The 51,183-nt window shown below is 74.3% G+C and carries 40 protein-coding genes and 1 pseudogene; 24 read left to right on the forward strand and 17 right to left on the reverse strand.

Annotated features, from left to right (window positions below):
- Nucleotides 1-60: 60 nt before the first annotated feature.
- Nucleotides 61-255, reverse strand: coding sequence for a YegP family protein (locus tag ABT093_RS33665; protein ID WP_350570835.1), 195 nt, complete (start codon nt 253-255; stop codon nt 61-63).
- A gap of 160 nt (nt 256-415) precedes the next feature.
- Here ABT093_RS33665 and ABT093_RS33670 point away from each other — a divergent pair, with 160 nt between their 5' ends.
- Nucleotides 416-838 carry an HIT family protein gene (locus tag ABT093_RS33670; protein WP_350570837.1) on the forward strand — a complete coding sequence of 141 codons (423 nt, stop codon included), beginning with the start codon at nt 416-418 and terminating at the stop codon, nt 836-838.
- Nucleotides 839-845: 7 nt separating this feature from the next.
- On the opposite strand, the pseudogene ABT093_RS33675 reads toward ABT093_RS33670, so the two are convergent.
- Nucleotides 846-1,517, reverse strand: a pseudogene (locus tag ABT093_RS33675) (alkaline phosphatase family protein); the annotation flags it as partial.
- Between the two features lie 74 nt (nt 1,518-1,591).
- Nucleotides 1,592-2,365, reverse strand: coding sequence for a GntR family transcriptional regulator (locus ABT093_RS33680; protein ID WP_350570838.1), 774 nt, complete (start codon nt 2,363-2,365; stop codon nt 1,592-1,594).
- Between the two features lie 251 nt (nt 2,366-2,616).
- On the opposite strand from ABT093_RS33680, the gene ABT093_RS33685 reads away from it, so the two are divergent.
- From ABT093_RS33685 to ABT093_RS33695, 3 genes are all read left to right on the forward strand, one after another.
- Nucleotides 2,617-3,558, forward strand: coding sequence for a glycoside hydrolase family 19 protein (locus ABT093_RS33685; protein ID WP_350570840.1), 942 nt, complete (start codon nt 2,617-2,619; stop codon nt 3,556-3,558).
- 123 nt (nt 3,559-3,681) lie between these two features.
- Nucleotides 3,682-4,743: a serine hydrolase domain-containing protein gene (locus ABT093_RS33690; RefSeq protein ID WP_350570841.1), complete on the forward strand. Its 1,062-nt coding sequence runs from the start codon at nt 3,682-3,684 to the stop codon at nt 4,741-4,743.
- 125 nt (nt 4,744-4,868) lie between these two features.
- Complete coding sequence (locus ABT093_RS33695; protein WP_350570843.1) at nt 4,869-8,558, forward strand: SpoIIE family protein phosphatase; 3,690 nt, start codon at nt 4,869-4,871, stop codon at nt 8,556-8,558.
- A 26-nt stretch (nt 8,559-8,584) separates the two neighbouring features.
- Here the strand turns inward: ABT093_RS33695 and ABT093_RS33700 are convergent, their stop codons facing one another.
- Complete coding sequence (locus ABT093_RS33700; RefSeq protein WP_350570844.1) at nt 8,585-9,526, reverse strand: pseudouridine synthase; 942 nt, start codon at nt 9,524-9,526, stop codon at nt 8,585-8,587.
- A gap of 109 nt (nt 9,527-9,635) precedes the next feature.
- On the opposite strand from ABT093_RS33700, the gene ABT093_RS33705 reads away from it, so the two are divergent.
- The 3 genes from ABT093_RS33705 (at nt 9,636) to ABT093_RS33715 (ending at nt 12,098) form a co-directional block, all read left to right on the forward strand.
- On the forward strand, nt 9,636-10,736 hold the full coding sequence (locus tag ABT093_RS33705) for a PP2C family protein-serine/threonine phosphatase (RefSeq protein WP_350570845.1): 1,101 nt from the start codon (nt 9,636-9,638) through the stop codon (nt 10,734-10,736).
- 106 nt (nt 10,737-10,842) lie between these two features.
- Nucleotides 10,843-11,238 (forward strand): DUF3224 domain-containing protein, encoded by a 396-nt coding sequence (locus ABT093_RS33710; RefSeq protein ID WP_350570846.1) that lies wholly within the window; start codon nt 10,843-10,845, stop codon nt 11,236-11,238.
- Nucleotides 11,239-11,312: 74 nt separating this feature from the next.
- Nucleotides 11,313-12,098, forward strand: coding sequence for a DUF5995 family protein (locus tag ABT093_RS33715; protein ID WP_350570848.1), 786 nt, complete (start codon nt 11,313-11,315; stop codon nt 12,096-12,098).
- On the opposite strand, the gene ABT093_RS33720 is transcribed toward ABT093_RS33715, so the two are convergent.
- Nucleotides 12,059-13,498, reverse strand: a complete 1,440-nt coding sequence (locus tag ABT093_RS33720) for a GuaB1 family IMP dehydrogenase-related protein (protein ID WP_350570849.1) — start codon at nt 13,496-13,498, stop codon at nt 12,059-12,061. The two genes, ABT093_RS33715 and ABT093_RS33720, sit on opposite strands and share 40 nt — an antisense overlap.
- 298 nt (nt 13,499-13,796) lie before the next feature.
- On the opposite strand from ABT093_RS33720, the gene ABT093_RS33725 reads away from it, so the two are divergent.
- Both ABT093_RS33725 and ABT093_RS33730 read left to right on the forward strand, forming a co-directional pair.
- Nucleotides 13,797-15,311 (forward strand): SDR family NAD(P)-dependent oxidoreductase, encoded by a 1,515-nt coding sequence (locus tag ABT093_RS33725; RefSeq protein WP_350570850.1) that lies wholly within the window; start codon nt 13,797-13,799, stop codon nt 15,309-15,311.
- A gap of 39 nt (nt 15,312-15,350) precedes the next feature.
- A complete protein-coding gene (locus ABT093_RS33730; protein ID WP_350570852.1) occupies nt 15,351-15,806 on the forward strand; it encodes a nucleotide triphosphate diphosphatase NUDT15 in 456 nt (151 codons plus the stop codon).
- A gap of 39 nt (nt 15,807-15,845) precedes the next feature.
- Here the strand turns inward: ABT093_RS33730 and ABT093_RS33735 are convergent, their stop codons facing one another.
- From ABT093_RS33735 to ABT093_RS33750, 4 genes are all read right to left on the reverse strand, one after another.
- Nucleotides 15,846-18,125 carry a M9 family metallopeptidase gene (locus ABT093_RS33735; RefSeq protein ID WP_350570853.1) on the reverse strand — a complete coding sequence of 760 codons (2,280 nt, stop codon included), beginning with the start codon at nt 18,123-18,125 and terminating at the stop codon, nt 15,846-15,848.
- A gap of 364 nt (nt 18,126-18,489) precedes the next feature.
- A complete protein-coding gene (locus ABT093_RS33740) occupies nt 18,490-20,724 on the reverse strand; it encodes an FtsX-like permease family protein (protein WP_350570855.1) in 2,235 nt (744 codons plus the stop codon).
- Complete coding sequence (locus ABT093_RS33745) at nt 20,721-21,434, reverse strand: ABC transporter ATP-binding protein (protein ID WP_350570857.1); 714 nt, start codon at nt 21,432-21,434, stop codon at nt 20,721-20,723. Before ABT093_RS33745 ends, ABT093_RS33740 begins: the two co-directional genes overlap by 4 nt.
- The gene (locus ABT093_RS33750; protein ID WP_350570858.1) at nt 21,431-21,955 is read right to left on the reverse strand and encodes a PadR family transcriptional regulator; all 525 of its coding nucleotides are present in this window, start codon (nt 21,953-21,955) and stop codon (nt 21,431-21,433) included. The genes ABT093_RS33745 and ABT093_RS33750 overlap by 4 nt, the downstream gene beginning before the upstream one ends.
- A gap of 403 nt (nt 21,956-22,358) precedes the next feature.
- Here ABT093_RS33750 and ABT093_RS33755 point away from each other — a divergent pair, with 403 nt between their 5' ends.
- Nucleotides 22,359-23,036: an Rv1733c family protein gene (locus ABT093_RS33755; RefSeq protein WP_350570860.1), complete on the forward strand. Its 678-nt coding sequence runs from the start codon at nt 22,359-22,361 to the stop codon at nt 23,034-23,036.
- 25 nt (nt 23,037-23,061) lie between these two features.
- Complete coding sequence (locus tag ABT093_RS33760) at nt 23,062-23,580, forward strand: GNAT family N-acetyltransferase (protein ID WP_350570861.1); 519 nt, start codon at nt 23,062-23,064, stop codon at nt 23,578-23,580.
- A gap of 346 nt (nt 23,581-23,926) precedes the next feature.
- Here ABT093_RS33760 and ABT093_RS33765 read toward each other — a convergent pair whose 3' ends face one another.
- Nucleotides 23,927-24,595, reverse strand: coding sequence for a YoaK family protein (locus tag ABT093_RS33765; protein ID WP_350570863.1), 669 nt, complete (start codon nt 24,593-24,595; stop codon nt 23,927-23,929).
- Nucleotides 24,596-24,671: 76 nt separating this feature from the next.
- Nucleotides 24,672-26,504: an asparagine synthase (glutamine-hydrolyzing) gene (gene asnB / locus ABT093_RS33770; protein ID WP_350570865.1), complete on the reverse strand. Its 1,833-nt coding sequence runs from the start codon at nt 26,502-26,504 to the stop codon at nt 24,672-24,674.
- Nucleotides 26,505-26,725: 221 nt separating this feature from the next.
- Between asnB and ABT093_RS33775 the strand changes: the two genes are divergently transcribed.
- From ABT093_RS33775 to ABT093_RS33795, 5 genes are all read left to right on the forward strand, one after another.
- Entirely contained in the window at nt 26,726-27,097 is a 372-nt protein-coding gene (locus ABT093_RS33775; protein WP_350570893.1) for a BlaI/MecI/CopY family transcriptional regulator, read from the forward strand.
- Nucleotides 27,094-27,978, forward strand: coding sequence for a M56 family metallopeptidase (locus tag ABT093_RS33780; RefSeq protein WP_350570866.1), 885 nt, complete (start codon nt 27,094-27,096; stop codon nt 27,976-27,978). Before ABT093_RS33775 ends, ABT093_RS33780 begins: the two co-directional genes overlap by 4 nt.
- A 141-nt stretch (nt 27,979-28,119) precedes the next feature.
- Complete coding sequence (locus tag ABT093_RS33785) at nt 28,120-28,623, forward strand: metallophosphoesterase family protein (protein WP_350570867.1); 504 nt, start codon at nt 28,120-28,122, stop codon at nt 28,621-28,623.
- Between the two features lie 126 nt (nt 28,624-28,749).
- Nucleotides 28,750-29,256 (forward strand): hemerythrin domain-containing protein, encoded by a 507-nt coding sequence (locus ABT093_RS33790; RefSeq protein WP_350570869.1) that lies wholly within the window; start codon nt 28,750-28,752, stop codon nt 29,254-29,256.
- Nucleotides 29,257-29,350: 94 nt separating this feature from the next.
- Complete coding sequence (locus ABT093_RS33795) at nt 29,351-29,899, forward strand: hypothetical protein (RefSeq protein ID WP_350570870.1); 549 nt, start codon at nt 29,351-29,353, stop codon at nt 29,897-29,899.
- Between the two features lie 25 nt (nt 29,900-29,924).
- Here the strand turns inward: ABT093_RS33795 and ABT093_RS33800 are convergent, their stop codons facing one another.
- Complete coding sequence (locus ABT093_RS33800; RefSeq protein WP_350570871.1) at nt 29,925-30,953, reverse strand: C40 family peptidase; 1,029 nt, start codon at nt 30,951-30,953, stop codon at nt 29,925-29,927.
- Between the two features lie 406 nt (nt 30,954-31,359).
- Between ABT093_RS33800 and ABT093_RS33805 the strand changes: the two genes are divergently transcribed.
- The 3 genes from ABT093_RS33805 to meaB are packed head-to-tail and all read left to right on the forward strand — an operon-like array spanning nt 31,360 to nt 36,506.
- Complete coding sequence (locus ABT093_RS33805) at nt 31,360-33,294, forward strand: methylmalonyl-CoA mutase subunit beta (RefSeq protein ID WP_350570873.1); 1,935 nt, start codon at nt 31,360-31,362, stop codon at nt 33,292-33,294.
- Nucleotides 33,291-35,495 carry a methylmalonyl-CoA mutase gene (gene scpA, locus ABT093_RS33810; RefSeq protein ID WP_350570874.1) on the forward strand — a complete coding sequence of 735 codons (2,205 nt, stop codon included), beginning with the start codon at nt 33,291-33,293 and terminating at the stop codon, nt 35,493-35,495. Before ABT093_RS33805 ends, scpA begins: the two co-directional genes overlap by 4 nt.
- Nucleotides 35,496-35,507: 12 nt before the next feature.
- Nucleotides 35,508-36,506: a methylmalonyl Co-A mutase-associated GTPase MeaB gene (gene meaB / locus ABT093_RS33815; RefSeq protein WP_350570876.1), complete on the forward strand. Its 999-nt coding sequence runs from the start codon at nt 35,508-35,510 to the stop codon at nt 36,504-36,506.
- A gap of 240 nt (nt 36,507-36,746) precedes the next feature.
- Here the strand turns inward: meaB and ABT093_RS33820 are convergent, their stop codons facing one another.
- Nucleotides 36,747-36,965, reverse strand: a complete 219-nt coding sequence (locus tag ABT093_RS33820) for a hypothetical protein (protein ID WP_350570878.1) — start codon at nt 36,963-36,965, stop codon at nt 36,747-36,749.
- 196 nt (nt 36,966-37,161) lie between these two features.
- Here ABT093_RS33820 and ABT093_RS33825 point away from each other — a divergent pair, with 196 nt between their 5' ends.
- From ABT093_RS33825 to ABT093_RS33835, 3 genes are read left to right on the forward strand one after another with little or no spacing between them, the layout of a single operon-like run.
- Nucleotides 37,162-37,917 carry a helix-turn-helix domain-containing protein gene (locus ABT093_RS33825; RefSeq protein ID WP_350570880.1) on the forward strand — a complete coding sequence of 252 codons (756 nt, stop codon included), beginning with the start codon at nt 37,162-37,164 and terminating at the stop codon, nt 37,915-37,917.
- 11 nt (nt 37,918-37,928) lie between these two features.
- Nucleotides 37,929-38,402 carry a hypothetical protein gene (locus ABT093_RS33830; protein WP_350570881.1) on the forward strand — a complete coding sequence of 158 codons (474 nt, stop codon included), beginning with the start codon at nt 37,929-37,931 and terminating at the stop codon, nt 38,400-38,402.
- Between the two features lie 22 nt (nt 38,403-38,424).
- Entirely contained in the window at nt 38,425-38,733 is a 309-nt protein-coding gene (locus ABT093_RS33835; protein WP_350570882.1) for a putative quinol monooxygenase, read from the forward strand.
- Between the two features lie 107 nt (nt 38,734-38,840).
- Here the strand turns inward: ABT093_RS33835 and ABT093_RS33840 are convergent, their stop codons facing one another.
- Nucleotides 38,841-39,443 carry a superoxide dismutase gene (locus tag ABT093_RS33840; RefSeq protein ID WP_350570883.1) on the reverse strand — a complete coding sequence of 201 codons (603 nt, stop codon included), beginning with the start codon at nt 39,441-39,443 and terminating at the stop codon, nt 38,841-38,843.
- Between the two features lie 344 nt (nt 39,444-39,787).
- On the opposite strand from ABT093_RS33840, the gene ABT093_RS33845 reads away from it, so the two are divergent.
- Complete coding sequence (locus ABT093_RS33845; protein ID WP_350570885.1) at nt 39,788-42,115, forward strand: M9 family metallopeptidase; 2,328 nt, start codon at nt 39,788-39,790, stop codon at nt 42,113-42,115.
- Nucleotides 42,116-42,179: 64 nt separating this feature from the next.
- Here ABT093_RS33845 and ABT093_RS33850 read toward each other — a convergent pair whose 3' ends face one another.
- Nucleotides 42,180-48,071: a WD40 domain-containing protein gene (locus ABT093_RS33850; protein WP_350570887.1), complete on the reverse strand. Its 5,892-nt coding sequence runs from the start codon at nt 48,069-48,071 to the stop codon at nt 42,180-42,182.
- Between the two features lie 160 nt (nt 48,072-48,231).
- On the opposite strand from ABT093_RS33850, the gene ABT093_RS33855 reads away from it, so the two are divergent.
- On the forward strand, nt 48,232-49,434 hold the full coding sequence (locus ABT093_RS33855) for an ArsB/NhaD family transporter (protein ID WP_350570888.1): 1,203 nt from the start codon (nt 48,232-48,234) through the stop codon (nt 49,432-49,434).
- Between the two features lie 25 nt (nt 49,435-49,459).
- Here the strand turns inward: ABT093_RS33855 and ABT093_RS33860 are convergent, their stop codons facing one another.
- Complete coding sequence (locus ABT093_RS33860) at nt 49,460-50,311, reverse strand: inositol monophosphatase family protein (protein WP_350570890.1); 852 nt, start codon at nt 50,309-50,311, stop codon at nt 49,460-49,462.
- On the reverse strand, nt 50,283-50,957 hold the full coding sequence (locus ABT093_RS33865) for a hypothetical protein (protein WP_350570892.1): 675 nt from the start codon (nt 50,955-50,957) through the stop codon (nt 50,283-50,285). The genes ABT093_RS33860 and ABT093_RS33865 overlap by 29 nt, the downstream gene beginning before the upstream one ends.
- Between the last annotated feature and the right edge of the window lie 226 nt (nt 50,958-51,183).

Consider the following 51,183-nt stretch of genomic DNA (forward strand, 5'->3'; position numbering starts at 1 on the left):
GCGGGGCCGGCCCCGGACACGACTGTCGCCCGGGGCCGGCCCCGCCGCCGCACCCGGCCCTCAGGCCGCGGCCTTGGGCTTCACGTCCACCACGCTCGCGCCGTCCGCCGCCCGCTGGACGGCCTCGACGCCCTTGTGGGCGGCGTCCTTGCTCGCGTACCCCTGGCCGGTCGCGACGATCTCGCCGTTGCCCGCCTTGAGCCGGAACCGGTACTTGCCTCCGGCGTCCTCGTACACCTCGAACTTGCCCGCCATCCGGGCCACCTCCTCGTCGACGGGACGCGCCGCGCGCCCCACCTGCACGGTGCGCCCCGACGGCACCGGAGCGCACCCGCTCGGGGTCCGCCCGGGTGACCTCCCGGCGGCCTCCCGCCGAGCGGATGCCGGGGGCGCGGCGGGCCGGTTGAATGGACGGATGGACTGCGTCTTCTGTGCGGTGGTGGCGGGCACGGAGCCCGCGCACCGGGTGCTGGACGACGAGGCGGCGGTGGCCTTCCTGGACCGCAGGCCGCTCTTCCCGGGCCATGTGCTGGTGGTGCCGCGCGCCCACCACCGCACCCTGGCGGACCTGCCGGCGGCGCAGGTCGGCCCGTTCTTCCTGCGGGTGCAGCGGGTGGCGGCGGCCGTGGAGCGCGGGCTGGGCGCGGCGGGCAGCTTCGTCGCGGCGAACAACCGGATCAGCCAGTCGGTGCCGCACCTGCACGTCCACGTGGTGCCGCGCAATCCGAAGGACGGGCTGCGCGGCTTCTTCTGGCCGCGCCGGACGTACCCCGACGAGGCGGGCGCGGCGCTGGTCGCCGAGCGGCTGCGGGCCGCGCTCGCCCCGTCCGAGGGGTAGTGCTCCGTCAGCCGACCCGGACGTCGTCCAGCACCCAGTACCAGTTGTTGCTCCCGGTGTACCGGAACCGCAGCCGCAGCCGGCCCGCGCCCGCCGGGACGGCCAGGTCGAGGCGCTGGCGGCCGTTGGTGTCGGTGGTGTAGCTCTTCACCTCGACCGGCGCGCCGCCGTCCCAGACGGCGAGCACCCGGGCGCTCTGCGCGCCCTCGGGGCGGTAGAAGGTGGTGAAGGCGACCGGAACGGTGCCGCGCCCCGCCACCGGGTACTCGGGGCTGACCAGGGTGGAGTCGTAGCCGCCCTGGAAGGCCTTGTCGGCCCACTCGTCGGAGTCGGCGACGGCGAAGACGCCCCGGGAGCGGACGTTCAGCTCGCGGTTCTGGTCGCGCTGGGTCTTGGTCCAGAACTCGTCGGTGGTGAAGGACCAGCCGCGCCACTCGCCGACGCCGCCGGTGCCCATCGCCGAGTTGTCGACCGACCAGCCGGCCGGCGGGGTGTGGGTGAAGCCGAGGACGCCGGCGGCGATGCCGGTCTCGTCGACCCGGCCGGTGAGCTGCGGGCGCAGCGCGTCGAAGGCGTCGGGGACGAGGGCCGGGATCGCCGAGCCGTTGGCGATCACGAAGGTCTGCCGCTCCTCCCAGCTGGAGCCGCCGTGGCCGCCGGTGGGGGTGTGCCCGTGGTCGGCGGCGGGGTGCTGCGGGGTCACGTCGTCCTCCTGATGCTGCGTCATGGCGCGGAAGGACCCGGGCGGGCGCGTCAGTCCGCCCCGAGGCGGGTGGTGAAGCTGAACCGGTCGCCCCGGTAGAGCGAGCGCACCCGCTCCACCGGACGGTCCTCGGTGTCCCGGGTCAGCCGGTGCAGCAGCAGCATCGGCAGCGCCGGCGGCGTACCGATCAGCAGGGCCTCGCGCGGGGTCGCCAGCACCGTCTCGATCCGCTCGTCCGCGGCGCCGAAGCCGATGCCCGCCCTCTCGGCGAGATAGGCGTACAGCGAGGAGCCCGGGTCGAACTCCGCGTCCAGCGCCGGGACCCGGCCGACCGCCAGGTAGGTGCTCTCCAGACCCACCCGCTCGCCGTCCGCGAGCAGCACCCGCTCCAGGTGCCAGACCGGATCGCCCGGGGCGATCCCCAGCTGCCCGGCCAGCTGCGGGTCGGCGCCGAGCCGCTCCAGCCCGATCAGGGTGCGCCCGGGGACCCTCCCCTGGCGCCGCACGCCCTCGGTGTAGCTGGCGAGCGAGAGCGGCTGCTCCAGCTTGGGGCCGGCCACCACGGTGCTGCGTCCGCGCCGCCGGATCCGGCCCTGGAGCAGCAGTTCGCGCAGGGCCTGGCGGAGCGTCTCGCGGGCCACCTCGAAGCGGGCCGCGAGGTCGCGCTCGGTCGGCAGCACGCCGCCCTCGCCGAGCTCGTCGAGCAGCGCCTCCAACTGGCCCTTGACGGCGTAGTACTTGGGCACCCGGCCGTGCTCCGGGATGCCGGAGCGGATCGGTGCGCCCGGCCCGGAACGGGGGGCGGGATCGGGGGTCTCGTCCACCCGGCCATCCTTCCAGATGGAGAGACCTGACCATGACACGGCCGCCGGCGCGCCGTTCGCGCCGCGCGCCGTTTGCCCGAAACCCCTTGACAGGTATAGACCACTCCGCTTGAGTCTGGGTCAGCCCCGCACCCCCACCCCGGCCGGACCGTCCCCCCACGACGTGCCGCCACCTGCGGGGCCCGGCTCCCCTGCCCCGACGTCCCTACCTCCACGACCGTGCGGCCCCACACCGCACAAGGGGTGATCAAGTGTCCACGAAACGCCTGCTCGCACTGCTCTCCGCCGTCGCCACGGCGCTGGCGGTGGTCCTGCTGCTGCCCGCGGCCAACGCCAGCGCCGCCGTCTGCGCCACGCCCTGGGCCTCCTCGGCCGTCTACACCGGCGGCGCCGCCGTCTCCTACAACGGCCACAACTGGCTCGCCAAGTGGTGGACCCAGAACGAGCCGCCGAGCACCGGCGGCTCCGGCGTCTGGTCCGACCAGGGCACCTGCGGCACCGGTCCGACGACGACCCCGACGCCGACCGTCACGCCCACCGTCACGCCGACGCCGACCGCCACCCCGAACCCGGGCGGATTCCCGGTCAGCCAGGCCCAGTTCGACCAGATGTTCCCGAACCGGAACCCCTTCTACACCTACCAGGGCCTGATCGACGCCCTCGCCGCCTACCCCGCCTTCGCGGCCACCGGCACCGACACCGTCCGCAAGCAGGAGGCCGCCGCCTTCCTCGCCAACGTCAACCACGAGACCGGCGCGCTGGTCTACGTCGTCGAGCAGAACACCGCCAACTACCCCCACTACTGCGACAGCTCGAAGTCCTACGGCTGCCCGGCCGGCCAGGCCGCGTACTACGGCCGCGGCCCGATCCAGCTGAGCTGGAACTACAACTACAAGGCCGCCGGCGACGCCCTCGGCATCGACCTGCTGCGCAACCCCAACCTGGTGCAGACCGACCCGGCCGTCGCCTGGAAGACCGCGCTCTGGTACTGGAACACCCAGAACGGCCCCGGCACCATGACCCCGCACAACGCGATCGTCAACGGCTACGGCTTCGGCGAGACCATCCGCAGCATCAACGGCTCGCTGGAGTGCAACGGCGGCAACCCCGCCCAGGTGCAGAGCCGGATCAACGCCTACCAGCGCTTCACCCAGCTGCTCGGCACCGTGCCGGGCAACAACCTGAGCTGCTGACGCGGGCACCCGACGCGACCGCGCCCCGCTCGTCCCCCGTACCTCCGGGGGACGAGCGGGCCGGCCGCGAAATCGTCGCCACGGTGGACGCCGCCGCCCCCCGCCGCTCCTAGGCTCGGGGCCATGAACGATCTTGGCAGCCTCGTCCAGCAGACCGCCGACCGCCTCGCCGGCCAACAGGTCGGCGCGGTGGTCGCCGGCCTCGCCCGCGGCGCGGTGGAGATCCGCGGCGCCGGGCGCACCGGCCCCGGCCCCACCGGCGGGGTGCCCGGTCCGGACACGATGTTCGAGATCGGCTCGGTGACCAAGGTCTTCACCTCGCTCGCCCTCGCCCGGCTGACCCTGGCGGGCACCGTCAGCCTGGACGAACCGCTCGCGGACGTCCTCGCCGACGCGCTCCCGCCCGGTGTCGCCGTCCCCGCCAAGGGGGCGCAGCCGTTCGCGCTGCGGCACCTGGCGACCCACACCTCCGGCCTGCCGCGGCTGCCCGCCGGCATGCTGCTGCCCTCCCTGCTCACCCCCAACAAGCCCGACCCGTACGCGCACTGCACCCCCGAGTGGCTGCTCGCGAGCCTCGGGCGGACCAAGGTGCGGGCCGCGCCCGGGCGCAGCTTCCGCTACTCCAACCTCGGCGCCGGACTGCTCGGCCTCGCCCTGGCGCACCGGGCGGGCCTGGAGTACGGGGAGCTGGTCCGGCGGGAGGTCTGCGAGCCGCTCGGGCTCACCGACACGGTCCTCGTGCCCGACGAGCGGCAGGCGGCGCGGCTCGCCCCGGGCCACACCGCGGGCGGCCGGCCGGTGCCGGGCTGGAACCTCGCCGGCCTCGCGGGGGCGGGCGCGCTCAAGTCCACCGCCGCCGACCTGGCCGTCCTCCTCCAGGCCCAGCTGGCGGCCGGCGACGGCGACGGCTCGCCGCTCGGACCCGCCATCGCGCTGACCCGCGAGGTGCGGCACCGGGTGAACCCGTTCGCCTGGATGCACCTCGGCTGGCTGGGCGACCGGCTGCACGCCCGCCAGGGCGGTCACCTGCGGATCTGGCACAACGGCGGGACCGGCGGCTACCGCTCGTTCACGGCCTTCGACCCGGAGAAGCAGGTCGCGGTGATCGTGCTGGCCAACGGCCGCCGCTCCGTCGACACCCCCGGCGTCCAGCTGTTGCGCGCCCTGCAGACCGCCCACGGGTAGCCGCCCGCCGCCCCGTGCGCCGCCGCCCGGGGCGGTGTGCCGCGCGGGGGTGGCGGGGCGCGTGGGAAGATGGCAGGGCTGGGTGGGCGACGAGCTCCGGGCGGTGCTGGCCATGGTGACCGAGCATGGTGAATGAGCGGCGCGAGGCCGCCGGGCCCGGACGCGCCGACGGTCCGGAGGCCCTGCTGATGGTGCCGATCGCCACCGCCCTGATCGAGGCCGACGGCCGGATCCTGCACTGGAGCAGCGACGCCGAGGCCCTGCTCGGCTACTCCGCGGAGGAGGCGATCGGCGAGCGGGCCGTACAGCTGCTGGCCTCCGACGAGCGGCGCCCCGAGGTGCTGGAGCTGTTCCAGGAGATCCTGGACGGCCGCGGCTGGTCCGGCGTCTTCCCGGTGCGCCACCGCGACGGCCACCACGTCAACCTGGAGTTCCGCACCCACCCGATCACCGGCCCGGGCGGCAGCCCGCTGGTGCTGGCGGTGGCCTCCGACGTGACGACGCTGCGCCGGATCCAGGCGGACCTGGCCGTGCTGGACGGCTTCTTCACCCAGGCCCCGGTCGGCATGAGCGTCTACGACACCCGCCTCGCCTTCGTGCGGCTCAACGCGGCGCTGGCCAGGATCAACGGGCTGTCGGTGGAGCAGCACCTCGGGCGGCGGCTGACCGAGCTGCTGCCCGGCATCAACGGCGCGGAGAGCGAGGCCGTGATGCGCCGGGTGCTGGAGACCGGCGAGCCGGTGGTGGACATCCGCTCGCACGGCCGCACACCGGGCGACCCGTCGCACGACCACGCCTGGTCGGCGTCCTACTTCCGGCTGGAGGACCAGGGCGGGCGGATCCTCGGGGTGAGCTCGACGGTCGTCGACGTCACCGAGCGCTTCCAGGCCGAGACCAGGGCCGCCCGCGCCCAGGAACGGCTCGCCCTGCTGGCCGAGGCCACGGCCTCCATCGGCACCACCCTGGACCTGCGGCAGACCGCCCGGGAGCTGGCCGACGCGATGGTGCCCAAGGTCGCCGACATCAGCGGCGTCTTCGCGCTGGAGGCGCTGGTCGCCGACCGCAACGTCGAGCCGCCGGACCCGGCCGCTCCGCTGCGGGTGCGCCGGCTGGCGCTGGCCACCGCCGACCCGCTCTACCCGGCGGAGTCGCTGCCGGTGGACACCGTCCACGAGCTGGCGCCGGACTCCCCCTACGCCCGGGCGCTGGCCACCGGACGGACGGTGGTGGTGCCGTCCTGGGAACTGCCGCCGCTGAGCGAGACGATCAGCGAGAGCCGCCGGCAGGCGTTCCTCGGCGACCGTCCGCGCTCGGTGCGGATCACCCCGCTGGTGGCGCGCGGCACCACGCTCGGCATGGTGGTCTACTCCCGGCGCGGCGAGCGGGAGTCCTTCGCCGAGGCGGACATCACGCTCGGCGACGAACTGGCCTCCCGGGCCGCGGTCGCCATCGACAACGCCCGGCTCTACCTGCGCCAGCACCGGACCGTGCTGGCCCGCCAGCAGGCGCTGCGCGAGGCGAAGGCCGCGCAGGAGCGCCTGGCGGTGGTCAACGAGGCCTCCACCCGGATCGGCACCACGCTCGACCTCGCGCAGACGGCCCAGGAGCTGGCCGAGGTGGCGACGCCGCGGCTGGCCGACACGGTGGTCGTCGAGGTCCTGGACGACCTGGTGCGCGGTGAGCGCGAGGCCCGCCCGTCGGCCGACGGTTCGGCGCTGCTGCGGCGGATGGCCTTCCACACGGCGCGGCGCTCGACGCTGCGCCCGATCGACCGGACCGGCGGGGTGCACCGCTTCGTCGCCACCACTCCCTACGCCTGGGCGCTCGCGCACCGCGCCCCGGTGCTGGTGCCGCGGATGGACGCGGCCGGGCTGGCCTGGTTCCGGGACGACCCGGTGCGCATGGCGGCGGCGCGCGAGCAGAACGTCCGCTCGTTCATGGTGGTGCCGCTGATCGCGCGCGGGTCGCCGGTCGGCGTCGCCGCGTTCTACCGGACCGTCTCGGAGCACCCGTACGAGGAGGACGACCTGGCGCTGGCCGGGGAGTTGGCGGTGCGGGCGGCCGTGTCGATCGACAACGCGCTGCTGTTCACCCGGGAGCGGGACGCCGCGGCCGCCCGGCAACGGGCGCTCGACGAGGCGTGGGCCGCGCAGCAGCGGCTGTCGCTGCTCAACGAGGCGTCCGGCCGGATCGGTACCACGCTCGATCTCCACCGCACCGCCCACGAGTTGGTCGAGGTGGTGATCCCGCGGTTCGCCGACTTCGTGACCGTCGACCTGCGCGAGACGGTGCTGGACGGCGAGGACCCGGCGCCGGTGCCGCCCGACGGCTCGGTGCTGATGCGGGCGGTGGCGGTCGGCGAACTGGACGAGCTCGGCCGGATGTCGGACGCCGCCGACGCGATCGGGGAGACCTCGCAGTCGGCGCAGGTGTACGCGCAGAGCCTGCGCACCGGCCGGTCGATCCTGGTCTCGGAGGTGGACGAGGCGGCGCTGCGGCGGATCGTGGCCTCGCCGGACCGGGTGCAGCCGAGCCTGGAAGCCGGGGTGCACTCGTACCTGATGGTGCCGCTGCTGGCGCGCGGACTGGTGCTCGGCGGCGCGGAGTTCGTCCGCAACCGCAACCCGGTGCCGTTCGGGCCGGCGGACCGCGCGCTGGCCGAGGAACTGGTCGCCCGGACCGCGCTGGCCATCGACAACGGCCGGCTCTACCGGCGGGAGCGGGAGACCGCGCTCACCCTGCAGCGCAGCCTGCTGCCGCAGGAGATCCACCGCACGCTGGGGCTGGAGATCGCCTACCGGTACCTGCCGAGCAGCGTGGTCAGCGAGGTCGGCGGCGACTGGTTCGACGTCGTGCCGCTCTCCTCCGGCCGGGTCGCCCTGGTCGTCGGCGACGTGATGGGCCACGGCATCCGGGCCGCCGCGACGATGGGCCAGCTCCGCACCGTGGCAAGGACGCTGATCACCCTGGAGATCGCCCCCGACCGGGTGCTGCAACGGCTGGACGAGGCCACCACGGCGCTCGGCGAGGGCCAGTTCGCCACCTGCATCTGCGTGGTCTACGACCCCGTCGGCCGGCGCTGCACCGCCGCCTGCGCGGGCCACCTGCCGCCGGTGGTGGCCGACACCGAGGGCAACGCCCACCTGGTCGAACTGCCGCCCGGCGCGCCGCTCGGGGTCGGCGGAGTGGCCTTCGAGAGCGTCGAGTTCACCCTCCCCGAGGAGGGCATCCTGACCGTCTACACCGACGGCCTGGTCGAGCGGCGCGGCCGCGACCTCGACGAGGGGCTGGAGCTGCTCTGCCGCACCGTCGCCGACCGGCACGGCTCGCTGGAGCAGACCTGCGACGCCGTGCTCACCGAACTCACCGGCCGCACCAGCGAGGACGACATCGCCGTCATCATGGCGCAGGCCAGACCGGCCGGTTCGGACCGGATCGCCACCCTCCCGCTCGGCGGCGACCACGCGATGGTCGCCCACTCGCGCCGCTTCACCCGGGAGACGCTCACCGGGTGGGGGCTGGAGTCCCTCGCCGACTGCGCCGAGCTGCTCACCAGCGAACTGATCACCAACGCCCTGGTGCACGCCGGATCGCCCACCCAGCTGCGGCTGTTCTGCAACCGCACGCTCACCGTGGAGGTGGCCGACCAGGACATCGCCACCCCCCGGATCCGGCGCGCCCACGAGGAGGACGAGGGCGGGCGCGGCATCCACCTGGTGAACGAGCTCGCCCACCGCTGGGGCAGCCGGCGGACGCCGGAGGGGAAGGTGGTCTGGTTCGAGCTGGAGCTGCCCCCGGGCACGGCGGGCCGCTAGCCGGGGATCACCAGGACCACCGGGGTTCACCAGGAAGCGTGGTCCGTCCAGGCCGCCAGCGTCCGGCGGCTCTCGAAGCGGCGCGGGCGGCCGGTCAGCGGGTCGGTGAACTCCAGCACCGCGGAGAGCAGCTGGAGCGGGCGGCCGAAGTCGTCCGGGGCCGGCTCCGGCAGCACCACCGGGTACACCGGGTCGCCCAGGATCGGCAGGCCCAGGCCGCTCATGTGCAGCCGCAGCTGGTGGGTGCGCCCCGTCGCCGGCCGCAGCAGGTAACGGCCCAGCCCGTCCCGCCGTTCCAGCAGCTCGATCCGGCTCTCGCTGTTCGGCGGCTCGTCGAGCTCGTGGGCGTCGATCCGCCCGCGCTCCTTGACGATGTGGCTGCGCACCGTGCGGGGCAGCTCCACCGCCGGGTCGTACGCCGCCACCGCCCGGTACTCCTTGCGGACCAGCCGGTCCCGGAACAGCGTCTGGTAGGCCCCCCGGTCCTGCGGGCGGACCACGAACATCGCCAGCCCCGCCGTCAGCCGGTCCAGCCGGTGCGCCGGGCTCAGCGCGGGCAGCTCCAGCGCGTGCCGCAGCCGGGAGAGCGCCGTCTCCACGACGTGCCGTCCGCGCGGGGTGGTGGCCAGGAAGTGCGGCTTGTCGACGACCACCAGGTGCTCGTCCCGGTGCAGCACCTCCAGCTCGAAGGGGACCGGCACCTCCGGCGGCAGCTCCCGGTGGAACCACAGGTGCGCCCCAGGCCGGAACGGCTCCGCCGGCCCGACGGCCCGCCCGTCCTCGCCGACCACCCCACCGGCCCGCAGCAGCGCGTCCACCCGCCCCGCCGCGACCGCCGGCAGCCGCTCCTCCAGATACGCCCGCACCGTCCCCCACGGCCCGCCCACCACGGGCAGCCGCAGGTGCACCGGATCCACCCCGAACCGCTGCGGAAGCGGCGAGGCCGGCGCCGTACTCCTACGTCTCATCTCGCCCGCCACCCTACGTCCTCCCGGGCGGGGCGACCGGCGCCGGGATGCCGGTGGGGTGGGTGGCGGTGGAGAGTGGACGGGGGGCGGGTTCTGCGGAGGCGAGGGCGTGGGCGTGGGTGGTGACGGGTCCGAGGGCGGTGCGGCGCCGCTGCCGCCGCTGCCCCGGCGGACGCGGCTGCTGCTGTACGGCGCGTTCCTGCTGCTCGTCGGGGCCGTGCTGGCGGACCTGTTCACCGGGCCCGGCACCACCCTCTCCCCCGTGCTCGCCGTGGCGCCCGTGCTGGTCGGGGCGACCACCCGGCGCGCCCGGGTGCCGCTGGCCACCGGGGCCGGGGCCATCGTGGTGGCCGGGCTGCTGGAGGAGGGCAACACCCACCTGCCCGGCACCGTCCACCTCGCCTCGCTGATCACCATCACCGCCGCCACCCTCGCCAGCACCGCCAACGTGGTGCTGATCGCGGCCCGGGAGCGCGAGCTGTTCCAGGTCCGGACCGTCGCCGAGGCCGCCCAGCGGGCCCTGCTGCGCCCGCCGCCCGAACGGGCCGGCCCGCTGCGGATCGCCGTGCGGTACGTCGCGGCCGCCGCCGAGGCGCGGATCGGGGGCGACCTGTACGAGGTGGCGGACACGCCCTACGGCATCCGGATCCTGCTCGGCGACGTCCAGGGCCACGGCCTGCCCGCCGTCGAGACCGCGGCGGACGTCCTCGGCGCCTTCCGTACCTCCGCCCGCACCGAGCCGGACCTCGCCCGGCTCGCCGAACGGCTCGACGCCGCGCTGGCCGGCCGCCCGGCCGACGGGCGGTTCGCGACCGCGCTGCTGCTCGGCGTGCCGCCGGACGGCGCCGCCCGGCTGGTGAACTGCGGGCACCCGCACCCGCTGCTGCGCCGCGCCGGCCGCGTCATCGAGCTCGCCCCCGCCCGGCACGCCCCGCCGCTCGGCCTGCTCGGCCTGGCCGGCGACGGCGGCTACCGGGCCGACCCCGTCGAGCCGCACGCCGGCGACCTGCTGCTGCTGTACACCGACGGGGTCTCCGAGGCCCGCAACGCGGCGGACGCCTTCTACCCCCTCCCCGCCCGCCTCCCCCTGCTGCCCGCCACCGGCCCCGAGGAACTGCTGGACGCCCTCCTCGCCGACCTCGCCGCCTGGGTCGCGCCCGCCGGTCTCGCCGACGACGCCGCCGCGCTGGCGATCCGCTGGGAGCGGTGAAGGGTGGCGGGCAAGGCCGCACCGGGCCGGTTGTCGGTGGGGCGTGCGAGGGTGGGGATGCGGTCGGTACGGGCCGGGCGCACGGGCTGTTCGAGGGGACGGTGCCATGGGGAGCAGGGCGAGCGGGGCGTTCGAGCTGACGGCGTTCGAGCCGGAGGAGACGGACGAGCAGCCGGGGGCGACGGTCGGCCGGGTGCGGATCACCAAGGAGTTCACCGGCGGCCTGACCGGGTCGAGCGTGGTGCGGATGCTGTCCGTGCTGGACGGCACGGGCGGCCCGGCGGCGTACGTGGCGGTGGAGCGGTTCACCGGCACGCTGGACGGGCGGCCGGGGTCGTTCGTGCTGCAGCACGCGGCGCCGGGCAGCCACGGCGAGCGGCTGGCGATCCGGGTGGTCGAGGGCACCGGCTCGGGCGAGCTGGCCGGGATCACCGGGGTGTTCGAGCTGGAGGTGGACGAGGAGGGGCGGCACACGTACGTGCTGGACTACGCGTTGAGCTGAGGATTCGCCCGACCGGCGTGGCACGATGATGCGATCAGTGCACGATCGGCGCCGGAGGGTGACGGATGGTCGGGGTGTCCACACGGAGCACGGCGGCGGTCCGGGGCGTCGACGCGGTGGTGCGCCGGCTGCGGGCGATCGCGGCCGGACTGCCGCCCGCCGACGGGGTGGCGGTCTTCAACCGGATGTACCTGACCGTCACGCAGACCGTCCGGTCCCGGCTGGACGGGTTCGCCGACCCGGCCGCGATGGCCGTGCTCGACACCGTGTTCGCCGGGCGCTACCTGCGGGCCGTGGACGCGGTCGCGGCGCGCCGCCGGCCGCCGGCCTGCTGGCGGCCGCTGTTCGAGCTGCGCGCGCACCCGCAGGTGCACCCGGTGCAGTTCGCGCTGGCCGGAATGAACGCCCACATCCAGCACGACCTGCCGCTCGCCGTCGTCGACACCTGCCGGCGGCTCGGGCGGGAGCCGGACCACCTCGCGGGCGACTACCGCCGGATCAACGACCTGCTGGCGGAGGTGGAGGCGGCCGTGCGGGAGCAGCTGATGCCGGGGCCGGACGCGCTGGAGCGGTTCGAGCCGCTGACCCACCGGCTCGGGGCCTGGTCGGTGGACACCGCGCGGGAGGCCGCCTGGGGTTCGACCCAGGTGCTCTGGGAGCTGCGCGGGCGGCCGTCGGCGGCCGCGGCGTTCGGCACGGCGCTGGACGGCGCGGTCGGGTTGCTCGGCCGCGCGCTGCTGCTGCCGCTCGGGCTGGGCGCGGCGCCGGCCGGCCCGCTCCCCGGGGCGAGGAGCGGGCCGGCCGGCGGACGCGGGGGTGCTCAGGACCAGCTGGAGTGCAGCGGCTTGCCCTCGGCGTAGCCGGCCGCGCTCTGGATGCCGACCACGGCCTTCTCGTGGAACTCCTCCAGGGTGGCCGCGCCCGCGTAGGTGCAGGAGCTGCGCACGCCCGCGACGATGGAGTCGATGAGGTCCTCGACGCCCGGGCGGGCCGGGTCGAGGAACATCCGGGAGTGCGAGATGCCCTCCTCGAACAGCGCCTTGCGGGCCCGGTCGTACGCGGAGTCCTGCGCGGTGCGGTTGCCCACGGCCCGCTTGGAGGCCATGCCGAAGGACTCCTTGTACTGCCGGCCGTCGGCGGTGGTCTGCAGGTCGCCCGGCGACTCGTAGGTGCCGGCGAACCAGGAGCCGATCATCACATTGGACGCGCCGGCGGCCAGCGCCATGGCGACGTCGCGCGGGTGGCGCACGCCGCCGTCGGCCCAGACGTGCTTGCCGAGCCGGCGGGCCTCGGCGGCGCACTCCAGAACGGCCGAGAACTGCGGTCGGCCGACGCCGGTCATCATCCGGGTGGTGCACATGGCGCCGGGGCCGACACCGACCTTCAGGATGTCGGCGCCCGCCTCGACCAGGTCGCGCACGCCGGCCGCCGAGACGACGTTGCCCGCGACCACCGGGACCTGCGGGTCCAGGCCGCGCACGGCCCGCAGCGCGGTGATCATCGATTCCTGGTGGCCGTGCGCGGTGTCCACCACCAGCGCGTCGGCGCCGGCCTCCAGCAGGGCCTTGGCCTTGCCCGCGACGTCGCCGTTGATGCCGACGGTGGCGGCGATCCGCAGCTTGCCGGCGGCGTCCACGGCCGGGGTGTAGAGGGTGGCGCGCAGCGCGTTCCTGCGGGTCAGGATGCCGACCAGGCGGCCGTCGCGGTCCACCACCGGGGCCAGCTTGCGGTGCCCCTCGCTCAGCTTGTCGAAGGCGTCCCGCGGGTCGATGTCCTCGTCGAGCAGCAGCAGCTCGCGGGACATCACCTCGGAGAGCGAGGTGAAGCGGTCGACGCCCTGGCAGTCGGAGTCGGTGACGACGCCGACCGGCCGGCCGTCCTCGACCACCACCAGCGCGCCGTGGGCACGCTTGGGCAGCAGCGAGAGCGCCTCGGCGACGGTGGCGCCGGGGTCCAGGGTGATGGCGGTGTCGTGCACCAGGTGGCGCTGCTTGACCCAGCCGACGACCTCGGCGATGACCTCGGTCGGGATGTCCTGCGGGATGGCGACCAGGCCGCCGCGGCGGGCGACGGTCTCGGCCATCCGGCGGCCGGCGATGGCGGTCATGTTGGCGACGACCAGCGGGATCGTGGTGCCGGTGCCGTCGTTGGAGGAGAGGTCGACCCCCTGGCGGGAGCCCACGGCGGATCGACTGGGGACCATGAAGACGTCGTCGTACGTGAGGTCGTACGAGGGCATGAGGTCGTTCAGGAAGCGCATGAAGGGGGCTCTCTGGCTGGGAGAAAATACACCTCGGGTGCGGGTGCGGCACGGCCGCAGGGCGCACTCGGGCGCCCCTGCACCCGACGTTCGATTCTCCGTGAGCCGTTCGCCAAAAGCCAGTTCGACCACGATTGCTGGCGCTGCACACAAGCCATGATCGAAGCTCCGCGCGTAGACCTGGAGGATCCTCCAAATACTCGGCTTTTCGCCCCGGCCCGGACCGCTCCCGTAGCATTCACGCGGTAAACGCGGCGAACGCCGTGATCGGCGAGGCGAGCGGGAAAGCGGCGAAGGCATGACGGCGGGCGTGGACGCGGGGCAGCGGCAGGACGGCACGGACACCGGGTCCGTCGAGGAGATCGACTACGGCCCCGGCCTCGACCCCGAGCGGCTCCGGCTCTGCCTGGAGGTGCTGGCCGAGCTCGACGAACTGCACGTCGACCACCCGGACGCGATCACCGTCCGCCAGGCCGTCGGCGGCATATTCCGGACCCTGAAGCAGCGCCGCCGCCAGGAGACCCGGGCCCGCAAGACCGCCAACGACCGCGAGGTCACCGCGCGCACCGCGACCGGCGCCCCGACCCGGATCGACGACGAGACGGCCGGCGCCTTCGGCCTGACCACCGTCACCACCACCGAGATCGCCGGGATCCTGGAGCGCCCCCGCTCCTGCTACATCTGCAAGCAGCGGTACGTCGAGGTCGACGCCTTCTACCACAACCTCTGCCAGGACTGCGCGGTCAGGAACCGGGCCCGCCGGGACGCCCGCGCCGACCTCACCGGCAAGCGCGCGCTGCTGACCGGCGGCCGGGCCAAGATCGGTATGTACATCGCGCTGATGCTGCTGCGCGACGGCGCCCACACCACCATCACCACCCGCTTCCCCAACGACGCGATCCGCCGCTTCACCGCGATGCCGGACAGCGCCGACTGGCTGCACCGGCTGAAGATCGTCGGCATCGACCTGCGCGACCCGGCCCAGGTGATGGCGCTCGCCGACGAGGTCGCCGCGGACGGCCCGCTGGACATCCTGATCAACAACGCCGCGCAGACCGTGCGCCGCCCGCCGGAGTCCTACCGCGAGCTGGTCGCCGCCGAGTCCGCGCCGCTGCCGGCCGGCGCGCTGCCGCAGTCGACCACCATCGGCCGGTTCAACAGCGGCAGCGTCGACCTGCCCGCCCTGCCACACCAGGCCTCCGGCGACGGCGAGCGGATCTCCGCCGAGGACGTCACCTCGCTCGCCCTGGTCACCGGCTCGGCGACGCCCGAGCGGATCCAGGCCGGCACCGCCATCGACGCCGGCGGCCTCGTCCCCGACCTCGCGGACACCAACAGCTGGGTGCAGACCGTCAGCGAGGTCGGCCCGGTGGAGCTGCTGGAGGTCCAGCTGTGCAACTCCACCGCGCCGTTCATCCTGATCAGCCGGCTGCGCCCGGCGATGGCCGCCTCGGCGTCGCGGCGCAAGTACGTGGTCAACGTCTCCGCGATGGAGGGCGTGTTCCAGCGCGGCTACAAGGGCGCCGGCCACCCGCACACCAACATGGCCAAGGCCGCGCTGAACATGCTCACCCGCACCAGCGCGCAGGAGATGTTCCAGACCGACGGCATCCTGATGACCGCCGTCGACACCGGCTGGATCACCGACGAGCGTCCGCACCCGGACAAGATGCGGCTGGCCGACGAGGGCTTCCACGCCCCGCTCGACCTGGTCGACGGCGCGGCCCGGGTCTACGACCCGATCGTCCGCGGCGAGCAGGGCGAGGACCTCTACGGCTGCTTCCTGAAGGACTTCGAGCGCGCCGCCTGGTAGGCCCGGCCGGGAACCGGCGGGCGAGAGGGAGGAACCGACGTGACCACCGCACCGATGCTCGGGGCCGGCGTGATCGTGCCCACCGGCGACGGCCGGGTGCTGATCGGCCGCCGCACCACCGCGGGCGAGCCGCCGACCTGGAGCCTGCCCGGCGGCAAGGTCGACCCCGGCGAGTCCTTCGAGCGGACCGCCGCGCGCGAACTGGCCGAGGAGACCGGGATCGTGCTGCCCGCCGGGGAGATGCGGGTGCTCGCGGTGCTGCTGGACCACGAGCTGGGCCGCCCCCGGCTGACCGCCGCGGTGCTCGCCCCGCCCAGTCTGGCGCCCGCCGTGGTCACCGAGCCGCACGCGTGCGGCGGTTGGGAGCGGCTGCCGCTGGACGCGCTGCCGTCGCCGATGTTCTACCCGTCCGGGCTGGTGCTCGGCGCCTGGCGGCCGGAGCTGGGCGTCGGCGCGCCGCGGCCCGGGACGCACGCGTACCCCGTCAAGGGGTGAGTCCCGCCCCGGTGTCGGGGCGGGACGCACCTCCTGCGGTCAGAACTCGCTGGTGACGGTCACCCCGCCGAAGCCCTGCTGGGCCTGGAGGCTGAAGAACACGTACCCGGCGGGCGGGTTGGTGACGGTCAGGGTCTCGGAGTTGTCCGGCCCCGCCGACCGCGTGACGTAGGCGTTGGTGTACGCCCAGCTGCCCCAGTGGTAGTAGAGGTCGGCGTTGCCGGTGCCGCCGCTGCTGGTCACCCGGATCTGCTTGGTGCCGGCCGGCACGTCGAGGTAGAAGTGCGCGTAGTTGCCGGTGGTCGCCGAGACCCCGGTGCGCACGCAGTTCTTGCCGAGCCCGCGGGTGTCGCCGCTCTCGCACGTCTTGAACTGCGGGAACTCCGGCGTGGTGGCGCAGGCGCTCAGCCAGCGGTCGAAGTCGGCGTCGTAGCGGGTGCCGATCGCGGCCGTGAGGGCGAGGGAGCCCTTCCAGTCACCGGCGCGCCACTTGGCGAGCAGGGCGTCCACGTCGCCGCGGTGCTGCTCCAGCATGTAGCGCACGGCCAGGTAGCCCCACTGGTAGACGCGGGTCTGGTCGCCGTAGGCGGTCTTGAAGAGCTCGCTCAGTCGGTAGGTGTGCCGCCCCGCCGCCTGGATCGCGGCCTGGTTGACCTGCTTGTGGTACGAGGTGGAGACGACCTCGGCGAGGCCCTCGGTCCACCAGATCAGCTTGCCCTCCCCACCCTGCCAGAAGTTGCCCCAGAGGTTGAAGCGCGCGTCGAGGTAGTGGGTGTACTCGTGGTTGAGGTTGCGGATCTCGTAGCCCCCGCCCTGCGAGGGCTCCTCGTAGGCGAGGAAGCGGGCCTGGTTGCCCGGCGCGGAGGGGTCGTCACCCTCCAGGTAGATGCCGCCGTTGTTGGTGTCGGTGTCGAAGATCACCCGGCCGAGCAGGACGTACTGGACGTCGGAGTCGAAGGCGACGACCTCCAGGGCCGTGTTGTTGTCGCCCGCGACCGGGCCCCTGTCCCGGGAGACCGCGTGGAAGAAGGATTCCTGACCGTTCAGGCTGGCGCAGGCGGTGGCCAGCTGGGCGGCCGTCAGGTCCTGGCCGAGGATGCGCAGGGTCGGGCTGCAGGTGTGCCGGACCGGCAGGTAGGCGTCCTTGAACCGCTGCGCGTCGCCGCAGGTGCCGAAGTAGCCGCAGGCGCCGTTGTCGAACTTCTGGATGGAGGCCGCGGCGGCGGCCCGCTGGGGCCAGTTCGGCCCGGTGATGCCGGCGGAGTCGACCAGGTTCTTCACCAACGGGCGGGACCGCGGGGCGATCTCCTCGAAGGCCGCGATCCGGGTCAGCTCGTCGATCGCCTGGTAGACGGTGAGGGAGTTGTTGCGGTCGGTGTCCAGCAGGTGTGACTTGGCACGCAGGATGAAGCCGTTCAGCGCCTCAAGGACGCCCGGGTCGTCCAGGACGGCCTTCTTGAAGTCCGCGTCCTTGTCGTAGACGCCCCGGTGCAGCACCTTGGCGAGCGGGTTGACCGCCCGCAGCAGGTTGGCCTTGTCCCAGGTCTCCGGCTGGTAGGCGTTCAGGACCTGCTTGACGACGTCGACGTAGTCACCGGGCTTGCGGGGCACGTCGGCCAGCACCGTCGCGTGCTCCAGCGGAACGGCGTTGGCCGTGGTGGCGTCGAGCGCGTGGGGGTTGGCGAAGAAGGTGTGGACGGCCGTCTTGATCTCGTCCGGCAGCTTGCCGTAGGGGCCGACCAGCTCCTTGTTGTCCCACTGCACCGCGTAGCCGGCCTGCACGTAGTACATCAGCTGCGAGATCGCGTCACTGTCGTTGCCCTGGTAGGTGCGGGCGCTCTCGCGCAGTGCGTCGATGACGGTGAGCATCTGGGACTCGCGGAAGGCCCCGGCCGCGTACTCGGTCGGGATCCGGAACAGCCCGTCGACGCAGTCGTGGCTCGCCGCCTTGACGAGGCGGACCAGGGCCGCGCCGGTCCGGGAGAAGGACGCCGGGTTGCAGGCGGCGGCGTCCTCGGCCTCCGTGTCCGGGCCGAGCGTCCTGGCGGAGGGCGTGGGGGCCTCGGCCGGGGCGGAGTCGGAGTCCTGGAAAGCACGCAGCTCGGGAGCGCTGTTCTCCGGCTCCGGCGTCGCGCCGTGGTCGTGCGTCGACAGTTCGCTGTCGGCGCCGGGCGGGGGGAGTTCGCCGCGATCGGCCGGGGCGGTGGAGGGGGGCGCTGCGACGGGGGCGGCCTGGCTCCGCGGGGTGAACAGGCCGATCGTCAGGAGACAGGAGAGAGCGAGGATCAGAAGTCTTGCGAGGTGCGGGAGTCGTAACACGCGTGCGGTTCTCACGTGGGGGCCTCCGGGCCTGGTTCGGCCGCATTGGGGTACGGCCGGTGGGGGTGAGGACCGGGGGCGACGGGGGGTCAATTGCTGTTCCGTCGCACGGTGGGGAGATGTGAGTACCATTACACATGTCACATAGCTTTCGAAAGTCCTTTTCACCTCCTCCCCATTGGCTCCGCAAGGGAGCCGGAGCGTCAATGGCGAACTGTCCGGACAAGTGTGATGAAGGGCGATCCGCCGGAATTCGGGCCGGACGCGCGCGAACCCCGCCGCTCGGGGACGGGGTTCGCGCGGACGGGCCGTCACCGGCCCCGAAGGGTCGGCCGTCAGCTCGGCCGTGAGCTCGGCCGTGAGGTCAGCCGTTGCGGGCCGCCTCCGGGCCGGTGATCCGCCTGAGCAGCGGCAGCGTGGAGGCGATGATGCCGAGCGACACCGCGAGCCCGAGCAGCACCAGCCCGAAGTACACCGCGCCCGGCGGGACCAGGTCGTAGTCCATCTGCGACTTGAGGAACATCGCCGCCGCGCCGAAGCCCGTCCCGGTCGCGATCGCGGCCACCACCAGCAGCGGCAGCGCGCTCTCCAGTGCGATCACCCGGCGCAGCAGGCCCAGCGGCGCCCCGGTGAGCCGGAGCATCGCGAACGGCCGGCGCCGGTCGGAGAGGCCGGCCATCACGCTGACCGCGAGGCTGCAGCCGGCGATCGGCAGGGTGGTGAGCAGGACGACGTCGGCCAGCTGCCGCCAGCCGGCGAGCATCTGCTGCTGCGCGGAGCCCCAGTCCCCGACCATCCGGGCGTGCTGCTCCGGGAAGGACCGGCTCAGCAGGGCGCGTACCCGCTCCATCGCGGCCGGCGAACCGTCGGTCGTCACATAGAGCGACTGCACCGGCAGGCGGGCGGCGGCCTCGGCGGTGATCGGCGCGGTCGGCCACTCGGTGGACTGCTGGGATTCGAGGCTCAGGAAGCCGTACGGCTCGACGGCCGCCACCTCGGCGCCGGGGGCGCAGTGGCCGACCACCGGGACCTGCGCGAGGTCCGAGCAGAGCGCCAGCACGGGCACCGCCCAGTCTGCCGGTACGGAGGGGTCGCGGGCCAGGCCGTCCGGGTTGGCGTGGACGACCGCCAGGCCCTGGAAGCCCGGGACGGCCCTCACTTCGGCCAGGACCCGCTCCGGCACGGCGGCGGCCATCGGCGGCTCGCCGGCCAGAGCGCCGTGCTCCACCGCGACCCGGGTCTGCGGGTCGCCGGCGAGCACGCCCCGGTTGTGGTCGATGGTGCCGATGATGGCGACCGTCGCGGTGGTGACGAACAGCGCCAGGATCAGGCCGGCCACCGAGCGGAACCCCGCCTTCGGGTCGTCCGCCAGCCTCCGGACCGCGATCAGGGTGGCCGGGCGGCTGGTCCGGGCGGCGACCGCGCGGGCGGCCGCCATGGTCAGCCAGGGACCGGCCACCACCAGGCCGAGCATGATCACCAGGAAGCCGGTCAGGTAGGCGGCGGTCTGCCCGTTGGTGGTCGCGGGGCGGCGCCCGACGAACCAGGCGAGCTCGGCGAGTCCCGCCAGCAGCGGCGCCACCCGCCAGGCGGTCGGCGGCTTGGGGGTGGCCCGGCGGCTGACGCCGAGCGGGGAGACGGTCACCCGGCGCAGCGCGAGCCGGGCGGCCACCGCGGCCGCCAGCGGGACGCCGAGCAGCACGGCCAGGGCCTGCGGCGCGGTGACGGTGAGATCCTCGACGAAGAAGCGCTCCCCGGTGAACGGGACGGTCGCCACCAGTGGGCGCAGCGCCAGGAACAGCCCGAAGCCGAGGACGGTGCCGGCGACGGCGGCCAGGGTGGACTCGGCGGCCGCGATCACGGTGATCTGCCGGGGCGTCGCCCCGACCAGGCGCATCGCGGCGTAGCGCTGCTCGCGGGTGGCGGCGGAGAGTCGGGTGGCGGTGCCGATGAAGATCACCACGGGGAAGAGCAGAGCCCCCGCGACCACCGAGAGGATCAGGGTCATGGCGTCGCCTCGGGTGCCGGTGGCCAGGCAGTCGCTCCGGCAGTCCGCCGGGAGTTCGGTGGCGATGGCGGTGATCCGGTGGGCACCCGGCCGGGCCGCGAGGGCCGCCGGATCCTGGCCGACGACCAGGACCAGGGAGTCCGGGGAGGCGAGCGCGGCGTCGCCGATCTCGCCGGTGAGCCGGCCGGGGAAACGGTCGGCCAGTTGGTCGGCCGGCCGCTCGCGGATCAGCTCGGCGAGGGCGGGCGAGGCGTAGTACTCGCCCGCCGAGGGCAGTTTCGCCAGGCCCGGCGGGACGGGCGAGGTCGGCCCGGTGGCGGCGACCTCGATGAACAGGAGGCGCTTGCCGTCGTAGAACTCCGGGCTGTTGTCGCGCCACCAGAGCAGGTCGACGTCGGCGGTCTCGGTGCGGCTCTTCGCCCCGCTGTTGGCCCAGAGCATCCGTTCGTTGGTGGCGCCGACGGCGTTGACGGCGGCGAGCGTGGAGAGCAGCAGGCCGACCCCGACGGCCGCGGCGGCGGCGACGGTGAGCAGCCGGACGACGGCCTGGCGGCCGCCGCTGACGGCGAGGCGCAGGGCGAAGGCGATCACGAGGCGACCCGTTCCGCCGCCGGGCCGCCGGGGGCGTAGCCGGTGGAGAGCGAGCGGGCCCGGCCGTCGCGGACGATGGCCTCGCGGTCGGCGTAGGCGGCGACCCGGGGCTCGTGGGTGACCAGGACGACGGTGGTGCCCTGGTCTCGGGCGGCGGCGACCATCAGGGCCATCACCTGCTCGCCGGTGAGCGAGTCCAGCGCGCCGGTCGGCTCGTCGGCGAACAGCACCCGGGGGCGGGTCACCAGGCCGCGGGCGAGCGCGACCCGCTGGGCCTGTCCGCCCGACAGCTCGCCGGAGCGGCGCCGCTCCAGGCCGTCGAGGCCGAGCCGGGCGAACCACGGGCGGGCGTCGGCGAGGGCGGCGGACCGGCGGACGCCGGAGAGCAGCAGCGGCAGGGCGATGTTCTCCTCGGCCGTCAGTTCCGGGACGAGCTGGCCGAACTGGAACACGAAGCCGAAGCTGTCACGCCGTAAGGCGCTGCGCCGGTTCTCGTCGAGGTTGTCGATCCGCCGGCCCTCGAAGAGCACCTCGCCCGCGTCCGGGACCAGGATGCCGGCCAGGCAGTGCAGCAGGGTGGACTTGCCGGAGCCGCTGGCGCCCATCACGGCGAGCACCTCGCCGGCCTCGGCGGCCAGGCTGGCGCCGCGCAGGGCCGGGGTCTCGCCGAAGGAGAGTTCGACGTCGCGGGCTTCGATCAGGGGGGTCATGCGCGCACCTCCGCGGCAAGGGCGTCCAGGCGGGCGGTGGTCAGGTCGATCCACCGCAGGTCCGCCTCCAGATGGAAGAGGCCGTGGTCGGCGAGCAGGGCGTCGACCAGCGGGCCGGTGCGGCGCAGCTCGGTGAGCTCGCGCATCCGTTGCAGGTGGGCGGCGCGCTGGGTGTCGAGGTAGGCCTCGGCGTCGCGGCCGAGCAGCAGGGCCAGCACGACCTTGGTGAAGAGCACGGACTGCAGGGTGGGTTCGGGCGCGACGGGCTCGGCGAGCCAGTGCTCGAACTCGGTCACGCCGGCCTCGGTGATGACGTAGCGCTTGCGCTCGGGCCCGTCGCCGGGCTCGGCCTCGCCGGGCACGACCTTGCCGTCGCGCGCCAGGCGGCCGAGGGTGGCGTAGACCTGACCGTACGGCAGGGGTTTGCCGCGGCCGAAGAAGGTGTCGTAGTCGCGCTTGAGGTCGTAGCCGTGGCTCGGCTCGCGCTCCAGCAGCCCGAGAAGGGTCAGGGGAACACTCATGGGGAGGACACTACACCAGAGGTATACATCGAGTGTATAGCTGGCGAGAATACGGCCCTGACCTGGTGAAACGCGATGTCGATCAGTGGATCGGGAGCCGGATGAGCAATCGCCGCGAGCGGGAGGCGGCCCCAACCCCGCCCCCCGCTCTGCACGGCGGCCCGGCGAGCCCCCACAGCGGGCCGGGCCTCCGCGTCCCCGGCACGAGAACGCGGCCGGAGCCCAGCCTGCCCCCTCGCCCCCCGTCCCGCCGAGGGCCGAACGTCCCGGTCCCGGCCTGCCGTTAGGGGCTTAGGGCCCGCCTCCCGGCTACCCGCCGGGCTCTTGTGCGAGGGGCCGGTGCCGGGAGAGATTGGAATCCGACGGGGCCGAAGCACGCCAACAGCCGTGAGGAGCACGCATCGTGTCCAGCTCACCCCGCTCGGCCCGCACCGCGTCCCTGCCCCGGCGCACCGGCCGCCGGCTGCGCCGCGCCCTCGGCAGCCGCCGCACCGTCCAGCGCCACGAACCGCTCGCCCGCCCCGTCGACCGGGCCCGCAGCCGGGCCTGGCTGGTCGCCGGGCTCGCCCTGCTCGTCGGCCTGGCCGGCGTGGTCACCGCCGCCGTCCTCGGCTACCGCGCGGCCGGGCGCACCGCCGAGGCCGAACGCGGCCGGCTGCACCGCACCGAGGCGCTCGTCCTCGGCAAGCTGCGCACCGAGGAGACCGGTGCCGGCCGCTGGAGCGGCGGCTACGAGAAGCGCACCGACACCTCGGTGTCCTGGACGACGCCCGACGGCGCCGCCCGTACCGGTACCGTCGAGGCGCCGCGCAGCACCGCCAGCGGCTCCACCATCGTCCTGTGGGTCGACGACGACGGCCGGCCCGCCACCGCTCCGGCCACCCGGATCGGCCTGGCCGTGGGCGCGGTCTGCACCGGGCTGGCCGGTTCGGCCACCCTGACCGCGCTGATCGGCGGCGCGCTCGCGCTGCGGCTGCGGGTGCTCGACCGGCGCGCGGACCGCGACTGGGAACGTTCCTGGGCGCGCTGGGAGCCGCGCTGGTCGGGGCGGGGGCGGGCCAGCCAGCCGCAGGACGACTGAACGTCCGATGATCCGAGGAGCACCGTTGTTCACCACCGACCGCCTGACCACCCGCCTCTGGGAGCACACCGACGCGGAGCGCGCGTACGACCTGTACTCGCGCTGGGAGGTCGCCCGGTGGCTGGGCGCCACGCCGCGGGCGCTGGCGTCGCCCGACGAGGTGCCGGCCATGATCGACCGCTGGCGCGGGCGCTCGGCCGACCCCCGGTACGGCGTCTGGGCGCTGGAGCGGCGGGACACCGGCGTGGTGGTCGGCTCGGTGATGCTCCTCCCGCTGCCGGACGAGGACGGCACCGGGAACGGCGAGGTCGAGGTCGGCTGGCACCTCCACCCCGACTCCTGGGGTCACGGCTACGCCACCGAGGCCGCCCGCGCCGCCCTCGCCAAGGGCTTCGCCGACGGCCTCACCGAGATCTACGCCGTCGTCCGCCCCGACAACACCCGCTCCGCCGCCGTCTGCCACCGCCTCGGCATGACCCCGCAGGGCCGCACCACCCGCTGGTACGGCAGCGAGTTCGACTCCTTCCGCACCACCCACCCCTGACGCCCCGCCCACCCGCACCTGGGGCAGGAAGTCGGCCCGGCCGACTTCCTGCCCCACACCTCACGCACGCCCACCCGCCCCGCCCCCAGCGAATATGTAGACCGGTCCACAGATTCCCCAGCCCCGGGCGCGCACCTCGGAGTGGAAAGTCGGACAGGCCGACTTCCCACTCCACCCCCACCCACACCCGCTCCGCCTGGCCAGCGAATATGTAGACCAGTCCACAGATTCCCCAGCCTCGGCAGGCGCCTTGGAGTGGAAAGTCGGACAGGCCGACTTTCCACTCCAAGGGGCGCGGCAATGGTCAGTAGACCGGTCTACATATTTGGCTGGGGCACAGCGGGGCTCAGGGGTTGGGCCAGGGGGTGGTGGGGTGGCGGGAGGCGTGGTGGGTGAGGGCGGCGACGGTGAGGAGGAGGGCGAGGGCGGTGGCGAGGGCGACCGGAACGGTGGCGTGGAGCACGAGGAAGGCGCCGAGCAGGGCGCCCGCGAACATCCAGGCGGCGGAGGCGAGCCGGCGGGCGCCGGTGCGGTCGGCGGCCAGGGCGGTGAGCGTCATGGTCAGCACGGTGGTCGTCAGGTCCGGCACCTTGAGCGCGCGGACAACCGCGTTCTGCAGGCCCATCGCGGCACCCAGCACGCCGATCAGCGGGTACCGCACCGGATCGGCGGTGTGGCCGAAGGCCGCCGCGAAGGCGGTGCACGCGGCGAGCAGCACCGACTGCACGCCCGCCGTGGCGACCAGCAGCCGCCCGCGGTGGCCGGGCCGGCGTTCGGCGAGCCGGCCACCCGCCAGCGCGCCCGCCAGGAAGGCGGCGAGGGCGGTGAGCGAGGCCGTCGCGGACAGGCCCGGCGCCCCGGCCAGGGCGAAGCCGAGGAAGACCACGTTGCCGGTCATGTTGGCGACGAAGACGTGCCCGAGCGCGAGGTAGCTCACCGCGTCGACCAGCCCGGTCACCACCGTCAGCACCAGCAGCATCGGCACCAGCGGACCGTGCCGGGGGTCGCCGCGCATCCACGTCCTCCTCGCCGGCCGGCTGCTCCTCCGGCAGCCTAACGGGGCCGGCGAGGAAGGGAGCGCGGACGAACGGTCAGACGGCGAGCGCCGGGCGGTGGTGGTCCAGCCAGAGGGCGAGGTCCACGACCCGCTCCAGTCGCAGCCGGTGGCCCCACTCCAGCTGGTCGGCCGGCGTGTCCAGGCTGCTCTTGATCACCGTCTCGTCGGCGATGTCCCGCACGTGCGGCGCGTCCAGCGCCTCGCGCGCGAGCCGCTGCAGACCGCTGTTGTAGTCGGCGTGGTGGGTGGCCGGGTAGTGGTTCTTCGGCCGCCAGAGCACCGAGTCCGGGGCGATGCCCTGCCCGGCCGCGCGCAGCAGGCTCTTCTCCCGGCCGTCGTAGTTCTTCATCGCCCACGGCGTGCTGAACGCGTACTCGACCAGCCGGTGGTCGCAGTACGGCACCCGCACCTCCAGGCCCTGGGCCATCGACAGCCGGTCCTTGCGGTGCAGCAGCTGGCGCAGCCAGCGGGTCAGCGACAGGTGCTGCATCTCGCGCTGCCGGTGCTCGGCCGGGCTCTCGCCCTCGACGTGCGGGACGGCGGCCAGCGAGGCGGCGTAGGTGTCGTCGCGGAACTCGCCGATCCGCAGGTGGGCGGCGAGTTCCGGGTTGATCGGCATGGCCGCCTCGTCCCCGGTGACGAGCAGCCAGGGGAAGGTCCGCGCGGCCAGCGCCTTGGGGTTGTGGAACCACGGGTAGCCGCCGAACACCTCGTCGGCCGCCTCGCCGGAGAGCGCGACCGTCGAGTGCTTGCGGATCTCGCCGAACAGCAGGTAGAGCGAGGTGTCCATGTCGCCGACGCCGATCGGCGAGTCCCGGGAGACGACGACGGCCCGCCGGTTCTCCAGGTCCAGCAGGGTGCGCGGGTCGAGCACCACGGTGGAGTGCTCGCTGCCGATGAACGCCCCGGCCTCGGCGGCGTACGGGGTGTCGTGGCCGGTGCGCAGCACGTCGCCGGTGAACTGCTCGGCCTGGTCGCTGTAGTCGACGGCGTAGGAGCGCAGCTTGGCCTGCGGGCCCTCCTGGACGCGCAGTTCGTCGGCGACCAGGGCGGTCACGATGGTGGAGTCCAGGCCCCCGGAGAGCAGGCTGCAGAGCGGGACGTCCGCCTCCAGCTGGGCGCGGGCCGCGCGGTTGACCAGCTCGCCGATCCGCTCCTTGGTGGCGTCCAGGTCGTCGGTGTGCGGGCGCGCGGTGAGCTCCCAGTAGCGGCGCTCGCGCACGCCCGAGCGGTCGAGGACGAGCAGCCCGCCGGGGTGGACCTCGCGGACCCCGGACCAGACCGTGGGGCCGGTGTTGAAGAGCAGGCTGTAGGCCTCGCGCAGGCCGTCGGCGTCGACGGTGGGAGTGACCCCGGGGTGGGCGAACAGCGCCTTGGGCTCGGAGCCGAAGACCAGGCCGCCGTCGACCTCGGCCCAGAACAGCGGCTTGACGCCGAGCCGGTCGCGGACCAGCAGCAGCCGCTGCTCGCGCTCGTCCCAGACGGCGAAGGCGTACATGCCCTCCAGCCGGTCGACCAGGGCGTCGCCCCACTCCTGGTAGGCGCGGAGCACCACCTCGGTGTCGCTGCGGGTCTCGAAGCGGTGGCCCCGGGCGCGCAGTTCGGTGCGCAGCGCGTGGTGGTTGTAGACCTCGCCGCTGTAGGTGAGCACGGCGGCCGGCTCCTCGGGGCGGTCGGCCATGGGCTGGGCGCCGCCCTCGATGTCGATGACGGCGAGGCGCCGGTGGCCGAGGGCGGCGTGACGGCCGAGCCAGACACCGCCGGCGTCGGGGCCCCGCAGGGTCATGGTGGCGGTCATCGCCTCGATGACGGGGGCGCTGTGGCGGACGTCCTGGTGGAAGGACACCCAGCCGGTGATTCCGCACATGCGCGAGCACTCCTTGGACGAGCTGACAATCGGATCCGGCCCACCAGTCGGACAAGCGGGGGCGGTGGTTCCACGGATTCGGACACTTTTCCGGCCACGCCCCGGCGCCCGCCCACCTGCGCGTCCGCACGGCGGCGGCCGTACGATGGGCGGCGACCACGACAGCGGGACAGCGGAACAGCAGGACCAGAACAGCGGGACGGCAGAGGAGCGGACGGGTGCTGCGCGGATTCGGCGATCTGGAGGCCGAGATCATGGACCGGCTCTGGTCCTGGGCCCGCCCCGCCACCGTCCGCGAGGTCGTCGACGACCTGCAGCGCGAGCGCCCGGTCGCGTACACCACCGTCAACACGGTCGCCGACATCCTGCACACCAAGGGCTGGCTGCGCCGCGAGAAGGTCGGCCGCGCCTGGGTCTACGAGCCGACCTGCACCCGCGAGTCGTACACCGCGCAGCTGATGCACCAGGCGCTGGAGACCACCTCGGACCGGGCCGGGGCGCTGCTGCACTTCGTCGACCGGATCAGCGGCGACGAGGCGACGGCGCTGCTCGCCGCCCTGGAGCAGGTCAAGGCCCGGGACGACGCCCCGTGACCCTGCTCCTGCTCGCGCTCCACCTGGTCCTGGTCGGCTTCCTGCTCCCCCGCCGGCTGGCCGGCTCGCGTCGGCTCCAGGCCCGGCCGGTCCTCGGCAGCGCCGTCTGGCTGGCGCTGATGGCCTCCTTCGGCACCGGTCTGCTGCTGGCCGCGCACCATCTGCTCGCCCCGCTCGGACACGAGCCGGCCGGGCTGGTCGGCCTGCTGCCGCACATCGAACCGCCCACCGCCGCACCGCACGCGCACGACTGGTGGGTGCCGGCCGCGGCCGTCGGGGCGGTCGCGGCGGTGGCGGCGGCGCTGGCGGGGCGGGCCGCGCGGGCCCGGCGGCGGCACCGGACGGCGCTGGACCTGGTGGCCGCCCGGGATCCGGGGAGCCCCCTGCTGGTGCTGGACGACCCGCGGCCCGCCGTCTACTGCCTGCCCGGCCGCCGGGCCCGGGTGGTGGCCACCCGCGGCGCCCTGGACCTGCTGGACGAGCGCCGGCTCGCCGCGGCCGTCGCCCACGAGCACGGTCATCTGCGGGGCCGTCACCACCTGGTGCTGCTCGCCGCGGACACCTTCGCGCTGCTGCTCGGCCGCCGGCTGCCGCTGGCCCGCCTCGGGCGGGCGGAGGTCGCGCTGCTGCTGGAGATGGCGGCCGACGACGCCGCGCTCGCCCGGGTGACGCGCACCGACCTGGCCGGCGCCCTGTGCGCGCTGGCGACCGCCGACGCCACCGCCCCCGGACCGGGCACGCTCGCCGCCACGTCCACCGGCGTGCTCGCCCGCGTCCAGCGCCTCGCGCGCACCCCCGCGCCCCCGGCGCGCGCCTACCGGCTGGCCGCCCTCGCCACCCCGCTGCTCCCCTACCTGCTCGCCTGCGCCCCGCATCCGTAGCACGCCCCGGCGTTTCGGCGTCCCTGTGTTTCGGCGTCCCGGTGTCCCCGTGCCCCGCCGCTTCGGCGTTTCGGCGGCGCTCGGCCGGAGCGCTCCCGGGAGGATCGGACCCACCGCCCGCCACACCCGCCGGAGCCCCGGATGCGCCTGCTGATCACCTCCGACACCCATGTCCCGCCGCGCGCACGGCAGTTGCCCGCGCCGCTGCTCGCCGCCGCGGAGGAGGCCGAGGTGGTGTTCCACGCCGGAGACTGGGTCGACACCGCCACCCTGGACCTGCTGCTGGCGCGGTCCGCGCGGCTGGTCGCCGTCCACGGCAACAACGACGGACCGGCGCTGCGCGAGCGCCTCCCCGAGGTCGCACGGGTGGAACTCCAGGGCCTGCGCTTCGCCGTGGTGCACGAGAGCGGCCCGGCCCGGGGCCGCGAGGAGCGGTGCGAGGCGCGCTTCCCCGACACCGACGTGCTGGTCTTCGGCCACAGCCACATCCCCTGGGACAGCACCGCACCCGGCGGCCTTCGGCTGCTCAATCCCGGATCGCCCACCGACCGCCGCCGCCAGCCGTTCGCCACGTACCTGACCGCCCGGGTGGACGACGGCCGCCTCACCGACGTCCGGCTCCACCGTCTGCCGCCCCGCTCCTGACCGCGGACGGGAAGCACGGACGGTCTTGCCGTCCGGCCCGGCCGCGTGATCGAATCGCCCGAGCATCGCGTGCCGGTGGCGGACCGCGCCAGGCATGGAGGTGCGGAACCGAAGGGACGGCCGATCATGGCTTCCCCCGTCGGCGACCGCGCGGTCGCCCTCAGTCTCCAGCTCTCCCGGACCCACCGGGACCTGCTCCGCCGGATCGACGACCTCAGGTCCGGCGACGACCCCGGCACCCTTCTGCCGGACGACGACCCGCTCGCCGCCCACTGCCTGGCCTTCTGCGACGCCCTGACGTCCCATCACCAGGGCGAGGACGACGGCCTGTTCGCCCAACTGCTGCGCGAACGCCCCGCTCTCGCGCCGACGATCGCCAAGCTCGTCGAGGACCACGAGCTGATCTCCTCGATCCTGTCGAGGGTGCGCGACCTCGCGCTGCGGTCCGCGAGGACGGACGCCACCGAGCGCAAGGCGATCCGGGGCGAACTCGACGGCCTCTCGGCGATCATGCACTCCCACTTCCGGTACGAGGAACGGACGATCAGCGCGGCCCTCGACGCCACGTCGCCGGTCGGCGACTGGCCCGACACGGTCTTCCACCCCGACGGACCCGGACGTCCGGCCGTCTGACCCCGGCCGCGCCCGCTCCCGCGGTCCCGCCGCCCGGCACGGCTCGGCGCCCACGCGCAGGCGTGGACGCCGGCCGCCCGGGCAGCCGCCCGGCATGGACGTGACGCACCCGACCCGGCCACGCGCCGGAGGACCCACCCCCGCGCCCGGGGACACCCGGCCGGACCGCCGGTGGCTCGGGATCCACCTCAGCGACCACCTGGCCGGAGCCACGGCCGGCCTGGCGCTCTCCCGCCGGGCCGGCCGGGCCCACCGGAAGGACCCGCTCGGCCCCGGCCTGCGCCGGCTCTCCCAGGAGATCGCCGAGGACCGCGGGGCCCTGCTCTCCCTGATCCGGCGGCTCGACCTGCCGGTGCGGCGACACAAGGCCGCCGCCGCCTGGCTCGGCGAGAAGGCCGCCCGCCTCAAGCCCAACGGCCGCCTGCTGAACCGCTCGCCGCTCAGCGACGTCCTGGAACTGGAAGCGCTCGCCCTGGGGATCCGGGGCGAGGCGATGCTCCGGCGGACCCTGCTGCAGATCGCCGACCGCCACCCCGCCCCGCTCGACCCCGGCCGCCTCGAACGCCTCGCCGATCGCGCCGACCGCCAGGCCGGCGAGGTCGACACCCTGCGCGCCGCCGTCGCCAGGGAGGTCCTCGCCTGACCCGCCACGGCCGTCCGCCCGTGGATCAGGGGCGGACGGCGCCGACGTAGGGCATCGCGTCGATGGGCAGGACCTCGACGTTCTTGCCGGTGCGCGGGGCGTGGATCATCTTGCCCTCGCCGATGTAGAGGCCGACGTGGTGCAGGTCGGCGTAGAAGAAGACCAGGTCGCCCGGCTGCAGGTCGGCGCGGGCGATCCGGGCGCCGGCCTTCCACTGGTCCTGCGAGACGCGCGGGAGCTTGACGCCCGCCGCGCGGTAGGCGGCGCCGGTCAGGCCGGAGCAGTCGTAGCCGGACGGGCCGGTGGCGCCCCAGACGTAGGGCTTGCCGAGCTGGGCGTAGGCGAACTGGACGATGGTGGCGGCCCGCCCGGTGGCGGGGCCGGCGTAGGCGGGGCGCTCGGCGGCGGAGCGGGAGGCGCGGGTGGCGGCGGCCTCCTGGGCGTTGACCTTGGCGCGGTCGGCGGCGCTCAGCTTGTTGAGCAGCGCCTGCGCCTTGGCCAGCTTCTCCTGGATCGTCTTCTTCTCCGCCGCCAGGGCGGTGCCGGCCCCGTCCAGCTGGGCGAGGGTGGCGGTGGCCTCGGCGCGGTCCTGGTCCAGCCGGCGCTGCTCGTCCAGGGCCCGGCGCAGCAGCGCCGCCTGGGAGTCGACGACCTGGTTCTGGGCGGAGGCCCGGGCCAGGTAGCCGCCCGGGTCGGAGTCGAGCATCAGCTGCACGGACGGGTCGATGCCACCGTTGCGGTACTGCTCGGCCGCGATGCCGCCGAGCTGGGTGCGCAGTTCGTTCATCGCCTCCTGGCCGCGGGCCACCTTCTCCTGGATCCGGTTGGCATCGCCCTGGAGCGTCCGCTGCTTCTCCTGGAAGCCGTTGTAGCGCTCGATCGACTGCTCGGCCTCCTCGTTCAGCTGGTCGACCTGCTCCTTGACGGCGGCGAGACCGGGCGTCGGCTCGGCCTGGGCGGGGCCCGCGGTGAGGACGACGCCGCCGGCCATCGCGGTGGTGACGACCGCCAGGCGGGCCCGGCTCGGCGGGCTGGGCTTGCGGCGCTTTCCCATGACGGCTGACTCCTCGGGGCAGGACGGGACAGGACGGGACACGGTGGAACGGGGCGGGACGGGACACGGCGGGGCACGGCGGGGCACGGCGGAGCGGGGGAGCGGGGGAGGGAACGCGGGCAGGGGCGATTCCGGGGGGAGCGTCACCCTCCGCCCGCGTTCTACGAAGTAAGTTAATAGATGATGCCCGCCGTTCCGCAAGCCGCCCATCGCACGACCACGCCGCATCCACTGTGCGACCACCCCGCGACCACTTCCGGGCCACGCCACAGCCACGCCACAGCCACCGCGCACCCACCCCGCAGCCCCCGCCCGGCACCGGTAGTGCAACAGAGTGCAGAGCGAGGGCAAGGTCACACCCTCCGCCTCTCCTGCACCGCCGCGAACGGGCGCTAACCTGCGGGGCATGACGGTCCCGCCCGAAGGGCTTCCCCTGGCCGCCGAGTTCCCGGCCGCCCACCGCGAGCAGTGGCAGACCCTCGTCGAGGGTGTGCTCCGCAAGTCGGGGGCGCAGCCCGAGGACGGCGCCGCGGCCGAGCACGCGCTCAGCACCGCGCTCCAGGACGGGCTGCGCGCCCGCCCGCTGTACACCGCCGAGGACGCCCCGGCCGGCCCGGGCTTCCCCGGCTTCCCGCCGTTCGTCCGCGGCGCCCGCCCGCAGGGCGCCTCGGTCGCGGGCTGGGACGTCCGCCAGCGGCACGGCGACCCCGATCCCCGGCGCACCAACGAGGCGGTGCTGGCCGACCTGGAGCACGGCGGCGGCTCGCTCTGGCTGCAGCTGGGCGGCGCCGGCCTGCCGGTCACCGCCCTGGGCGAGGCGCTCACCGGCGTCTACCTGGACCTGGCCGGGGTGGTGCTCGACGCGGGCGCCGAATTCCCCGAGGCCGCCGACCGGTTGTTCGAGCTGTACCAGGAGCGCGAGGTCTCCCCGGGCTCCGCCGCCGGCGCCCTGGGCGCCGACCCGCTGGGCCTGCAGGCCCGCACCGGCGACGCCGCGCGCACCGACGCGCTGCTCGCCGGGGCCGCCGCGCTCGCCACCCGCTGCGCCGAGGGCTTCCCCGGCCTGCGGGCGCTGGCCGTCGACGCGCTGCCGTACCACGAGGCGGGCGCCTCGCCCGCGCAGGAGCTGGGCGCCTCGCTGGCCACCGGCGTCGCCTACCTGCGCGCGCTGACCGACGCCGGGCTGTCGGTGGACGCCGCGCTCGGCCAGCTGGAGTTCCGCTACGCCGCGGACGCCGACCAGTTCCTGACGATCGCCAAGTTCCGTGCCGCGCGCCGCCTGTGGGCCCGGGTGGCCGAGGCCTGCGGCGCCTCCCCGGCCGCCTCGGCGCAGCGTCAGCACGCCGTCACCTCCGCGGTGATGATGACCGCCCGCGACCCGTGGGTGAACATGCTCCGCACCACGATCGCCTGCCTGGCCGCCGGGGTCGGCGGGGCGGACGCGGTGACCGTGCTGCCGTTCGACGCGGCGCTCGGCCTGCCGGACGCCTTCGCCCGCCGGATCGCCCGCAACACCCAGGCGATCCTGCTGGAGGAGTCGCACCTGGCCCGGGTGGTCGACCCGGCCGGCGGCTCCTGGTACGTGGAGCGGCTGACCGACGAACTGGCGCACGCCGCCTGGGCGTGGTTCCAGGAGATCGAGCGGGCCGGCGGCCAGCGCGCCGCGCTGGAGTCGGGCCTGGTCGGCGAGCGGATCGCCGCGACCTGGGCGGAGCGCTCGGTGCGGCTCGCCAAGCGGCGCGAACCGGTCACCGGCGTCAGCGAGTTCCCGAACCTCGGCGAGCAGGCGCTGGTCCGCGAGCCGGCCCCGGCCGCTCCGGGCGGCGGGCTGCCGACGGTGCGCCGCGCCGAGGCCTTCGAGGCGCTGCGCGACCGCTCGGACGCGCGGCTCGCGGCCACCGGCGCCCGGCCGCGGCTGTTCCTGGCGTCGATCGGCACCGCCGCCGCGCACACCGCGCGCACCACCTTCGCCGCCAACCTGTTCCAGGCCGGCGGCATCGCCACCACCGCGCACGAGGGCACCGACCCGGCGGCCTTCGCCGGGGCGTTCGCCGCGAGCGGCGCCGCGGTGGCCTGCCTCTGCTCCAGCGACGCGCTGTACGGCGAGCACGCCGAGGCGGTCGCCGCCGCGCTCCGGGCGGCCGGTGCCAGCCGGGTGCTGCTGGCCGGCCGGCCGGGCGCGACGCCGCCGGCGGGCGTGGACGGGTTCGTGTTCGCGGGCGGCGACGCGGTCGCCGTCCTGACTTCCCTGCTCGACCTGCCCGACCTGCCCGACCTGCCCGACCGGCCCGGCGCGCCCGCGCCGGTCGACGCGCCCGACGCGATCGGAGTGGCCCGATGATCCCCGACTTCACCTCGATCGGGCTGGACGGGGACTCCCCCGCCGACGTCACCGACGGCCAGTGGCGCGCCGCCTGGCGGCAGGCCACCGGCAAGGACGTCGAGGAGCAGCTCTGGGACACCCCCGAGGGCATCGGCGTCAAGCCGCTGTACACCCCGGAGGACCTCGCGGGCCTGGACTTCCTGGGCACCTACCCGGGCATCGCCCCCTACCTGCGCGGCCCGTACCCGACGATGTACGTCAACCAGCCGTGGACGGTGCGCCAGTACGCCGGCTTCTCCACCGCCGAGGAGTCCAACGCCTTCTACCGCCGCAACCTGGCCGCCGGCCAGAAGGGCCTGTCGGTCGCCTTCGACCTGCCGACCCACCGCGGCTACGACAGCGACCACCCGCGCGTCACCGGCGACGTCGGCATGGCGGGCGTGGCGATCGACTCGATCTACGACATGCGCCAGCTGTTCGACGGCATCCCGCTGGACCGGATGTCGGTGTCGATGACGATGAACGGCGCGGTGCTGCCCGTCCTCGCGCTGTACATCGTGGCGGCCGAGGAGCAGGGCGTACCGCCCGAGAAGCTGGCCGGGACCATCCAGAACGACATCCTCAAGGAGTTCATGGTCCGCAACACCTACATCTACCCGCCGCAGCCGTCGATGCGGATCATCTCGGACATCTTCGCGTACACCTCGCAGAAGATGCCCCGGTACAACTCGATCTCCATCTCCGGCTACCACATCCAGGAGGCCGGGGCCACCGCCGACCTGGAGCTGGCCTACACCCTGGCCGACGGCGTGGAGTACCTGCGGGCCGGCCTGGACGTCGGTCTCGACGTGGACGCGTTCGCGCCGCGCCTGTCGTTCTTCTGGGCGATCGGCATGAACTTCTTCATGGAGGTCGCCAAGCTGCGCGCGGCCCGCCTGCTCTGGGCCAAGCTGGTCAAGCAGTTCGACCCGAAGAACGCCAAGTCGCTGTCGCTGCGCACCCATTCGCAGACCTCGGGCTGGTCGCTCACCGCCCAGGACGTCTTCAACAACGTCACCCGCACCTGTGTGGAGGCGATGGCCGCCACCCAGGGCCACACCCAGTCGCTGCACACCAACGCGCTGGACGAGGCGCTGGCGCTGCCGACCGACTTCTCCGCCCGGATCGCCCGCAACACCCAGCTGCTGCTCCAGCAGGAGTCCGGCACCTGCCGGGTCATCGACCCGTGGGGCGGCTCGGCGTACGTCGAGAAGCTGACGAACGACCTGGCCAACCGCGCCTGGCAGCACATCCAGGAGGTCGAGGCGGCCGGCGGCATGGCCAAGGCGATCGACGCGGGCATTCCCAAGCTGCGCGTCGAGGAGGCCGCCGCCCGCACCCAGGCGCGGATCGACTCCGGCCGCCAGCCGGTGATCGGCGTCAACAAGTACCGGGTGGAGAGCGACGAGCAGATCGAGGTGCTCAAGGTCGACAACTCCGCGGTGCGCGCCCGCCAGATCGAGAAGCTGCGCCGGCTGCGCGAGGAGCGCGACGAGGCCGCCACCCGCTCCGCGCTGGAGGCGCTGACCCGGGCCGCCGAGGCCGGTCCGCAGCGCGGCGGTTCGCTGGACGGCAACCTGCTGCACCTGGCGGTGAACGCGGCCCGCGCCAAGGCCACCGTCGGCGAGATCTCGGACGCCCTGGAGAAGGTGTACGGCCGGCACTCCGGCCAGATCCGTACCATCTCGGGTGTGTACCGAGACGAAGCGGGCCCGTCGGCCCCCCTGCAGCGCACCCGGGACCTGGTCGAGCGGTTCGAGCAGGCCGAGGGCCGCCGCCCGCGCATCCTGGTCGCCAAGATGGGCCAGGACGGCCACGACCGGGGCCAGAAGGTGATCGCCACCGCCTTCGCCGACCTCGGCTTCACGGTGGACGTCGGCCCGCTGTTCCAGACTCCGGCCGAGGTGGCCCGCCAGGCCGTCGAGGCGGACGTGCACATCGTCGGCGTCTCCTCGCTGGCGGCCGGCCACCTCACCCTGGTGCCGGCGCTGCGCGCCGAACTGGCCGCGGCCGGCCGCGAGGACATCACCATCGTGGTCGGCGGGGTGATCCCCCCGCAGGACTTCGACGCGCTGTACGAGGCGGGCGCCGCGGCGGTCTTCCCGCCCGGCACGGTGATCCCGGAGGCCGCCTACGACCTGCTGAAGTCGCTCGCCGCCGACCTCGGCCACGAGCTCTGAGGCGCTGAGCGGATGGCGCCCCGGACGATCGACCTCGACAGCTACGCGACGGGTGTGCGGGAGGGCTCGCGCGCGTACATCGCGCGGGCCATCACCCTCGTCGAGTCCATCCGGCCGGACCACCGCGCGCTGGCGCAGCAGCTGCTGACGATGCTGCTGCCGCACGCGGGCGGGGCGGTGCGGGTGGGCATCACGGGGGTGCCCGGGGTCGGCAAGTCGACCTTCATCGACGCCTTCGGCACCATGCTCACCGGGCTCGGGCACAAGGTCGCGGTGCTGGCCGTCGACCCGACGTCCAGCCGCACCGGCGGCTCGATCCTGGGCGACAAGACCCGGATGGAGCGCCTGGCCGTCGACCCGCACGCCTTCGTGCGCCCCTCCCCCACCTCCGGCACGCTCGGCGGGGTGGCCAAGGCCACCCGGGAGTCGATGCTGGTGATGGAGGCGGCGGGCTACGACGTGGTGCTGGTGGAGACGGTCGGCGTCGGCCAGTCGGAGACCACGGTGGCCGGCATGGTGGACTCCTTCCTGCTGCTGTCGCTGGCCCGCACCGGCGACCAGCTGCAGGGCATCAAGAAGGGCGTGCTGGAGCTCGCCGACGTCATCGCGGTCAACAAGGCGGACGGTCCGCACGAGACCGACGCCAAGGGCGCGGCCCGGGAGCTCGCGGGCGCGCTGCGGCTGCTCCAGGCCCCGGACGCGCCGTGGACGCCGCCGGTGCTGACCTGCTCGGGGCGTGACGGCAGCGGTCTGGACACCGTCTGGGAGCGGCTCCAGCAGCACCGCAAGGTGCTGGACGCGACCGGCGCGCTGGCCGCCAAGCGGCGCGACCAGCAGGTGGAGTGGACCTGGGCGATGGTGCACGACCAGCTGCTGGCCCGGCTGCACGCCCACCCCGAGGTGGGGCGGCTGGTCCCGGAGCTGGAACGGCGGGTGCGCGAGGGCACGATGACTGCCACCCTGGCGGCGGACAGAATCCTGGACGCCTTCAGCACGCCACCGGCGAGCTGAGCACGAGGCCGAGCGCCGTGCCCCACCCATGCGTGGGGCACGGCGCTTCGTCCTGCTCGGGGACCTCGAACCAGACCACCTTCCCCGGGCCTTCGGGGTACCAGCCCCACGCAACGGCCAGCGCCTCCACGAGCAACAGCCCACGCCCGCCCGTTTCTTCGGCCCCGCGCTCCCGCCTCGGGAGCACGGGGCACCGGTCAGTCACCTCGACTCTCAGTCGCCCCGGCCGCCGCAGCACGGTCACGGCACAAGGTCCCCGGTGTGCAGCAGCGCATTGGCGATCACCTCACTGGCACACAGCTCCAAGTCCTTGAACACGTCGCCCGAGAGCGGCACACCCCACTCCCGCACGATCGCCCCCACCAGCCACCGCGCCGCCGGCAACGCCTCCGGTGCCGGCGGCATCCCCCATTCCAGCGGAACCGGGAACCGGGCACTGCTGAGCGGGCTGACCACCATGAACGCCTCCACGTGGACGGGGCAGGAATGCTGCCGGTGCGAGGCCGCACGTCAAACAGAGCGGCCTGTCACCGACAGTCAACAAGTGGTCACGTGTATGGGACGATCGATGATGCGGCGCCCGCATACGCGTATGCGGGCGCCGCATCGGAGCGCGTCGCCGGCCCCGGGTGGGCCCGTAGCTTCGGGTGGGCTGGTGAACTGGAACTCGGTCGTGGTCCGGGAAGCGTCCCGGACCGGGAACTACGGCAAGGTCGTCGAACTGGCTCGAATCCACCGGCGGCTGACCCAACTGCAGTTGGGTGCGGCGTGCGGACTGTCGCAGTCGGCCGTCTCCCGGCTGGAGAAGCGCGGCAGCGGACCGTACGCCATGGACGTCCTGCTGCGGATCTCACGACATCTGGAGATCCCGCCGGCCGTGCTGGGCCTGGCCGGCCCGCCGACGCGGACGACGAAGGGAGGCGAGAACGTGGAAAGGCGTCAGTTCCTGGGCGCGGCGGCGGCGATCGCCGTCGCCGCGCCCGTTCTCGCCGTCGTCGACCACGTCATGGACGAGACCGAGCCGCAGACAGGCTCCGGCTCGCCACGACCTCGTACCGGAGGCTGGACGGTGTTCACCTTCGACGAATCCAAGATCGCCGCGGTCCGTGTCAACTGCGGCGCCAAGTTGGGGCTCGCCACATGGACGTCTGAGGGCGTCCGCTCCCCGGCCGCCACCGGTCACGCGAAACAGCGGGCGCTGCTGTTCATGGATGTGGCGGCGGGCCACCTGGCCGCGGGGCGGGTCGAGGCGGCGTTCGCGCTCGGCGGCCAAGCCCTGGAGATCGGCCTCCAGTACCGCTCGGGACGGATCGTCGAAAGAGGCCGTTCCCTGCGGAGATCGTTCAGCACGTCCTCGCCGTCCAAGGCCGTTCGTGAATTCGACGAGCGGCTGCACGGCGTACACCTCTAGGAAGGAGCACGATGCGGATCGGGATCACGGGGCACCGGGGGCTGGACGCCGAGCTGGAGCAGAAGGTCCGACAGCTGCTGGCCGACTCGCTGGCGGGCGAAGACACGTCCGAACTCACCGTCGTGTCCTGTATCGCGGACGGGCCGGATGCGTGGATCGCCGAGCTCGCGCTCGACCGGGGTGCCCGGCTCGAAGTGGTCGTCCCCGCCCAGCGGTACCGCGAGGGCCTGCCGGAGTGGCACCACCCGGTCTACGACCGTCTCCTCCGGGACGCCTCCGAGGAGCACCGCACCGGCCGGGTGGAGTCGGACGAGGCCGCGCACATGGCCGGGAGCGAGCTGCTCGTCGGCCAGGTCGACCGGCTGATCGCCGTCTGGGACGGACTGCCCGCCCGGGGCTTCGGCGGGACGGCGGACGTCGTCGCCCACGCACGGCGGCTGGGTGTTCCCGTCCAGGTGCTCTGGCCCGCCGGGGCCCGGCGCTGAGCGATCGAGGAAGGGGAGGAGCATGGGATTCGGCCTCGTTGTACGGTTCGTGGCCCGTGATGCGACAGCCGCTCACGCCTTCGACGAACTGGCACGGGAAGCACTCGAAGGGATCCGCGCCAAGGAGCCCGGGACTCTCGTCTACGTCAATCACGCCGTGCCGGACGAGCCGCGGATCCGGGTCTTCTACGAGCTGTACGCGGACCGCGAGGCGTTCGAGGAGCACGAGCGGCAGCCCCATGTCCGCCGGTTCCTGGCCGAGCGCGGCCGGTGCCTCGAATCGTTCGAGGTCACGTTCCTGGACGAGATCGACGGCAAGGGGTCTGCCTGACGTGCACGGAAGGGCCCCCGGACGGTTCGCACCGTTCGGGGGCCCTTCGTTACCTGCCCTGCCCTGGGTCAGGTGTTTGCGGGCGGCTCACCCCAGAACCAGCGGGGTCAGGCGCTCTTCGCCGCCGTGAAGCGGGCCGAGACGTCCTGCCAGTTGACGACGTCCCACAGGCGGGTGACGTAGTCCGGGCGGACGTTGCGGTACTGCAGGTAGTAGGCGTGCTCCCAGGCGTCGAAGGCCAGCAGCGGGGTGGTGCCCTGGCCGACGTTGCCGTGGTGGTCGTAGACCTGCTCGACGATCAGGCGGCCGGCCAGCGGCTCCCAGGAGAGGATGCCCCAGCCCGAGCCCTGCACGCCGGTGGTGGCGTTGGTCAGCTGCTTCTTGAACGCCTCGAAGCTGCCGAAGTGCTCGGTGATGGCGTCGGCCAGCTCGCCCTCGGGGCGGTCGCCGCCCTCCGGGGAGAGGTTCTGCCAGAACAGCGAGTGCAGCACGTGGCCGGAGAGGTGGAAGGCGAAGGTCTTCTGAAGGCCGACCAGACCGCCGAACTGCTCCTTGTCACGCGCCTCGGCCAGCTGCTCCAGGGTGTCGTTGGCGCCCTTGACGTACGCGGCGTGGTGCTTGGAGTGGTGCAGCTCCAGGATTTCCGCGGACATCGCGCGCTCCAGCGCGGAGTAGTCGTACGGCAGGTCGGGAAGCGAGTAGGTGCCCATCAGGACACGGCCCCTTTCGGCGGGTTCAACGGTGACGATCGTGCCGGGTCAACACTATTGCGTATCAGTTGCAAGAACGAAGCAGGGGCTCCTGCATATTCCGCAAGTCGCGCCGGAGATCCACGCCGACATCGGCGCCGGCATCGGCACCGGCCGTTGAGGCTGGGTCAATTCAGGACAAAGGCCGCATTCGTCAGGCCTATGACAACGTTTCGATTGCGGCGAACGATTCTTCGATCTCCAGTCTTCCCACCGCACTGTGACCTGTGCCATTTTACATGTCACACATCGAGAGGCCGCGCCCCCCATACCGCGGCCCCGAACGGCCCCGGAGGCCCCCACAGATGCGTCCCTTCCGGATATCCACGGCCAACGCGCGCAGGCTCCCTGCGCTCGGTGCCGCCTTCTTCATCGCCCTCGGCCTGTTCGCCCCCCAGAGCCAGGCCGCCCCGGCCGGCTCCGCCACGGCCCCGGCCGGCAGCAGCGCCGCCTCGTCGACGCCGCGGTCGATCCCGGTGCCCAAGTCCCCCGACGCGAAGAGCACCAGCCCCTTCAAGCTCTCCGCCCAGGACAGCGCCGAGGAGCTGGCCCCGCCGGCCGCCCCGGCCACCCAGCCGGCGAAGGCCGCCAAGGGCTTCTCGGCCGCGGCCGCCGAGCCCTGTCCCGACCTCTCCGGAGTGCTCAGCGCCACGGGCAGCGCGCTGGTCCAGCAGCTCAAGGCGCTGCCGCGGGTCGACTGCACCTACCCTCTGTTCAACCTCACCGGTGACAGCGTGAAGGCCTTCCGCGAGGCCAACATGGTGACCGTCGCCAACGCCCTGCGCGACGCCTCCGCCACGTACCCGGGCGACAACAGCACCAACATCGGCCAGCTGGTCCTGTTCCTGCGCGCCGGCTACTACGTGCAGTGGAAGTACCCGGACCTGGTCGGCGCCTACGGCCCGACGCTGAAGGGCGCGACCGGCGCCGCGCTGGACGCCTTCTTCGCCTCGGCGCACGGCAAGGACGTCACCGACGCCAACGGCGCGCTCCTCGTCGAGGTCGTCAAGGTGATCGGCCAGAGCGACACCCTCGGCCGCGAGGCCGGCGTGTTCAAGTGGCTGCTCTCCAGCTACAACGGCAGCTGGCCCACCCAGATGACCAACACCGTGTCGGAGTTCGACTGGGTCCTCAAGGACGCCTACGAGTCCAAGACCGACGCCGCCGGCTGGAAGGCCGCCCTCAAGGCCGACCCCTCCCTCCTCAACAGCTGGTCCGGCTTCATCACCCGCAACGACTCGCAGCTGAACCGCTGGGACGTCGTCAGCAACATCGGCCGCTACCTCGGCCACGCCCTGCAGGTCGACGAGCTCAAGCCCGCGCTGCGGCCGGTCCTGAAGGACCTGATCAACCGCTACCCGAACGTCGGCCCGACCGCCCCGATCACCATGAACCTGGGCTGGGCCACCCGCCAGTTCGACAAGGGCAACTGCGCGGCCTACGGCATCTGCGACCTGAGCACCCGCCTCATGCCGGTGATCCTGCCGATCCAGCGGGTCTGCAACGACGGCCTGAAGATCAAGGCCCAGGACATGTCCCCCGGTCAGCTGGACGCCACCTGCACCAGCCTGATCAACCAGGACGCCTACTTCCACAAGATCATCGGTGACAAGGGCGCCATCCCCGGCGACGTGAACACCAACCTGGAGGTCGTCGCCTTCGACGACTACGACCAGTACTCGCTGTACGCCTGGGCCTTCTACGACATCGACGTCGACAACGGCGGCATGTACGAGGAGGGCGACCCGAGCAAGGCGGGCAACCAGGCCCGCTTCATCGCCCACGAGGCGTCCTGGCTGCGGCCCTCGTTCTCGATCTGGAACCTCAACCACGAGTACACCCACTACCTCGACGGCCGCTACAACATGGGCGGCGACTTCGAGGCCAGCCAGACCACCCCGACCATCTGGTGGGTCGAGGGCATCGCGGAGAACATCTCCTACGGCTACCGCAACGAGCGCAACGCCGACGCGATCACCGAGGCCGGCAAGAAGACCTACAAGCTCAGCGAGCTGTTCGACACCGTCTACGGCCAGACCGCCGACGCCGACGAGAACTCCAACCGGGTCTACCGCTGGGGCTGGCTGGCCGTGCGCTACATGCTCCAGGAGCACCGCTCCGACATCGACGCGGTGCTCACCAAGTACCGTGCCGGCGACTTCAACGGCGCCCGCACCATCCTGAAGCAGACCATCGGCACCCGCTACGACGCCGGCTTCGACGCCTGGCTGACCAAGTGCGCCGCCACCGACTGCGGCCCGCTGCCGGAGGCCCCCACCGGTCCGGTCACCCCGACCACCCCGCTCTGCACCATCCCCGACACCCGCCAGTTCGACAACAACTGCCGCCGTGACAACCTGGCCGCCGTCACCGGCAACTACAGCTACCACTTCATCAACCTGCCGGCCGGCGTCAAGACGCTGACCATCACCAGCAGCGGTGGCACCGGCAACGCCGACCTCTACTACGGCGGCTCCAACTGGGCCACCACCACCAACGCCCTGGCCAAGTCCACCAACGCCGGCAACGGCGAGACGCTGACCATCACCAACCCGCCGTCCGGCTGGGTCTACTTCAGCCTCGCCGCCCAGCAGAGCTTCACCGGAACCACCCTCTCCGTCCAGTACCAGTAACGGACCCCGCACCACCAAGGGCCCCGCCGGTTCGCCCGGCGGGGCCCTTCGCCGTCGCCCGCGGCTACAACTCCTCCTCCGGGGCGAGGCGGTGGACACCGGGGAGGTGGGTGTCGAGTTCGCCGGGTTCGAAGCGGCACATGCCGACGGCGTGCCAGAACTCGCCGGCCACGTCGCCCTCGCACTTGTAGGCGCCGGAGGGCAGCAGGGCGGCCCAGCCGTCGGGGGCGCCGAGCAGGGTGGCGAGGGCGGTGGGGCGGCCGTCGGCGGGGACGCGCCAGAGCCGGACGGTGCCGTCCTCGCCGCCGCTGGCCAGCAGCGAACCGTCCGGGCTGAAGGTGACGGCGAGGATCCGGCCGGTGTGGCCGCGCAGGCCGGCCAGTTCGGCGCCGCTGAGCGGGTCCCAGATCCGGACCACGCGGTCGTCCCCGGCGGTGGCGAGCAGCGGGCGGTGCGGGTGCGCGGCGGCCGTCCACAGCCGGCCGACGTGACCGGTGAGGCGGTGGCGGACGGCGCGGTCGGCCCAGATCAGCGCGGTGCCGTCCCAGGAGGCGCTGGCCAGCCAGTCGCTGTGCACGGACGGCGCGACGGCGTACACCCGGTCGGTGTGGCCGTCGAGTTCGGCCTCGACCCGGCCGGTCGCGATGTCGGAGATCCGCACCGTGGTGTCGTCGCACCCGGTGAGCAGCTGCCGCCCGTCGGGGCTGAAGGCGATGGAGCGGACCCGGCCGCGGTGCTCGCGCAGCGTGGTGAGGTGGGCGCCGGTGCGCCGGTACCAGATGCGGACGGTGTCGTCGTCGTTGGCGGTGGCGACGAGGACGCCGTCGGCGCTGAAGGCCTCCGCCCAGACGTGCTCGGTCTCGACGTCCATCTCGCGCAGGTACTCGCCGGTGCGGGCGTTCCACAGGCACAGGTCGCCGTCGTTGGTGGCGGTGGCCAGCACGGCCTCCTCCGGGCTGAACACGGCGGAGACCAGCCGGCTGCTGCGGCCGGAGAGTTCGCGCAGGCGCCGGCCGGTGGCCGGGTCCCAGACCCGGATCGCGCCGTCGTTGCCGCCGGCCGCGAGCAGGGTGCCGTCGCCGCTGAAGGTGAGCGATCCGATCCGCCGGCCGTGGCCGCGCAGCAGTTGCCGGCTGCGGCCGCTGGCCGGGTCCCAGAGCCGGACCCGGCCGTCGTTGCCGCCGGTGACGAGCAGCGGGTCGTTCTCCGCGCCGCCGCGCCCCGAGCCCGGCCGGAACCGGCAGGCCCAGACCGAGCCGCGGTGCTCGGGCGGCTGGCGGCGCAGCGGCACCACCTCGCACGGCCCGGCGGCGCCCGAGGCGGCCGCGCTCTCGGGGGCGCCGACCCGCCAGACCCGGACCCCGCCGTCGCTGTCGCTGGCCGCGAACCGGGTGCCGGCCTCGTCGAAGGTGACCTGGTAGATCTTTCCGGTGGAGTCCTCGGCCCGGCCGGCGACGGTGCCGTCGAGGGGGTTCCAGAACCGGATCTGGCCCTCGGTGTCGCCGCTGGCGAGCAGGTCGCCGTCGGGGTGGAAGGCGAGGGTGTAGATCCGTCCGGCGTGGCCGGGCATGCTGTGGCGCAGCCGGCGCCCGGCCACCTCCCAGATCCGCACGGTGCCGCCGGTGCCGTCGTCCGGTCCGCCGTCGGCGGTGGCCACCAGGGTGCCGTCCGGGCTGAACGCGGAGCGGTAGACGGTGCCGCGGTGGCCGGGAAGGACGGCGAGCCGGCGGCCGTTGACGGTGGACCACAGGCGGGCGCCGCCGCCCTGGTCGCCGGTGACCAGCACGGTGCCGTCGGGGTTGAACACGGCGGTGTAGACGGGCGCGGCGTGGCCGGGCAGGCGGTGCAGCGGCTCGCCGGTGGCGGTGTCCCAGAGGGTGACGACGCCGTTGAGGTCACCGGTGGCGACCAGGGTGCCGTCGGGGGCGAGCGAGACCGGCCAGACGCCGCCGGGGTGGACGTCCAGGCGGTGGCGGCACTCGCCGGAGACCGGGTCCCAGAGCCGTACGGTGCCGTCGGCGCTGCCGGTGGCGAGCACGTCGCCGGCGAACTTGACGACGTAGACGCGGCCGATGTGGTCCTTGAGGGTGCGCAGGGCGACGCCGGTGACGGCGTCGCAGACCAGCACGCTGCCGTCCTCGGAGCCGACCGCGAGCAGGTGGCCGTCGCGGCTGAAGGCGACGGGTTCGGGCAGCCGGGTGGAGCGCACGTCGAAGCCGTAGGGGACCCCGACCTCGGAGGGGCTGAAGCCGGCCTCGACGGGCAGGCCGGGGGCTATGGCGGCGGCACGCAGTTCGGGGGCGGCCAGCACCTCCTCGTCGGTGACGGCGGAGATCAGCGCGGCCCGCTGCCAGCGGCTGCCGCGCAGGCGGGCGCCGCGCAGGTCGGTGCGGATCAGCCGGGCGCCGTGCAGGTCGGCGAAGCGCAGGTCGGCGCCGCTGAGGTCGGCGGAGTCCAGGCGGGCGTCGGCGAGCCGGGCGCCGCGCAGGTCGGCGCCGGCGAGGTTGGCGCCGAGCAGCCGGGCGCCGCGCAGGTCCGCGCCGAACAGGTCGACGCCGGACAGGTCGCGGTGCGAGAGGTCCTCGCCGGCCAGGGTGGCGCCGCGCAGGTCGGTGTGGGCGGGCACGCGCAACCGGTCGAGGACCTTGACGGCGTTGAGCCGGGCCGCGTCGGAGGTGGCCTCGGAGGCGTCCAGGACGGAGCGGGCCCAGCGCTGGCAGAGCTGGTGGTCGGCGAGGTCGCAGAGGAACTCGACGGCGAGGCGGCTGAGCGGGCCGCGGGCGAGCAGGGTGCTGTCGCCCTGCCGCAGCGCCTCGGCGGCGGCCCGGGCGACCAGCCACTCCGCCACCGAGCTGTGGATGAAGTGGAACATGCCCTCGTCGGAGCGGACCAGCAGGCTGCCGGAGCCGACGGCGTGGGCGACCTGCGGGGTGGGCATCCGGTTCTCGGTGAGGCCGCTGAGCACGCCGGCGATGTCGACGATCTCGTCCAGCGGGATGGAGCTGCGCCCGCTCTCCCACAGGCGCAGCGCGAGCAGGGTGACGGCCTGCCAGAGCTGGTCGAGGTGCAGGCCGGGGGCGGCGCCGGGGCCGCCGTGGCCGCGCTGCTCCTCGAACCGCAGCCAGGAGGTGAAGACCTCCTGGTAGAGGCCGGCGGCGCTGAGCGCCCGGCCGGCCCCGGCGACGGCGCGCAGCCGGTCGTGGTCGAGGTCGGCGACGAAGCTGAGCAGGCGGGGGTTGCGGCACAGGGCGAGCAGGTCGGGGATGGCCTCCAGCAGGCGCATCCGGCGGTCGGCGGCCTCCTGGTCGCCGTAGCGGTTGCCGAGGTAGCCGCGGATCTGGTGCGGGGTGAAGTCCTGGACGGCGATCAGCCGGCGCTGCGGCAGCAGGCCGACGCGTTCGCCGAGCGCGGTGAGCACCTGCTCGTGGGAGCTGAAGTGCTGGGTGCGGCTGGTGACGACGATCTTGGCGTTGTCGACGGCGGCGTCGAGCAGTACCTGGAGGTGGTCGGCGGCGCGTTCGTAGCTGACCCGGTTGACGAGTTCGTCGAAGCCGTCGAAGAGCAGCACGACGCGGCCCTGCCGGAGCATGTAGCGGAAGGCCCGCAGGTCGAGGGTGTCGATGCCGTGCTCGGTGAGGTGGGCGGCGACCAGGCCGTCCAGCGAGTGCGCCTTGTCCAGTGCGCTGAGTTCGATGAACAGCGGGGACAGGTGCGGGAGTTCGGCGGGCAGCCGGCGGGCGAGCTCGCGCAGGGCGAAGGTCTTGCCGCGGCCGAAGTCGCCGAGCAGCAGGACGAAGCGGCCGTGGTCGGAGTCGAGCAGCCGGAGCAGTTCGTCGACCAGGCCGTCGCGCTCCTCGGCGCCGGGGCGTTCGGTGTCGCGGTAGCGCTGCGGCAGGTAGAGGTTGGGGTGGTACTGGCTGTCGGTGGCGAGCCGTTCGGTCTGGGCGGCCACGTGGCCGCGCAGGTCGATCAGGCCCTGGAACTCCAGGAAGCTGCGCAGCCGCACGCCCCGGCGGCGGGCCCGGTCGCGCAGTTCGCGCGAGGGCGGCGGGCCGTCGTGGACGAGTTCGGCGTCGAGGGTGGCGCCGTCGGCGTGCACCGCCTCGGCGAAGCGCTCGACCTCCTCCTCGGTGGGGGTGCCGACGCTGGCGGCGACCCGCTGCTGGCGGACCAGGCCGCCCTCGGCCCAGGTGACGAAGAGCTGGCCGGCGGTGCCGGCGACGGGGCGGATCTGGGCGCCCGGGTGGCGGGTGCGGCAGACCTCGGCGACCCGGGCGAGCAGGGCCTCCTCCGGGGTGGCGAGCGCGCGGGTCTCGTGGTCGGTGTCGGCCGGTTCGCGGACCTCGTCCAGCTGCGGCGGGCCGGCCTGCGGGGCGGGTTCGGGGGCCGGGAAGGCGCGCTGGGCCCGGCGCCAGGGCACGGTGAGCCGCTGCTGTTCGGCGGTGGGGGCGGGCCAGCGGGTGAGGCCCTCGCGGGTGAGCCGCAGCAGCTGGTGGGCGCCGGGGGCGGCGGCGCCGAGCACGGGCAGTTCGCCGGCCGAGGTGGTGAGGGTGCGCGGGGCGGTGCGGCCGTCGCCGGGGCCGTGCAGCAGCAGGTGGAGGCGGGGCGCGGTGAGCCGGGTGAAGCGGTCGCCGTCGCGCAGCGGTTCGGCGTCGCCGCGCGGGCGGGCGGGCGCGAGGTTGCCGGAGCGGGGGCCGGGGCCGGTGGCGGCGACCGGGTGGCGCACGGCGCCGATCCGCAGCCAGCCGTCGTTCTCGTAGGGGCGCAGCGCCTGGGCGAACCAGGCGGCCTGTTCGGGGCCGAGCCAGCCGTAGCGGTCCTCGGGCCGGTGGGTCCAGGCCATCGAGGAGTTGAGCCCGGCGACGACGGTGCCGAGTTCGGGCACCGGGAAGAGCGTCCAGGGCTGGGCGCTGTCGAAGACCACGTCCAGGCCCTGGTAGAACTCCCGGAACAGCCGGGCGTAGTGGCGCCACTTGGGCCAGTACGGCGCGGCGGGGCGCAGTTCGTCGGCCTCGCAGGTGGCGAAGTAGGCGCGGGAGGCGGCCTGGCTGACGTCCTGGCCGCCGGGCAGCAGCGCCACCCGGTGCGGTTCGAGGCCGAGCAGGGCGCGGATGCCGGTGAGGAAGGAGAGCGCCTGCTCGCATTCGCGGGGGCTGCCGGTGGCGGTGAGGTCGCCGGTGACGACGACGAGTTCGGGCGTGGGGGCGCCGGCGTCGGCGAGTTCGACGAGGTCGCCCCAGATGGCGGCCTGGAGGTCGACCGGGTCGGCGCCCTGGCCGAAGGCGGGCCCGGCCAGGTGCAGGACGGTGACCGCCTCGCGGCCGCCGGGGCGCCCGGCGGCGGGCGGGTACTCGGGCTGGACGGAGGGGCGGCGGCGTCCGGACCGGCCGGTGCCGCCGGCCTGGCGCGGGGCGGGGACGGGGCTCTCCCGCGCGGTGAGGGGCCCCCGGGCCTGCACGGCGCCGTCCGGGAGGCCGTCGCCCGGGTAGCCGGGGACCAGCTCGGGGCGGGCCCGGCCGTCCATCGCCTGGGCGACCCGGGCGAGCAGCAGCTCGCGGGCGCGGGCGGGCTCGCCGACGCCGACGAGGTCGATGTAGGTGAGGGTGGCGAGCAGGCCGTCCACCGGGATGTCCTCGATGCGGACGGTCAGCAGCCGGCGCTCGGGGGCGTCCGGGTCGGCGCGCAGCGCCGCCTGCCACTCCATCCTGCCGTAGCGCGAGCGTTCGTAGTTGCGCGAGAGCAGCGCGATGACGGCGGCGGACTCGGTCACGCCGCGGTCCATGAAGTCGACGAAGTTGGTGCCGGGCACGAAGTCCCAGGCCTGGAGGAAGGCCCGGTAGCCGGCCTCTTCCAGGGTCCAGGCGATCCAGGCCGCCCAGCGTTCGTCGGCAGGCGAGTACGAGATGAAGAAGTCGATCGGCCCGGGGCCACCCGGGCTCGCGTCAAGAGCCCCCATGGAAGGAGCTTATGACCGATCCGGAGATGCTCAACCCTCTTTCACCGCAACGGGTCCGGGTGGTTTTCGGGCGCCGTCCGCCGAACGTGTGACCGGAGTCCGGCCCTCCGTGCGGACCGCGGCCTCGACCGGCAACGCCTCGTGTGCGACCCTGACCTCCGTGTTCGCGTACTGGCCCGCCGTCAAGCGGCTGCACCCCCTGGACCTGCTGGCCGCGGGACTTCTCGCCTGCGGCCTGCTCTTCCTCGCCACCGGTCTCCTGCCGGCCGACTCCGCCGGAGCGGCCGTCCAACGGATCGCCCCGCTGCTGGCGTTCCTCGGCTCGGTGATCGTGCTCGCGGAACTCACCAGCGCCGCCGGCGTGTTCGACGTGGTGGCGGCCTGGGTGGCGCGGGCCGGGCGGGGCAGCTATCCCGCGCTGTTCCTGCTCTGCGTCGCCTTCGCCGCGCTCACCACGACGGTGCTCAACCTGGACACCACCGCCGTGCTGCTCACCCCGGTCATGCTGGCGCTGGCCGGCCGGGTGGGCATCGCCCCGCTGCCGCTCGCGATGACCACGGTCTGGCTGGCCAACACGGCGAGCCTGCTGCTGCCGGTCTCCAACCTCACCAACCTGCTGGCCGCCGACCGGGTCGCGCTCTCCCCCGCCGGCCTGGCCCGCGCCATGTGGGCGCCGCAGCTGGCGGCGCTGCTGGTCACCATGGCCTGCCTGTGGGGCTTCTACTGGCGGCGCGGACGGCGCGGCGCGGACGTCTACGTGCCGCCGCAGGCGCACCGCCCCGCGGACCGGACGCTGTTCCGGGTCTGCGCGCTGGCCTGCACCGGCTTCCTGGCCGCCAGTCTGGCGGCGGTCGTCCCGCTCTGGGCGGCCTCGGGCGCGGCCGCGGCCGTGGTGGTGGCGGCCTTCGCGGTGCGCCGCCCGGAGGCGCTGCGGACCTCGCTGGTGCCGTGGCGGCTGCTGGTGATGGTGCCCGGCATGTTCCTGGTGGTGCAGACGGTGGACGCGCACGGGCTGCACCGGCTGCTGGCCGACGCGATCGGCACGGACGGCGGCACCCTCGGCCTCTTCCGGGCCTCCGCGGTCGGCGCGGGGCTGTCCAACCTGCTCAACAACCTGCCGGTCTACCTGGCCGGCGAGGCGGCGGTGCCGGAGGGCAACCACACCCAGCTGCTGGCCCTGCTGATCGGCACCAACGTCGGCCCGCTGGTGACGCCGTGGGCCTCGCTGGCCACCCTGCTCTGGTACGAGCGCTGCCGGTCGGCGGGCCTGCGGGTGCCGCTGCGCGGCGTCGCCGCGACCAGCGCGGTGCTGGCCGTCGGCGGCGTCCTCCTGGCGACGGCGGCGCTCGCGCTGACCGGGTGACGGTCCCGGCGTCCGACGGCACCCCTCAGCCCGTGGCCCCCGCCACCAGGTCCAGCAGGGACGGCAGCAGCTCGGGGCGGCCCGCGACATAGCTGCGGGCGGTGTCCGGCCGGCCGATCCGGGCGCTGAAGGGGCCGCCGTCCAGCGCGCGGACGTCCAGGCCCGCCTCGGTGGCGAGCAGGCCCCCGGCCGGCAGGTCGATCTCCTCCGCCCGGTAGCCGACGAAGCCGTCGATCAGCCCGCAGGCCAGCAGCGACCAGGTGAGCAGCGGTGCCCACAGCTGGAGCACCCGGCGCGCCCCGCTCTCCAGACCGTCCTTGAGGGCCCGCGCCACCGGGTCGCCGGCGGGCACGGCGTGGCCCTGGGTCCAGCCGAGCACCGGCCGGCCGGCGCCGGGCGGGCGCGGGGCCACCCGCAGCCGCCCGCCCGGGCCGTACGCGCCGGACCCGCGCACCGCGCGCCAGGTGCGGCCCGCCACCGGGTCGTGCACCACGCCGAGCACCGGTTCGTCGTCCACGCACAGCGCGATGCCGACCACGTAGGCGGGCAGGCCGATCACCACGTTGTTGCTGCCGTCCAGCGGGTCGACCAGCCAGGTGCGGCGGGCACCGGGCGCGCCGGCGCGGTCTCCGCCCTCCTCGGCGCGGATCCGGTCGGCGGGGAACCGCTCGGCCAGCCGCCGGGTGACCAGGTCCTCGGCGAGCAGGTCGAGTTCGGTGACCACGTCGCCGTCCGGGCCCTTGGCGTCCACCCGGAAGGCGCCGAGGAAGCGCGAGCGCAGCAGGGCGCCCGCGTCCTCGGCGGCGCGCACCGCGACCCGGCACTCCTCCGCGTAGCCGCCGGCCTCCTCAGCCGGATCCGCCGTCGTACCGTCCACCGATCCTCCTGGCTGCCTCGTCGGCGATCCGGGCCGTCCGGTCCGCGTCGCAGAGCCGCCGCACCACGCGGCGGGCGCCGCCGTCCACCGGCCCCAGCACCACGTCCACCGGCCCCGGCACGGTGCGGCCGAGCACCACGGTGGCGGTGGGCGCGCCGTCCGGCAGCACCGTGGCGTGGAACTCCCCCGCCCGCAGGGTGTACGTCTCGCCGCGCCCGCTGGTCTGCTCCTCCAGCGGCTCCCAGCGCACCAGCCGCGCGGTGGGCCGGACCTCGTCCACCCCGGCGGCGGCGTCGCTGCGCACCTCGTAGGCCCGGTGGGTCGGCCGGGAAGGCTCGTCGTACACCCCGATCCGCAGGTTGCCGATCCGCCCGTAGAGCACACTGCTCTTCAGCTCCCAGCTGTGGCAGTGGATCTCGCGCTGCCCGGCGGCGACCACCGGGTCGAAGACGTGCACGCAGACGCCGAGCGCGCCGTCGCGCAGCACCGGCAGGCAGTAGAACCCGAGCGGGTGGGCCACCGCCCGCAGCACCCGGGTGCCGCGCGCCACCTGGGTCAGCAGGCCCCCCACCAGCGTGTCCAGCCCGGGTCCGGCGGCCGTGCGGCCGGCGGCCCGGTCGAGCGTCGTGAACAGGTCGTTGCTCATCGCTCCCCCTCTGCGGGCGCCCCCTCGCGGCTACCGGCCGTGCGGGCCGCACGCCGTGCCGCCGTCCCCCGTCGCCCCCGCACCATGCTAGAACCGGCCCGAACCCGCCGACCAGGCTGCCGACACCGCGCCCCGCCGTTTCCCGTCGCCGCAACGGCCGCGGGGGCCCCGCGCGGGGGGGGGGGGGGGGCCGCGGGGGGGGGGGGGGGGGGGCGGGGCGGGGGCG

The sequence above is a fragment of the Kitasatospora sp. NPDC002551 genome, from assembly GCF_040296005.1.
In the GTDB taxonomy this organism is placed as follows: Bacteria; Actinomycetota; Actinomycetes; order Streptomycetales; family Streptomycetaceae; genus Kitasatospora.

Coding starts and splice junctions, on each gene's coding strand:
- ABT093_RS33835 (WP_350570882.1), top strand. CDS start 38,425: ATGGGATTCGGCCTCGTTGTACGGTTCGTGGCCCGTGATGCGACAGCC.
- ABT093_RS33795 (WP_350570870.1), top strand. CDS start 29,351: ATGGACGTGACGCACCCGACCCGGCCACGCGCCGGAGGACCCACCCCC.
- meaB (WP_350570876.1), top strand. CDS start 35,508: ATGGCGCCCCGGACGATCGACCTCGACAGCTACGCGACGGGTGTGCGG.
- ABT093_RS33665 (WP_350570835.1), bottom strand. CDS start 255: ATGGCGGGCAAGTTCGAGGTGTACGAGGACGCCGGAGGCAAGTACCGG.
- ABT093_RS33750 (WP_350570858.1), bottom strand. CDS start 21,955: ATGAGTGTTCCCCTGACCCTTCTCGGGCTGCTGGAGCGCGAGCCGAGC.
- asnB (WP_350570865.1), bottom strand. CDS start 26,504: ATGTGCGGAATCACCGGCTGGGTGTCCTTCCACCAGGACGTCCGCCAC.
- ABT093_RS33670 (WP_350570837.1), top strand. CDS start 416: ATGGACTGCGTCTTCTGTGCGGTGGTGGCGGGCACGGAGCCCGCGCAC.
- ABT093_RS33710 (WP_350570846.1), top strand. CDS start 10,843: ATGGGGAGCAGGGCGAGCGGGGCGTTCGAGCTGACGGCGTTCGAGCCG.
- ABT093_RS33805 (WP_350570873.1), top strand. CDS start 31,360: ATGACGGTCCCGCCCGAAGGGCTTCCCCTGGCCGCCGAGTTCCCGGCC.
- ABT093_RS33830 (WP_350570881.1), top strand. CDS start 37,929: ATGCGGATCGGGATCACGGGGCACCGGGGGCTGGACGCCGAGCTGGAG.
- ABT093_RS33865 (WP_350570892.1), bottom strand. CDS start 50,957: ATGAGCAACGACCTGTTCACGACGCTCGACCGGGCCGCCGGCCGCACG.
- ABT093_RS33690 (WP_350570841.1), top strand. CDS start 3,682: ATGAACGATCTTGGCAGCCTCGTCCAGCAGACCGCCGACCGCCTCGCC.
- ABT093_RS33725 (WP_350570850.1), top strand. CDS start 13,797: ATGACGGCGGGCGTGGACGCGGGGCAGCGGCAGGACGGCACGGACACC.
- ABT093_RS33800 (WP_350570871.1), bottom strand. CDS start 30,953: ATGGGAAAGCGCCGCAAGCCCAGCCCGCCGAGCCGGGCCCGCCTGGCG.
- ABT093_RS33845 (WP_350570885.1), top strand. CDS start 39,788: ATGCGTCCCTTCCGGATATCCACGGCCAACGCGCGCAGGCTCCCTGCG.
- ABT093_RS33840 (WP_350570883.1), bottom strand. CDS start 39,443: ATGGGCACCTACTCGCTTCCCGACCTGCCGTACGACTACTCCGCGCTG.
- ABT093_RS33700 (WP_350570844.1), bottom strand. CDS start 9,526: ATGAGACGTAGGAGTACGGCGCCGGCCTCGCCGCTTCCGCAGCGGTTC.
- ABT093_RS33695 (WP_350570843.1), top strand. CDS start 4,869: ATGGTGAATGAGCGGCGCGAGGCCGCCGGGCCCGGACGCGCCGACGGT.
- scpA (WP_350570874.1), top strand. CDS start 33,291: ATGATCCCCGACTTCACCTCGATCGGGCTGGACGGGGACTCCCCCGCC.
- ABT093_RS33790 (WP_350570869.1), top strand. CDS start 28,750: ATGGCTTCCCCCGTCGGCGACCGCGCGGTCGCCCTCAGTCTCCAGCTC.
- ABT093_RS33850 (WP_350570887.1), bottom strand. CDS start 48,071: ATGGGGGCTCTTGACGCGAGCCCGGGTGGCCCCGGGCCGATCGACTTC.
- ABT093_RS33720 (WP_350570849.1), bottom strand. CDS start 13,498: ATGCGCTTCCTGAACGACCTCATGCCCTCGTACGACCTCACGTACGAC.
- ABT093_RS33785 (WP_350570867.1), top strand. CDS start 28,120: ATGCGCCTGCTGATCACCTCCGACACCCATGTCCCGCCGCGCGCACGG.
- ABT093_RS33820 (WP_350570878.1), bottom strand. CDS start 36,965: ATGGTGGTCAGCCCGCTCAGCAGTGCCCGGTTCCCGGTTCCGCTGGAA.
- ABT093_RS33765 (WP_350570863.1), bottom strand. CDS start 24,595: ATGCGCGGCGACCCCCGGCACGGTCCGCTGGTGCCGATGCTGCTGGTG.
- ABT093_RS33745 (WP_350570857.1), bottom strand. CDS start 21,434: ATGACCCCCCTGATCGAAGCCCGCGACGTCGAACTCTCCTTCGGCGAG.